This window comes from Actinokineospora spheciospongiae (assembly GCF_003182415.1).
Lineage (GTDB): Bacteria > Actinomycetota > Actinomycetes > Mycobacteriales > Pseudonocardiaceae > Actinokineospora > Actinokineospora spheciospongiae.
Genome location: NZ_QHCP01000004.1, coordinates 339,548 through 397,218 on the forward strand (window position 1 = coordinate 339,548; position 57,671 = coordinate 397,218).

The 57,671-nt window shown below is 72.7% G+C and carries 31 protein-coding genes and 1 pseudogene (2 of these 32 running past the window's edge); 22 read left to right on the plus strand and 10 right to left on the minus strand.

Annotated features, from left to right (window positions below):
• From DFQ13_RS12655 to DFQ13_RS12685, 7 genes are all read left to right on the plus strand, one after another.
• Positions 1 to 11,842, plus strand: the 3' portion of a protein-coding gene (locus DFQ13_RS12655; RefSeq protein WP_110079923.1) for a WXG100-like domain-containing protein. The gene continues 4,586 nt to the left of window position 1, outside the view; the window shows 11,842 of its 16,428 coding nt (coding positions 4,587-16,428); its start codon lies beyond the left edge, outside the window; the stop codon is at positions 11,840 to 11,842.
• Between the two features lie 34 nt (positions 11,843 to 11,876).
• The gene (locus DFQ13_RS12660; RefSeq protein ID WP_110079924.1) at positions 11,877 to 12,524 is read left to right on the plus strand and encodes a type VII secretion system-associated protein; all 648 of its coding nucleotides are present in this window, start codon (positions 11,877 to 11,879) and stop codon (positions 12,522 to 12,524) included.
• Positions 12,525 to 13,225: 701 nt separating this feature from the next.
• Complete coding sequence (locus DFQ13_RS12665; protein WP_110079925.1) at positions 13,226 to 14,116, plus strand: sterol desaturase family protein; 891 nt, start codon at positions 13,226 to 13,228, stop codon at positions 14,114 to 14,116.
• A gap of 72 nt (positions 14,117 to 14,188) precedes the next feature.
• A complete protein-coding gene (locus tag DFQ13_RS12670) occupies positions 14,189 to 23,440 on the plus strand; it encodes a non-ribosomal peptide synthetase/type I polyketide synthase (protein WP_110079926.1) in 9,252 nt (3,083 codons plus the stop codon).
• A complete protein-coding gene (locus DFQ13_RS12675; protein WP_110079927.1) occupies positions 23,430 to 25,130 on the plus strand; it encodes a phytoene desaturase family protein in 1,701 nt (566 codons plus the stop codon). The genes DFQ13_RS12670 and DFQ13_RS12675 overlap by 11 nt, the downstream gene beginning before the upstream one ends.
• Positions 25,127 to 26,833 (plus strand): phytoene desaturase family protein, encoded by a 1,707-nt coding sequence (locus DFQ13_RS12680; RefSeq protein WP_110079928.1) that lies wholly within the window; start codon positions 25,127 to 25,129, stop codon positions 26,831 to 26,833. The genes DFQ13_RS12675 and DFQ13_RS12680 overlap by 4 nt, the downstream gene beginning before the upstream one ends.
• Positions 26,830 to 27,903, plus strand: coding sequence for an MDR family NADP-dependent oxidoreductase (locus DFQ13_RS12685; RefSeq protein ID WP_110079929.1), 1,074 nt, complete (start codon positions 26,830 to 26,832; stop codon positions 27,901 to 27,903). Before DFQ13_RS12680 ends, DFQ13_RS12685 begins: the two co-directional genes overlap by 4 nt.
• A 52-nt stretch (positions 27,904 to 27,955) precedes the next feature.
• Here the strand turns inward: DFQ13_RS12685 and DFQ13_RS12690 are convergent, their stop codons facing one another.
• A complete protein-coding gene (locus DFQ13_RS12690; protein WP_110079930.1) occupies positions 27,956 to 28,432 on the minus strand; it encodes a peroxiredoxin in 477 nt (158 codons plus the stop codon).
• Positions 28,433 to 28,729: 297 nt separating this feature from the next.
• Here DFQ13_RS12690 and DFQ13_RS12695 point away from each other — a divergent pair, with 297 nt between their 5' ends.
• The gene (locus DFQ13_RS12695) at positions 28,730 to 29,158 is read left to right on the plus strand and encodes a Fur family transcriptional regulator (protein ID WP_110079931.1); all 429 of its coding nucleotides are present in this window, start codon (positions 28,730 to 28,732) and stop codon (positions 29,156 to 29,158) included.
• A gap of 58 nt (positions 29,159 to 29,216) precedes the next feature.
• Positions 29,217 to 31,493, plus strand: coding sequence for a catalase/peroxidase HPI (katG, locus tag DFQ13_RS12700; protein WP_110079932.1), 2,277 nt, complete (start codon positions 29,217 to 29,219; stop codon positions 31,491 to 31,493).
• A 120-nt stretch (positions 31,494 to 31,613) separates the two neighbouring features.
• On the opposite strand, the gene DFQ13_RS12705 is transcribed toward katG, so the two are convergent.
• Positions 31,614 to 32,831: a lipase family protein gene (locus DFQ13_RS12705; RefSeq protein WP_110079933.1), complete on the minus strand. Its 1,218-nt coding sequence runs from the start codon at positions 32,829 to 32,831 to the stop codon at positions 31,614 to 31,616.
• A 107-nt stretch (positions 32,832 to 32,938) separates the two neighbouring features.
• On the opposite strand from DFQ13_RS12705, the gene DFQ13_RS12710 reads away from it, so the two are divergent.
• The 4 genes from DFQ13_RS12710 to DFQ13_RS12725 all read left to right on the plus strand — a co-directional run bounded on the left by DFQ13_RS12710 (position 32,939) and on the right by DFQ13_RS12725 (position 37,450).
• On the plus strand, positions 32,939 to 33,586 hold the full coding sequence (locus DFQ13_RS12710; protein ID WP_110079934.1) for a TetR/AcrR family transcriptional regulator: 648 nt from the start codon (positions 32,939 to 32,941) through the stop codon (positions 33,584 to 33,586).
• A 583-nt stretch (positions 33,587 to 34,169) separates the two neighbouring features.
• A complete protein-coding gene (locus DFQ13_RS12715) occupies positions 34,170 to 35,735 on the plus strand; it encodes a Re/Si-specific NAD(P)(+) transhydrogenase subunit alpha (RefSeq protein WP_267897650.1) in 1,566 nt (521 codons plus the stop codon).
• 3 nt (positions 35,736 to 35,738) lie between these two features.
• A complete protein-coding gene (pntB, locus tag DFQ13_RS12720) occupies positions 35,739 to 37,151 on the plus strand; it encodes a Re/Si-specific NAD(P)(+) transhydrogenase subunit beta (protein ID WP_110079936.1) in 1,413 nt (470 codons plus the stop codon).
• Between the two features lie 104 nt (positions 37,152 to 37,255).
• The gene (locus tag DFQ13_RS12725; RefSeq protein WP_110079937.1) at positions 37,256 to 37,450 is read left to right on the plus strand and encodes a hypothetical protein; all 195 of its coding nucleotides are present in this window, start codon (positions 37,256 to 37,258) and stop codon (positions 37,448 to 37,450) included.
• A gap of 95 nt (positions 37,451 to 37,545) precedes the next feature.
• Here the strand turns inward: DFQ13_RS12725 and DFQ13_RS12730 are convergent, their stop codons facing one another.
• A complete protein-coding gene (locus DFQ13_RS12730; protein ID WP_233438380.1) occupies positions 37,546 to 39,021 on the minus strand; it encodes an alpha/beta hydrolase in 1,476 nt (491 codons plus the stop codon).
• A 125-nt stretch (positions 39,022 to 39,146) separates the two neighbouring features.
• Positions 39,147 to 40,205, minus strand: coding sequence for an aldo/keto reductase (locus DFQ13_RS12735; protein ID WP_110079939.1), 1,059 nt, complete (start codon positions 40,203 to 40,205; stop codon positions 39,147 to 39,149).
• A gap of 117 nt (positions 40,206 to 40,322) precedes the next feature.
• On the opposite strand from DFQ13_RS12735, the gene DFQ13_RS12740 reads away from it, so the two are divergent.
• On the plus strand, positions 40,323 to 41,156 hold the full coding sequence (locus DFQ13_RS12740; protein WP_110079940.1) for a helix-turn-helix transcriptional regulator: 834 nt from the start codon (positions 40,323 to 40,325) through the stop codon (positions 41,154 to 41,156).
• 10 nt (positions 41,157 to 41,166) lie between these two features.
• Here the strand turns inward: DFQ13_RS12740 and DFQ13_RS12745 are convergent, their stop codons facing one another.
• Positions 41,167 to 41,970 (minus strand): alpha/beta hydrolase, encoded by an 804-nt coding sequence (locus DFQ13_RS12745; RefSeq protein WP_110079941.1) that lies wholly within the window; start codon positions 41,968 to 41,970, stop codon positions 41,167 to 41,169.
• 256 nt (positions 41,971 to 42,226) lie between these two features.
• On the opposite strand from DFQ13_RS12745, the gene DFQ13_RS12750 reads away from it, so the two are divergent.
• Entirely contained in the window at positions 42,227 to 43,144 is a 918-nt protein-coding gene (locus DFQ13_RS12750; protein WP_110079942.1) for an AurF N-oxygenase family protein, read from the plus strand.
• Between the two features lie 3 nt (positions 43,145 to 43,147).
• The gene (locus tag DFQ13_RS12755; RefSeq protein ID WP_110079943.1) at positions 43,148 to 44,656 is read left to right on the plus strand and encodes an FAD-dependent oxidoreductase; all 1,509 of its coding nucleotides are present in this window, start codon (positions 43,148 to 43,150) and stop codon (positions 44,654 to 44,656) included.
• A 287-nt stretch (positions 44,657 to 44,943) separates the two neighbouring features.
• On the opposite strand, the gene DFQ13_RS35795 is transcribed toward DFQ13_RS12755, so the two are convergent.
• Both DFQ13_RS35795 and DFQ13_RS35800 read right to left on the minus strand, forming a co-directional pair.
• On the minus strand, positions 44,944 to 45,831 hold the full coding sequence (locus tag DFQ13_RS35795; RefSeq protein WP_233438401.1) for an alpha/beta hydrolase: 888 nt from the start codon (positions 45,829 to 45,831) through the stop codon (positions 44,944 to 44,946).
• Positions 45,832 to 45,915: 84 nt separating this feature from the next.
• Complete coding sequence (locus DFQ13_RS35800) at positions 45,916 to 46,563, minus strand: hypothetical protein (protein WP_325050927.1); 648 nt, start codon at positions 46,561 to 46,563, stop codon at positions 45,916 to 45,918.
• A 417-nt stretch (positions 46,564 to 46,980) separates the two neighbouring features.
• On the opposite strand from DFQ13_RS35800, the gene DFQ13_RS12765 reads away from it, so the two are divergent.
• The 4 genes from DFQ13_RS12765 to DFQ13_RS12780 all read left to right on the plus strand — a co-directional run bounded on the left by DFQ13_RS12765 (position 46,981) and on the right by DFQ13_RS12780 (position 52,226).
• Positions 46,981 to 49,176: a glycoside hydrolase domain-containing protein gene (locus DFQ13_RS12765; protein WP_110079944.1), complete on the plus strand. Its 2,196-nt coding sequence runs from the start codon at positions 46,981 to 46,983 to the stop codon at positions 49,174 to 49,176.
• Positions 49,177 to 49,215: 39 nt separating this feature from the next.
• Positions 49,216 to 49,560, plus strand: coding sequence for a hypothetical protein (locus DFQ13_RS12770; RefSeq protein WP_110079945.1), 345 nt, complete (start codon positions 49,216 to 49,218; stop codon positions 49,558 to 49,560).
• Positions 49,561 to 49,587: 27 nt separating this feature from the next.
• Entirely contained in the window at positions 49,588 to 50,253 is a 666-nt protein-coding gene (locus tag DFQ13_RS12775) for a hypothetical protein (RefSeq protein WP_110079946.1), read from the plus strand.
• Between the two features lie 80 nt (positions 50,254 to 50,333).
• Positions 50,334 to 52,226: an FAD-dependent oxidoreductase gene (locus DFQ13_RS12780; RefSeq protein ID WP_110079947.1), complete on the plus strand. Its 1,893-nt coding sequence runs from the start codon at positions 50,334 to 50,336 to the stop codon at positions 52,224 to 52,226.
• 32 nt (positions 52,227 to 52,258) lie between these two features.
• Here the strand turns inward: DFQ13_RS12780 and DFQ13_RS12785 are convergent, their stop codons facing one another.
• Together DFQ13_RS12785 and DFQ13_RS12790 are read right to left on the minus strand one after the other, a co-directional pair.
• Complete coding sequence (locus DFQ13_RS12785) at positions 52,259 to 52,732, minus strand: hypothetical protein (protein WP_219994397.1); 474 nt, start codon at positions 52,730 to 52,732, stop codon at positions 52,259 to 52,261.
• A gap of 97 nt (positions 52,733 to 52,829) precedes the next feature.
• On the minus strand, positions 52,830 to 54,599 hold the full coding sequence (locus DFQ13_RS12790; protein ID WP_110079949.1) for a protein kinase domain-containing protein: 1,770 nt from the start codon (positions 54,597 to 54,599) through the stop codon (positions 52,830 to 52,832).
• A gap of 150 nt (positions 54,600 to 54,749) precedes the next feature.
• On the opposite strand from DFQ13_RS12790, the gene DFQ13_RS12795 reads away from it, so the two are divergent.
• Positions 54,750 to 56,000: a right-handed parallel beta-helix repeat-containing protein gene (locus tag DFQ13_RS12795; protein WP_146241208.1), complete on the plus strand. Its 1,251-nt coding sequence runs from the start codon at positions 54,750 to 54,752 to the stop codon at positions 55,998 to 56,000.
• Between the two features lie 61 nt (positions 56,001 to 56,061).
• Here the strand turns inward: DFQ13_RS12795 and DFQ13_RS12800 are convergent, their stop codons facing one another.
• Positions 56,062 to 56,847 carry an FHA domain-containing protein gene (locus tag DFQ13_RS12800; RefSeq protein ID WP_035282671.1) on the minus strand — a complete coding sequence of 262 codons (786 nt, stop codon included), beginning with the start codon at positions 56,845 to 56,847 and terminating at the stop codon, positions 56,062 to 56,064.
• 236 nt (positions 56,848 to 57,083) lie between these two features.
• On the opposite strand from DFQ13_RS12800, the pseudogene DFQ13_RS35950 reads away from it, so the two are divergent.
• Positions 57,084 to 57,671 (plus strand): annotated as a pseudogene (locus tag DFQ13_RS35950) (serine/threonine-protein kinase); its annotated part runs 48 nt beyond the window's last position; the annotation flags it as partial.

A 57,671-nucleotide genomic window follows, 5' to 3' on the forward strand; every position in this document is an offset into this window, starting at 1 on the left:
GGTGGTGGACCACTCCCTCGGCGCCCCGGCCAACCCGCGCCCCGTCCCGGCGCGGCCGTGGACCGCGCGGCCGGGCGTGGTCAGCCAGGGCCCGTACTCGGAGATGCACGTCCCGGCCGAGATGCCGCCCAAGCCGCCCACCCCGCCGACGCCCACGCCCCCGACGCCCACCCCGCCGAGCGACGCGAACCCGTCGTCGCGCGGCGGGCGGCGCCCGGCCACGCGCCCCGGAGCGCTCCTGCCGGACATCATCGAGACCATCGAACTCGACAACCTCACCAAGCCCGGGGACGACACCACCAACAACGGCACCACGACCAACAACGGCACCGGCTCCGGCACCACGAACACCGGTACTGACAACGGCGCCACCACACCCAACAACGGCGCCACCACGACCAACGGCGGCACCACCACCGACCCGGCCGCACAAGAGGTCAAGCGCAAGATCCCCGCCTACTCCAGGGACAACCGCTCGCCCGGGAAGGCGAAGCAGATCGACAAGGTCGTGGGTGCCGACATCCGCTCCGGCCTCGACGCCCTGATCAAGGGCCTGGCCGACAACGCCGACGTCAAGCAGATCCAGGAGGAGCAGGTCGAGGGTGCCGCGCTGACCCTGATGGGAGCCGGGAAGACGACCCCCATCAGGGTCAACGGCAAGCACATGGAGCTGCACATCCTCTCGGAGCCCCTCTGGGACGGCCTCACGCTCAAGGAGAAGAAGGCGGACGCGGCCAAGACCGACGGCACCGACGCCGCCACGACCAAGACCGACGACAGCGCGGACGCCACCACGACCAAGGCCGAGGACGCCAAGGAGTACGGCAAGGCCAAGCCGACCGCCAAGGTCGAGTCCACCAACGAGCAGAAGGTCGACAACTCCCGGGACGGCGTCGCGCGGGTCCAGGCGGGCTTCACCGCCATCCCGCCGATGTTCGTCGGGGCGGGCCTCGACGTGCCCGCCGCGCCCAGCGGGGCGCACGAGCACAAGTCCACCTACAAGGCCACCCAGAGCTCCACCGTCGAGCTGAAGGCCCTCGAGGACGTCGAGGTCCCGATCAAGTTCACCTACACGCTCTTCGACGCCTCCGGGGCGAGGGTTGGCGACGCCCAGACGACCACCGGCAAGGTCGGGCTCAGCGTGCCCACCACCCTCCAGCAGGAGAGCACCGCGGGCCCCTTCGTCGCGCCCACCAGCACCATGCCCAGGCGGTTCGCGGTCGAGACCGCGCACGCCAAGACCGAGGGCGGCAAGAGCTTCTTCGACCAGGCCAAGGGGTTGTTCGCCAAGCAGCTCGTGGCGGTGGGCGCCGACGGGCGCACGGCCCTGCGGGAGCTGTTCTCCGAGTCCACCCTCACGGACAAGGTCGTCCCCAACGCGGTGTCCGACCCGACGGCGGTCGGCAAGGACGAGGGCTGGGTGCGGGCCGACCAGGTCCTGCACAAGGGCAAGCACAGCAAGAGCTGGTCGCAGGCCGTCGACCAGGTCGAGGTCCGCGCGGTGACCCGGTACGTGCAGGTCATCGAGCAGCCCAAGGACGTCAAGCACACCGACACCGGTGCCCTGGACCTCGGTTCCGGCGACAAGCACACCACCTCCCGCACCACCGGGGGCATCGCCTTCTTCGGCTGGGGCGTCGACACCCCGGCGTTCTTCGTCGGCGGTGGGCCGACGGGCGGGATCAGCGTGTCGAAGGAGAACTCCCAGAACATCACCCGCAACGACGTCGCCAAGGACACCCTGTCCACGACCGGCGACGCCGTGCGCTACCGGGCGGTCTACGACCTCCAGGTCCGCCGGGTGGGCCACGACCCCGTGCCGCTGGTGGGCCACGTCGAGGCCATCCAGTGGACCCGGCGCGACCGCGCCGAGCGGGCCGGGATGCTCCCGGACGACACGGCACCCGGCACGACGCCCAACCCGCCGAACACCGCGACCCCGAACACCGCAACTCCGAACACCGCGACCGACTCGACCCCCGCTCCTCCCGCGGCCACTCCGCCGCGGGTGCACTACGGGCCTCCCCACATGGAGTCCAAGCTGTCCCTGAGCGGCGGCAAGATCAACGAGCTCTACGACAACGGCCACATCCGGGAGAAGGTGGCCGAACTGCTGCAGAAGACCCCCGGCCACCGCTGGTACCACCTGAGCTCGAGCAAGTTCCTCCGGACGTTCGACTCGCCGGACCTGGCCAAGTGGCACACCACCCAGAACCGGGTCAACGAGCTGCTGTCCCGGGGCGACGACCTGGCCGCCAAGCTGACCTCGGCCCAGCTCTCCGAACTGGTCGACACCATGCTGTCGCCGAACGGCCTGACCATGGAGGTCGTAAAGAAGGGCGTCTTCCGCGAGTACCACGCGCTGGTCACGCTCAGGGCCAAGCTGACCGACTTCACCGACGTGCCCGGCAAGACGCTCACCGAGGCCGAGAGCGGCAGCACCGCCAAGTCCAAGTCCGAGGTGGAGTTCGGCAAGGGCAGCAAGAAGTCCTTCGCCTTCGGCGGCCAGGCCCGGGTGCAGGGCCCGATCGGCAGCGCCTTCGGCGTCTACATCGGCGAGGTGAAGGGCACCCACAGCAGGTCCAGGACGGACAAGCTGAGCGTCGGGGACAAGGGCTCGGTCGTGCGCACCGACGGCGACGGCCTCAAGGCGGACGGCACCGTCGACAAGCGCAAGCTCCACAAGTTCCGCGGCACCCTCGAGATCACCGAGGAGGTCCGCACCTACAACCGGCTCAACGAGCGCACCCGCGCCATCACCTTCGGCAAGCCCGGGCGCACCGTGCCCGAGGTCGAGACGCTGAGCCTGTCCACCGACTCGACCCCGGTGGCGCCGCACGTCGTGCCGATCGAGGTCCACGTCCCGGACAAGCTGGTCAGCACGACCCCGCCCGACCCCCTGATGATCACCCCGAACAACCACCGGGTCACCAGCAGGCCGCCCGCCATCGACAACCTCTTCGCGCCCGACACGAAGGTCTTCGACAACGCCGAGGTCGTCGCCGTGTTCGGCACCGAGCACATCAACCAGTCCATGGAGGACTCGCTGCTGCGCGCCTCGGGCAACGACCAGGCCTTCAGCTTCCCCGACGGGGGCAGGACCAGGCTGATCCAGGCGAAGGTGAGCCCGGACGCGATGAAGCGCAACCCCACCCTGTTCAGCGAGGTCACCAAGGTCGACGGCATCCACCACGGCCGCAGGCTCGCCGACGCCCGCGGCCGGGCGGCCGCGGTGTTCACCCCCACCGGGGCCCGCAAGCTCGGGCCCGTGGAGTTCCAGAAGATCCAGGAGCGAACGGGCAGCCGCACCACCGCGGGCTCGGGCCGGGGCGTCGACAACGGCCTCGGGGCGACCAGCACGGGCGTGGCGGTCGTGTCGGGCACGGGTTCGACCGCCAAGCCCGGCAACATCGTCAGCCCGCGCGGGATCTTCATCGCCGACTTCACCCCCCTGTCGGTGCGGTGGGGCAGCAAGGAGGGCGGTGAGACCACCAACGTCGAGCGCACCGTCATGGAGAACGGCGTGCCGGTGAAGAAGTCGCTCGTGGCCGTCGACCTCGACGTCGCGGTGGTGGCCGAGGTCCACCACCACGGCAACCTCCTGGGCCGGTTCTCCAAGCCCGACCCGGCCGACATCGGCAGGTCCGGCGAGACCTTCCACATGGACAACGCGGTGCTGATGTGGGCCACCGACGAGCAGATCGCCAAGATGAACAACGAGCCGGCCCCGGCTCCCGCCGCACCATCCCAGCACGGTGACCGGACCCTGCCCGCACCCGCGGGCCTGGCGGGCTCGGCCAAGCCGTCGATCGGCATCGGCCGGGTCACCACGCCGATCGATCTGAGCCACTCCGTCATGCCGCAGTTGCGCAGCCAGTTGGGCGCCGACCTCGCCGCCAGGCTGCTGCCCGACTCGGCACTGGCGGAGAACCACGACAACGTCCGCGCGCTCAACGAGTTCCTGGCCCACGCCGAACGATCGGTGAACTCCTCCCTCAACGGCGGCCGCTCCCTCCCGCTGCGCCTGGAGGACCGCATCTCCGGGAAGACCTACTACGCCACGCTCGAGGCGAGCTTCCAGGGCACCCCGACGTTCGCCGGGATCGACCACGTCTCCGAGGCGACCTCGGCGAACAAGACCACCACCAAGAGCACCTCGGACCGCTCCAAGGGCGTCACCATCGCGTCGGTCAACGGTTCCGTGCGCCCCGCCATGGCCATCACCAAGCAGGGCGACCCGGCGAACGCCGGGAAGAAGACCGGCTTCGGCGAGCCGGGCAGCACGCTCAGCACGGGCCCCGACGCCGGGGCCGAACTGGGCAAGTTCGACCGCAAGACCTCCGTGGAGCAGCAGACCGACCGCAAGCAGTCGGCCACCGCGGCGGGCCCGATGGCCGCCTACCGGGGCACGCTGTCGTTCGACCTGACGATCGAGCGCAAGGTCGAGGTCGACGCCACCGGCCAGGAGCGGGCCAACGAGACCCTGGCCACCGTCAAGGGCACCACGGAGGACGTGACCGTGGTCCAGCTCGCCGAGGACTCCCTGCCCGCCCGCACCGCGGGCAAGTCGACCTACGGCGAGGCGGACCCGGCGGTCACGGTCACCGACCGGGCGCAGCACAGCAAGGACGGGCTGGCAGCCTGGCACAAGGGGGAGGACGCGACGGGCCTGCCCTCCGACGGCACCTTCTTCGTCGACCACTTCCTCGGCGACGTGGGCGACCTGCGCCGGGGCGCGGAGAAGGCCATCGAGAACGGCGGGGCCAAGGTCGACGCCGCCACGGTCGCCGCCCTCCGGTCGGGCCTCAACGTCGTCGCGGCCAAGGCGGGCCTCGGCGCCATGAACAAGGGCAAGTTCTCGCTCCCGCTGCCCTCGCACGTCAAGGGCGAACTCGAGGTGCACGTGCGCTTCCCCGACCCGCCCCGGTTGGCCTCGGCCAGCGCGGGCGTGCAGGTCAAGGGTTCGGAGAAGGCGGGCCGGAAGGTGAAGGTCGAGTTCAAGTCCGGCAACGAGTACAGGACCGGGGCGACGGCACTCGCGATGAGCGTGGGCGCGGGCCACCCGGCGGGCGCGAACTCGTTGAGCGAGGGGCGGCGGAACTTCCAGTCGCTGTTCGGCAACACCCGCAAGCGGCTGCCGATCTCGGCCAAGGACCTCGTCGGCACCACCGAGGTCACCAAGCCCGCGGGCAGTGTCACCACCCCCCAGTCCCCCGAGGCGGTCAAGCCCGAGGACAAGGTCACCCGCGCCGACCTGCGCACCGCCGAGTTCCGCTTCGTCTTCCGCCCCACGGGCGGCCTGTTCAGCACGCTCAAGACCGGCGCCGCCGACCTCAAGGTGCACGACGCCTACGTCATCCGCAGCACCCCGGACGCGGCCACCGCACTGCCCAAGGAACTGGTCGACGCGGTCAACAAGCTCAAGGAGACCGGCGAAGCCTGGAACAAGGCCGTGGTGGAGCTGGAGGGAATGCGCAACGCCCTCGACGACGTGCTGACGCCGGAGGCCCTGGAGGACGGCCTCGCGGAGGTCGAGAAGGGCAAGGCCGAAGCCGACAAGGCCGCGGGCAAGTGGTGGTCGGCCTACGACACCTACCAGAGCGCCCTCGCCACGGCCCGCGGCGAAACCCCCACCAACACCACCCCCGACGACGGCAGCTCCCAATCGGACACCAGCTCCGACAACAGCACCGACTCCGACGACGGCGGCGCCCAGCGCACCGCAGACGAGGAGCGGCAGCGCCAGGCGGCAGAGGCCGACCGCCGGCGTGTTGAGGCGGAGCGGCAACGCCAAGCCGACCAGACCGAAGCCGACCGCAAGCGGGCTGAGGAGGCTGCGGCGAAGCAGGCTGAGAGGGAGGCTGCGGCGAAGCGGGCTGAGGAGGCTGCGGCGAAGCAGGCTGAGGAAGCTGCTGCGAAGCGGGCTGAGGAAGAGGCTGCGGCGAGGCGGGCTGAGGAAGCTGCGGCGAGGCAGGTCGAGGAGGAGGCTGCGGCCAAGCGGGCCGAGGAGTTGGCTGCCGGGCAGCGCGTGGGTGATGAGGTTGCCGAGGGTGAGGTTCCCGCCGGGGAGCGTCCCGTGGTGGAGGCGACTGCTGAGCGGGCTTCGGAGGAGGGCTCCGGGGAGACGCCTGCCGGACCCTCGCGGGAGGATGGTGCCGCGGCTCGGGAGTTGGCGGAGGAGCGGGCCTGGTTCGAGGCCGAGCAGGAGCGCGTCCAGCAGCAGATCGAGAGCGAGTCGCCCGGGCGCAGGCGTGAGGTGCAGGAGCAGTTGGAGCGTGCGGCCGACCGCGCCCAGCAGCGGCGGGGCGGTGCCGAAGGCTCCACCTCTCCCGGCGATCGACCGCGGACCGCGGGGCACTCGTCCGACAGCACCCCCACCACGCCGACCCGCACCCGCTCGGTCCCGGACCCGCGGACGCCCACCGACCACGGCGACTCGTCGCCCCGGCGCGGAACCCCCCAGGGCGCCGCCACCCCCGAAACCCCGACCCGCCTGCCGGTGCGCACCTCCTCGAACGCCGAAGGAGCCACCCGCGACCTGAACGGCGCCCTCGCCGAGGAGAACTCGACCCCCGCCAACGGCCACCTGCCGGACACCACCCCGGAGTCGGCGCTCACCGACCCCGCGAACGAGTCGGCCCAGGTCGCCCGGCAGGAGGAGAACCCCAGCACGACCCGCGCCCCGGAAGCGCCCACCCCCGACCCCGCGAGCAACACTCCCGAAGCGAGCGCGGCACGCGAGCCCGCGCAGGTCGACCCCGAGGCCGCCCCCACCCCGACCGAACCCACCCACCGCCCCGGCAACCAGCCCACCCCCGAGCAGTCCCACACCTCGAACGGCCAGGAGTCCACCCCGGCCACCCCCGAACCCATCACCCCCGACTCGGCCACCCTCACCCGGAGCACTCCCGAGCAGGTCAACCCCGCCTCGGCCATCACCAACCCGGTCACCCCGCAGTCGGTCAACCCGAACCGGGCCACGCCCGAGCCCGCTGTCTCGAACTCGGTCACCCCGAACTCGGCCAGCCGCGATTCGGCGCCTTCCAACCCGGCCGATGTGGAGCCGGTTGACCTCAGCCGGGCCACGCCCGAGCCCGCTGTCTCCAACTCGGTCACCCCGGAGTCGGTCAACTCCGGCGTGGTCAGCCCGGAGTCGGTCAGCCGCGATTCGGCGCCTTCCAACCCGGCCGATGTGGAGCCGATTGACCTCAGCCGGGCCACGCCCGAGCCCGCCGCCTTGAACTCGGTCACCCCGGAGTCGGTCAACTCCGATCTGGCCACCCCCGAGCCGGTCAACACCGACTCGGCCATCCCCAGCTCGGCCACCCCCGAACCGGCCAACTCCACCTCGACCGCTCCCAAGCAGGCCTCCTCCACGCCCACCACCAACAACCCCAGGCCCCCCACCCTCAACCTGACCACCCCCGGGCCGGTCACCACCAGCACGGCGAGGACGACCCCCACCGACTCGTCCGCCATCCCCACCCACGCGGTCGAGCAGTCGACGACGAACGGCACCCGCACCCCCGCCGACACCCCGCCTCGCCGCCGCAACAGCGCGCCGGTCGCCGTGGCGAACCCCGCCACGGGGTCGGCTGTCCGCAGCAGCAGCGTGCCCGCGCCCGGCGCGGACGCGGCGGGTGGTCCGGCTGCCCGCTCGGTGACCCTGGGCGACGACGACGGCGGGTCCGCCGGTCGGCCGCAGCGGTTGTCCGACCTGGGGGAGTTCTCGCGCAGTTGGTTCGACGCGCGGCTGGAGTTCCAGCGGCGGGCCGAGGAGTACGAGCGCCGGTTGGCCGACTACCTGATGCGGCGCGAGGACGTCCAGGCCGAGTTCGGGCGGTTCGCCCAGGCGGTCTGGGGTGTGGTGCCGCAGCGGCGCAAGCGCTGGGCCGGGGAGAACGAGCCGTCCCTGATCGGGGCGGTCGGGGTCGGCACCCAGAACCAGCAGGTGGTGCAGTCCGGCAACCTGCGTGAGCGGATCACGCTCATCTGGTCCCTCGCCCGGGGGGAGGACCTGCTCGGCGCGCTGCCCGACCTGCACACCCGCCACCCGCAGATCGAGGCGGAGCGGTCGCAGCGGCGCCCCACCGACGCCGTTCAGGAGATCACCCGGCTCACCCAGGACACGTCCCTGTCCCGGGCGGAGCGGCAGCGGCAGATCGACGAGATCACCCGGAGCATCCGCACCCGGACCAGGCCGGAAGATGTCCACCCGCCGCTGAGCCAGCGCGAGCTGGCCACCGGCGTGCGCGACGGGGAACTCCAGTGGGTTCCCGCTGAGAACCGCATGGAGATGGCCCTGCACGTCGACCCCGGGCCGTCCACCGAGCCGGGGCAGCCCGGACCCTCGGGCGGGTCGCGGGAGGGTGGGCTGCACCAGCGGGCCGAGAACACCGGTGGGTTGGTCAGCACCGGTTCCTCCGGGTCGACGCACCTGGTGCTCACCCTGGCGTCGATGCTCAACCAGCACCGCAACGCCGGTCTGAACCTCGACGTGCTGCGGATGGGCCTGGTCGGCTTCCTGGGCAGCACCAACCACTACCAGCACACCTACCACGAGGTGATGCGCGCGGCGGAGCTGGTCGACCCGGCGCTGCTCTACGACGACAACTTCGGCCGCTACCACCGCTTCGGCCCGCTCAGCGAGCAGGAGCTGCGCGCCAACGTCGCCGTCGACGGGCTGTTCCCCGACGAGCACGCGCTCGCCCTGGTGAACTGGGACGCCGCCCGCGCCGTGCTGCCGGACCTGCCCGAGCAGTCGCGGCACTCCGACCCCTTCGACCTCGACGACCTGGCCCGCGACTTCGACGCGGCCTCGACCGGTTCGCGGCCCTCGTCCTCGGGTTCCTCGCACGGCGACCCGTTCCACCTCGACCCGAGGCCGCAGCCGCGGGTCCGCATCGCCGAGGAGAACAACCAGGTCTTCGAGGTCCCCGCCCGCGAGCCCCGCCCGCGCGCCGAGGCCCAGCGCAACGCTCCCGCCCCGGCGCAGGCGCCCCCGCAGGCCCCGGCACGGCACCGGGCAGCCCCGCAGGCGCAGCCCACCCAGGCCCAGCCGACCCGGCCGCAGCCCGGCCAGCCTTCCGCGCGTCCCCAGCCCGCCGACCCCGGTCCCGCCGCCCCGCCGCGCGGGATGGACCCGGCGGCCTACGACGTGCTCTACGAGGAGGCCATGGGGGTGCGCCCCACGGCCGTCTCCCCGGCCGAGCAGACCACCGTGCTGTTCCAGACCGAGCAGACCCGGCTCGACGACCAGGCCCGGTGGCAGGTCCAGGAGCTGGCCTACGGCCTGTTCGAGGACATGCGCCGCCGCGGGCCGGACGAGTTCCCGCCGCGGATCTCCATCGTCGGCTACGGCAACTCCCGCACCCACGCGGTGCGCACCGGTGAGGCCCGCGCCCGCGCCGTCCGGGACCTGCTGATGGACACCCTGGCCGCGGAGCACGAGCGGTACACCCGGCACGGCCACGACCGCGCCACGCTGCCGAACCCGGCGTCCTTCGAGCCGACCGTCCACTCCGGTGGCCGCAGCCGGAACCCGCGCCCGGACGGGCCGGACCTGGCCACCCGCAGGCGCACCGTCATCATCGACGTGGTCGCGCTGTCGGACGTCCTGCTGCTCGGCGGTGGCCGCCCCGGCGTCGAGATGGCCACCCCGGACGCCGCGCCCACCCAGGACGCGACAACCCAGGACGCGACCACCCGCGCGCCGGGGACCCTGGACAACCCCGTCCCGCTGACCGAGCTGCTCGCCCCCGAGCACGTCGACGCCAACGACGTGGTGTTCACCCCGTTGACCGACGCCTCGGGCGAGGTGGTCGGCGTCGCGTTCCCCCGGGCGGGCGAGGCGGAGATCCTGTCGGACGCCTTCGCGCACGGCGTCGGTGACGCGGGCGCCTACTCGGTGGCCATGCACCACTCCGCCGACGGGTTCGCCGTCCGGCGCAGGTCCGACGGCAAGGAGGTCCGGATCGACGAGGCCGGGGTGCTCCGGCTGCTCGCGAGTTCCGCGCTGCCCGGCGGGCAGGCGTGGCGCAGGCACTCGGAGCTGGTGTTCCTGAGCTGCCGCGTGGCCGACCCGGCCCTGGGCAACCGGCTCGGCGGGTTGGCGGACCTGCTGCGCGAGGACGGCTACCGCGGTGACGTGCGCGGCCCGGACTCCCCGGTGACGCTGTTCGCCAGCGGTACCCGGTCCTTCCCCGACGGCGGCGGGCTCCGGACGGCGGGGGAGCGGCCCGACGTCCCCGGCCCGCTCACCGACAGCCCCACCCCCACCCCCGGGCATCCCGGTATCGTGATGGAGGGCCGGTCCGATGACGGCGCCGCGCCATCCCGGTCCACCGACGGTGACGAGCTGTCCCGGTCCACCGACGACGACGCCGACTCGGTGCCCTCGACGGTGATTGACCTGCACGTGGCCACCGACGAGGCGCGCGGCGAGGGCGTGTTCGCCCCGCCCGCCCCGCGCGCGGCCCAGCCGCACCTGGCCGGGCAGGACCACGCCGACCTCTCCGCGGCCGAGCGGACCGAGTTGGTCAAGCGGCTCGACCTCACCAAGCCCACCCCCTCCCACGCCGACCTGACCCCGGCCGCCCTGGCGGCGGCCCCGGACAACGCGGTCACCCGGTCCGCCGCGGGCGAGCGCCGCTACACCTGGGCGGGTGACCGCGGGCTGCCGCCGCTGCCGGAGCTGCTGGAGCTGCCGCGCCTGGTGCACTCGGTGGTGCTGGGCGGCGCGCTGCGCACCGCCGGGGCGGTGGCCCACTTCCGCGACAACCTCCTGCACACCGCGCGCACCGCGGGGGAGCGGTGGAAGGCGGTGCTGTGGACCGACGTGTCGCGCGCCGACATCGCCCGCGCCGCGGCGCGGTGGCAGGTGCTCACCCAGGCCCGCCACGGTGTCAGCGGTGAGGACGACGAGCTGGACCTGGACTACCTGACCAACGTCGCCGACCTGTACGACCTCGCGGCGGGCGCGGGCATCGCCCTGCTCGACGTGAACGAGGTCTTCCACGACGAGGCGCCCATGGACCAGTACGACCGGTTCGCCTCCGAGTTGGAGCGCGGCACCCGCGAGAGCCGGGACGCGGCGGCGGCCATCGCCGCCAACGAGATCCTGTCCCGCTTCGGCGGTGTCCACGCCGACCCCCGGCTGCGGGCGGACGACCTGGACCCGGCCGAGGCCGTGGTGGACAGCCCCGCGGGCTGGGCGGGCGGCAGCGGTCTGCTCGCCGTGCCGAAGGGCCACCCGATCGCCGACCTGCACCGCGACGCCCTCGCGGGAGTTCCCCCGGTGTCCACGGGGGTTCCCGCCGCACCCGGGGCGGTTCCGGGCGCGGCACCGTTCCCGGGCGGCCTCCCGGGTGACGGCGTGCTGCCCGACCTGGCCCGCCTGGCGGGTCTGGCCGACGCCGCCGAGCTGCCCGGCCTGGCCGGGTTCAGCCCCGGCGACCCCGGCCCGGTGGACGAGCCCACGGCGGGGTCGCTCGCCGGGCTCCCGGTGGACGAGGCGGCCAAGCGGGTCATCGAGGAGCTGGTGCGGGACCTGCGCGAGCGCGACGGGGACCTGAACCTGCTCGCCGTGGCTGACGCCATCGCGGGCCACCCGCGCGCGGGTGAGCTGTGGACGGTCGTCCTGGCCTTCCTGGCGACCCGCCCCGAACTCGCCGAACTGGTGCGCTCGGTGACCCTGGAGGGCGTGGACGAGACCGGTGCCCCCCGACGGGTGGTCCTGCCGCCCCGCGCCGCCGAGCTGGTCGAGTTCGCGAGCGACCCGGTCGTGTCCCGCCCCGGTGAGCACTCCGTGGCGGCGTCCCTGCAGTGGCCCGAGTGGCTGTGACCCCGGTGGACCACGCCCAGGAGGAGGGACCACGATGGACACCATGACCGACGACCCGGAGCGGGGCGAGGACTCGCTGGAGAACTGGTTCCTGCTGATGGACCCCACCTGGCGGCCCGCCGAGGGCGCGACGCCACCGGCGGAGGCGGTGGTCGGTCTGTGGCCGGTGGACGAGGGCGGTGGGCTCGGCCGCTTCCGGCCCAACCGGGACTACCGCCCCACCGGTGCGGATTCCCCGACGGACCCCTTGGACGCCGTCCTGCGGCTGGTGCTCCAGGCCCGCGCCGAGACCTCCCACCTGCAACTGGTCCTGCGCGACGCCGCGCTCGAACTCGCGGTGAACGCCGACGGCCGCCCCCTGATCACCAAGTCCCCGGACGACGTCCCCTGCGTCGTGGTGGTCACCGGTGAACCGCACCGCGACCGCGTCACCCCGCCCGGCTGGCACCGGGTCGACCTGGACGAACTGGTCGTCCACCTCGCCGACGGCGTCGACGTCCTGATCAACCCCGGCGGTCCGGCCTCGACCCGCCTCACCGGCGACTTCATCCGCGAGACGCTCCTGGTGGACGACGAGCGGATCACCGACCCGCGCGCGCGGGAGCAGGCCGCCCAGACCCTCCGCGTCATCCCGTGGAACGGTGTCGACCCCGTGCGGACCGACCCGCCCGCCCCCGCGTAGTCCGCCCCGTTCTGGATTAATCCGCGCATTGTGACGACAAGATGTCCGGCTCTTGAAATGTCGTTCATGACGCGGAAATCAGCCGTACCCCATTCCCAGAGAAATGGGAACCGCCTTTCCTGAGCGGGCCTCAGTCGGGGCTGTGGCGTCGATCGCACCGCTTCCTCCTTGTGGCGCAGCGGGTGCGGGACCACTCCGCCCGTCGTGGCGCTGTGTGATCATCGGCTGTCCCCGCCCGCGGCGGCCTGCTCCGGCGGTGTCCGGAACCGCGAAACCGCACGCGTGTTGTCCGGAAGCTGCGAGCCGGGACTGCCACCAGCCCAGTTCTGGGGTCCGGGCGCACGGGGGCCGTCGGGCGGGGCTGTACCCGGGGTACTCCGAGTGGATCACCGCATGGGCCAGGAGGCGCAGAACAACTGTTGCCCGGACGTGCTTGTACCCGGAAAATCCCCGTCAACCGAACGGTGCATTGCCCGGTGTTCGAAATAATCGGTAACGTTTGCCGCGACCTGATCTTCGGGTGGCGCTCGGACGGGTGCACGCCACCGCGCGGAAGTTCTCGCGGTGGTCGGAACGGTCCGGCTCCGCGTTCCACTCCCGACGGCCGATGTGGACCGTCCCGCTCATTCCCCTGCCTGCCACGACTTTCCCGTGGCAGGCGCACGTCCGCGTGCCCGGACGGTGATCGTGAGGAGCGCTCAATGGTCGACTCGTTGTCCCGGCGGGGGACCTCGCCGCACCCCGTGCTGCGCCGGATCGCCTACCCCGCGCTGCTCCTGGCCACCCTCACCACCGCCGTGGTCGCCATAGCCGAGGACTGGGACCCCGGTGTGGTCAGCCCGCTGGCCGCGTTCACCATCATCGCGGTGTTCGCCCTGCTCGAACACCTGATCCCGTTCGAGCCGCGGTGGCGGCCGAGGCCGCGTGAGTGGGGCGTGTACGCCCTGTACTTCCTGTTCACCGCCCTCGGCACCGCACTCGCCCAGACCCTGGTGGCCGCTGTGGTCGAGGCCATCGCGCCGCTGGAACCGGGTTGGCCGTTGGCACTGGAGCTGCCCACGGCGTTGCTGCTCGGCTCGCTCGGCGGGTACGCCTTCCACCGGTTCAGCCACCGCAACCCGTTCCTGTGGCGGTTCCACGGCGTGCACCACGTCCCGGACAAGGTGAACGTGGGCAACAACGGCGTCAACCACGTCCTCGACATCACCATGACCCAGGTCGTCGTGCAGCTTTCCCTGGCACTGGTCGGCTTCTCCGCCCAGTCGGTGTTCGCCGTCGGCCTGTTCGTGGTCCTCCAGGGCTACTTCACCCACGCCAACATCGATGTCGGCATCGGCTGGCTCAACCACGTGCTGGCCAGCCCGGAGCAGCACCGCCTGCACCACAGCACCGACCTGGCCGAGGCGGGCCACTACGGCTCGGACCTGTCCGTGTGGGACCACCTGTTCGGCAGCTACACCTGGCGGCCCGGGCGCACCCCGGCCGCCATCGGCCTGTCCGACCCGACCTCGTTCCCGCGCACCGGTGAGGTCGTCGCCTCGTTCCTGCACCCGCTGCGACCCCGGGGCCGCGCGCCGAGGCCGGGCGGCTGAGCCGCCCGGTCCGCCCGCGCGGTCCCGGTCCGCGTCCACCCGGTTTCCCGACACACGAAGGAAAGCCCCGCGATGCACCCACGCACGCCCGTTCCCGAGGACAACCGCTTCGCCATCGTCGGTATCGGCTGCCGCCTGCCCGGCGGCGCGTCGGACTACCGGACCTTCTGGCGCAACGTGCTCGACGGCAAGGACTGCGTCACCGACACACCGCGCGACCGCTACGACCGGACCACCCTGGGCAGCCGCGACAAGGCGAAACCGGGGCGCTTAGTCGGCGGTCGGGGCGGTTACATCGACGGCTTCGACGAGTTCGACCCGGAGTTCTTCGGCATCAGCCCGCGCGAGGCCGAGCACATGGACCCGCAGCAGCGCAAGCTGCTGGAGGTGGCGTGGGAGGCGCTGGAGGACGGTGGCCAGAAGCCCGCCGAGCTGGCGGGCACCGACGTCGGCGTGTTCGTCGGCGCCTTCACCCTGGACTACAAGATCCTCCAGTTCGCCGACCTCGGCTTCACCACGCTGGCCGCGCACACCGCGACCGGGACGATGATGACGATGGTGTCGAACCGGATCTCGTTCTGCTTCGACCTGCGCGGCCCCAGCGTGTCCATCGACACCGCGTGCAGCTCCTCCCTGGTCGCGGTCCACCTCGCCTGCCAGAGCCTGCGCAGCGGTGAGACCGGTCTGGCACTGGCGGGCGGCACCCTGCTGCACTCCGCGCCGCAGTACACCATCGCCGAGACCAAGGGCGGTTTCCTGTCCCCGGAGGGGAAGTCGCGCACCTTCGACGCCGACGCCGACGGCTACGTGCGCGCCGAGGGCGTGGGCGTGGTGGCGATCAAGCGCCTGGCCGACGCGCTGCGCGACGGCGACCCGATCCACTCGGTGATCATCGGAACCGGCGTCAACCAGGACGGCCGCACCCCGGGCATCACCGTGCCCAGCGGCGACGCGCAGACGGCGCTGATCGAGCGGGTGTGCGCGGAGGCGGGCGTCTCTCCCGGCGAGTTGCAGTACGTGGAGGCGCACGGCACCTCCACCCCGGTCGGCGACCCGATCGAGGCCAACGCCCTGGGCCGGGTGCTGGCCAAGGGCCGCGCGCCGGGTGCCAAGTGCTACATCGGCTCGGTGAAGGCCAACATCGGCCACACCGAGGCCGCCGCGGGCATGGCCGGGCTGATCAAGACGTCGTTGGCGTTGCGGCACAAGGTGATCCCGCCGCACATCAACCTGAACCGGGTCAACCCGGAGATCGACCTGGCGGCGCTGCCGTTCGACATCCCGACCGAGCCGGTGCCGTGGCCCGAGCACGACGGCCCGGCCCGCGCCGGGGTGAACTCCTTCGGGTTCGGCGGGACCAACGCACACGTCCTGCTGGAGGAGCCGCCCGCCCGCGAGGCCCCGGCCGAGCGCGTCGAGGTCCCCGTGCCCGCTGTGCTGCCGCTGTCGGCGAAGGCGCCGGAAGCCCTGGCCGAACTGGCCGCCGGGCTGCGCGCCGAGCTGGCCGCCGGGGTGGACCTGGCCGACCTGGGCCACACCCTGGCCCACCGCCGCCAGCACCACGAGCACCGCGCCGCCGTGGTCTACACCGATCGGGAATCCCTGGACGCGGCGCTGGCCGCCGCCGAGGCGGACACCGCGCATCCCGACGTCCTGACCGGGCGGGCGGGGACCGACGAGCGACCGGTGTGGGTGTTCACCGGCATGGGCCCGCAGTGGTGGGCCATGGGCAGGCAGCTCTTCGCCGCCGACCCGGTGTACCGGGCGGTGATCGAGCGCGTCGACGCCGAGATCCGCGCCCAGGCCGGGTGGTCGCTGGTCGAACTGATGGGCGCCGACGAGGCCGACTCGCAGATGGCCGAGACCTGGCTGGCGCAGCCCGCCAACTTCGCCGTGCAGATCGCCCTGGCCGCCGTCTGGCGCTCGCGCGGGGTCGAACCGGCGGCGATCGTCGGGCACAGCACCGGTGAGGCCGCCGCCTTCTACGAGGCGGGCGTGTACTCGTTCGAGGACGCCGTCACGGTGATCCTCAACCGCAGCCGGTTGCAGCAGAAGCTGGTCGGCGCGGGCACCATGCTGGCCGTCGGCCTGACCGAGGCGGAGGCCACCGCGCGGGTGCGCCCCTACGGCGACCGGGTGTCGATCGCGGCGGTGAACAGCCCCGGCGCGGTCACCCTGGCCGGTGAGCGGGACGCGCTCGCCGAGCTGCACCAGGCGCTCAACGGCGACGGCGTGTTCGCCAAGTTCCTGTCCGTGCTGGTGCCCTACCACAGCGCCGCGATGGACGCGATCAGGGAGGACCTGCTGGCCGCGCTCGCCGGGATCACCGCCGACCCGGCCGCCGTGCCGCTGTACCTGACCGGCCGCCCCGGCCGGGGCGCGGGACCCGAGCTGGACGCGGGCTACTGGTGGGACAACGTGCGCGACCGGGTCCGCTTCCGCGAGGCCGTGGACGCGCTCGCCGCCGACGGGCACCGGCTGTTCCTGGAGATCGGCCCGCACCCGGTGCTGGCGCACTCCATCGGCGAGTGCCTGGCCGCCCGGGGCCTGACCGGCACCAGCGTGCCGTCGATCCGCCGCGCCGAGGACGAGCCGGTCCGCCTGGCCCGCTCGGTCGCCGCCCTGCACGCCGCGGGCGCCACCGTGGACTGGTCGGTGCTCCAGCCCGCCGGGTCGCCGGTGCCGCTGCCGCGCTACCCGTGGCGCCGCGACCGCTACTGGGTCGAGCCCGAGCCGGTCGCCAGGGTGCGCCTGGGCCACCGCGACCACCCGCTGCTGGGCCGCCGCGGCGCGGGCGCCGAGGCAGCCTGGGAGAACCGGCTCGACACCGAGGCGCTGCCCTACCTCGACGACCACCGCATCCAGGGCAACCCGCTGTTCCCCGCCGCGGGCTACGTGGAGATGGCGTTGCAGGCGGTCAAGGCGCTGACCGGGGGCACCGACGCCACCGTGGCGGACCTGCGGCTGCGCAAGGCGCTGTTCCTCTCCGACAGCGACCCGCGGCCGGTGCACCTGTCGCTGTCCGGTGAGGACGCGTCGTTCACCGTGGCCACCGCGAGCGACACCGGCGAGCGGGTCGTGCACGCCAGCGGCGTGCTGCGCGCCGAGCAGCGCGCCCTGCCCGCCACCCCGCTCGACGCCGACGCGGTGCGTGCCCGCGCCCGGCAGCACCTCGACGGCCCCGGCGCCTACGCCGAACTGGCCCGGCTCGGCTACCACTACGGCCCGGCGTTCCAGGGCATCACCGAGGTGTGGGTGGGCCGGGACGAGGCGCTGGCCCGCATCGAGGCCCCGGCCGGGGTGGACGCCGCCGGGCACCACCTGCACCCGGTGCTGCTCGACTCCTGCTTCCAGACCCTGCTCACCCCGCTGATCACCGAGCAGGCCCGCGACGGCATCCGGCTGCCGGTGTCGATCGGGGAGATCCGGGTCGACGAGGTCGGCGCCCGGCCGCTGTGGGCGCACGCGGTGCTCACCGGCCGCGAGGCCGACGAGCTGGTCGGCGAGATCACCCTCTACACCGAGGCGGGCGAGCCGCTGGGCCGCGTCGGCGGGTTCCGCGCCGTTGACGTGGAGAAGGCGGCCACCGCGGTCGGCAGGCAGACCATCGACGGCTGGCTGTCGCGGGTGTCCTGGCGGCCGGTGCCCGACCCGGCCCCGATCGAGGGCCCGCTGGGCCGCTGGCTGCTGTTCGCCGACCGCGGCGGGGTGGCCGAGGAGCTGGCCGCCCGGGTGCGCGCCGAGGGCGGGCACTGCCACCTGGTGCGCACCGGGCCCGCCTACCGCGCGGGCCGCTGGGAGTCCACCGTGGTCCCCGGCGACCCGACCCACCTGTCCCGGCTGGCCGCGGACCTGGCCGACGGCGCCGAGACCGGCTTCGAGGCCGTGGTGCACCTGTGGAACCTGGACCTGCCCGGCGCGGACGCGCTGGACCGGGCCGCGCTGGACCCGGCGGCGGGCGCCTACTCGCTGATCACCACCGCGCAGTCGGTGCTGGCCGGGGAGCTGACCGGCAGGCTGCACGTGGTCACCCGCGGCACCCAGGCCGTGCGCGCCGAGGACCCGGTGGAGCCGATCGGCGCCCGCGCCTGGGGCATCAGCCGGGTGCTGTGGCACCAGGAGCTGACCGCGCACCGCGGTGTCCTGGTCGACCTCGAACCCGGCGCCCCGGACCGGGCCGCCGAGGCGGACGCGCTGCTGCGCGAGCTGGCCGCCCCCGCCGACCCGGACGTCGACGAGGTCGCGCTGCGCGGGGGAGTGCGGCACACCAGCAGGCTGGTGCCCGCCGCCGACGCGCTCACCGCGCCGCTGCCGCCGCGCCTGCGCCAGGACGGCGCCTACCTGGTCACCGGCGCGTTCGGCGCCCTGGGCAGGCTGCTGTGCCGCACCCTGGTCTCCCGGGGGGCGCGCAGGCTGGTGCTCCTCGGCCGCACCCCGCTGCCGGAGCGGGCGTGGTGGGACGCGCTCGACCCGGCGGGCAAGGTCGGCGGCGCGGTGCGCTTCGTCCGCGACCTGGAGGAGGCGGGCGCGCAGGTCATCCTCGCCCCGATCGACGTCACCGACGAGGCCGCGCTCACCCGCTGGCTGGCCGGGTACCGCCGCGACCACGGGCTGCCGCTGCGCGGGGTGTTCCACCTGGCGGGTCACGTCCGCGACACCCTCGTCCCGGACATGGACCGCGCCACCTTCGACGCCGTGCACGACCCCAAGGTCGTCGGAGCGTGGCTGCTGCACCGCCACCTGCGCGACGAGCCGCTGGACCACTTCGTGCTGTTCGCCTCGGTGGCCTCGCTGCTGACCACGGCGGGTCAGACCAACTACGCGGCGGGCAACGCCTTCCTCGACGCGCTGGCCCACCACCGCCGCTCCCGGGGTCTGCCCGCGCTGAGCCTGGACTGGGGGCCGTGGGCCACCGGGATGATCGAGGAGCTGGGCCTGGTCGAGCACTACCGGGTCAGCCGCGGCATGAGCTCGCTGTCGCCGGAGGCGGGCATGGCCGTGCTGGAACGCGTGCTCGGCCAGGAGCAGGCTCAGCTTCTGGTGGCCACGGTGGTGGACTGGCCGACGTTCCTGTCCTGGTACGCCGACCCGCCGCCGCTGGTGGCCGAGCTGGCCGCCGCGGCGACCGAGGTCACCGAGACCGGCGGCAGCTTCCTCGACGTGTTCCGGGTCGCCGACGACGCCACCCGGCGCGAGCTGGTCGCCGAGCGGTTCACCGCGCTGGTCGCTGGCGTGCTGCGGGTCGCCCCGGAGAAGGTCGACCAGGGCGCGGGCCTGACCTCGGCTGGCCTGGACTCGCTGCTGGCGATGGAACTGCGGGCCAAGGTCAACACCGAGCTGAAGGTGTCGCTGCCGGTGGTCGCGCTGCTCAGCGGCGCCCCGGTCGCCGAGCTGGTCGAGCAGGTGCACGCCGGGCTCATCGCCCGCGTCGCGGGCGGCGACGACGGTGCCGAGGTGGAGGTCTTCACCGACGAGCACCGCTACCCGCTCACCCAGAACCAGAAGGCGCTGTGGTTCCTCAAGCAGCTCAACCCGGACGGCTTCGCCTACAACATCGGCGGCGCGGTCGAGGTGCGGGTGGAGCTGGAGCCGGAGCTGATGTTCGACGCGGTGCGCGCCCTGGTGGCCCGCCACCCGCTGCTGCGCGCCAACTTCGTGCTGGAGAAGGGCCAGGCGGTGCAGCGGATCGCCGACACCGCCGAGGCCGACGTGGCGCTGTTCGACGTCGAGGACCGGCCGTGGGAGGACATCTACCGGACGATCATCGACGAGTACCGCAGGCCGTACGACCTGGGCACCGACCCGCTGGTGCGGTTCCGGCTGTTCCGCAGGGGCCCGGACCGCTGGGTGATCATGAAGGCGGTGCACCACATCATCTCCGACGCCATCTCCACCTTCACCTTCATCGAGGAGCTGCTGTCGCTCTACGAGGGTATGAAGCGCGGGGAGACTGTCGAGCTGCCCGAGCCCGCCGCCCAGTACCTGGACTTCCTCAACTGGCAGAACCGGTTCCTGGCGAGCCCCGACGCCGAGCGGATGCTGGCCTACTGGCGCGACCACCTGCCCCAGGAGGTGCCGGTGCTGGCGCTGCCGACCGACAAGCCGCGCCCGGCGGTGCAGACCGACAACGGCGCGTCGGAGTTCTTCACCGTCGACGGGGACCTGACCGCCCGGGTGCACGAGGTGGCCCGCGCCCACGACACCACCGTGTTCGTGGTCCTCATGGCCGCCTACTACCTGCTGCTGCACCGCTACACCGGCCAGGACGACATCATCGTCGGCAGCCCGGTGACCGGGCGCACCGAACCGGAGTTCGCGGGCGTCTACGGCTACTTCGTCAACCCGCTGCCGCTGCGCGCCGACCTGTCCGGCGAGCCGACCATCGGCGAGCTGATCGAGCAGGTGCGCTCCACCGTCCTCAACGGACTCGACAACCAGGAGTTCCCGTTCGTCCTGCTGGTCGAGCAGCTCAAGCTCAAGCACGACCCGAGCCGGTCCGCGGTGTTCCAGGCCATGTTCATCCTGCTGGCGCACAAGGTCTCCACCGAGAAGTACGGCTACCAGCTCGACTACATTGAGCTGCCGGAGGAGGAGGGCCAGTTCGACCTGACCCTGTCGGTGTACGAGGACGAGGCGGAGAACCGCTTCCACTGCGTCTTCAAGTACAACACCGACCTGTTCTTCGCCGAGACCGTCCAGCGCTTCGCCCGGCACTACGTGACCCTGCTCGACGGCCTGACCAAGGCGGCCGACGACGCCCCGGCCACCGCCCTGCCGGTGCTGGACGCGGCCGAGCGCCGGACCGTGCTCACCGAGTGGAGCGGCGCGGGCCGGGTCGTCCCGGCCGAAATCCCGCTGCCCGAGCTGATCTCCGCCGCGGCGGCGATCACCCCGGAGGCCACCGCGGTGGTCGTGCCGGGCGGGGAGCGGCTGTCCTACGGCGACCTGGAGAGCCGGGCGCGCGCACTGGCGGGCGGGTTGCGCGCCAGGGGCATCGGCGCGGGGTCGGTCGTGGCCCTGTGCCTGCCCAAGTCGACGGACCTGGTGGTCACCGTGCTGGCCGTGCTCAAGTCCGGTGCGGCGTACCTGCCGCTGGACCCGGACTACCCGGCCGAGCGCCTGGCGCACATGCTGGAGACGGCGGGCGCGGAGCTGGTGCTGGCCGACGACCGGTACGCCGACCGGCTGCCGGGCGCGGTGACCGCCCTCGCCGACCTGGAGCCCGACCCGGCCGCGGTGCTCGAACCGGTGCCGCTGGACGCAGTGCCGTTGGACTCGACCGCGTACGTCATCTTCACCTCGGGCTCGACCGGCCTGCCCAAGGCCGTCCGGGTCACCCACCGCAACCTCGCCTCGGCGTTCGAGGCGTGGCGCGCGGAGTACCGGCTCGACACCGACGCCAGGGTCCACCTCCAGATGGCCGGGTTCGCCTTCGACGTGTTCACCGGCGACCTGGTCCGGGCGCTGGGCTCCGGCGGCACCCTGGTGCTGGTCGACCGCGACCTGCTCTTCGACACCGCCCGCCTGTACGACACCATGGTCACCGAGCGGGTCGAGTGCGCCGAGTTCGTGCCCGCGGTGGTCCGCGCGCTGATGGCGCACTGCGACCGGACCGGGGCCCGGCTGGACTTCCTGCGGCTGCTCGCGGTCGGCTCGGACGCCTGGAAGGTCGCCGAGTACCGGCGCCTGGTCGACCTGTGCGGCCCGGACACCCGGGTGGTCAACTCCTACGGCCTGAGCGAGGCCACGATCGACAGCACCTGGTTCGAGGGCCCGGTCGACGGCCTGGAACCGGGGCGGATGGTGCCGATCGGCCGCCCGTTCCCGAACTCCGAGCTGTACCTGCTCGACGAGCGCGGTGAACCGGTGCCCCCGGGGGTGGCGGGCGAGCTGTTCGTGGGCGGCACCGGCGTGGCGGCGGGCTACGTCGGCGACCCGGAGCAGACCGCGCTGCGCTTCACCACCCGCGAGCTGGACGGCCGCGAGGTGCGGCTCTACCGCACCGGCGACCTGGCGCGCTGGGGCGCGGGCGGGCACGTGGAGCTGCTGGGCCGCGCCGACGGCCAGGTGAAGGTGCACGGCCACCGGGTCGAGGTCGGCGAGGTGGAGACCCACCTGTCGCGCTGGCCGGGGCTGGCGCACGTGGTGGTGCTGGTGCGGCCCGACCAGCGCGGCGAGGACGTGCTGTGCGCGTACTGCGTGCCCGCCGACGGGGCCGCCCCGGACTGGCGCGCGCTGCGCGCCCACCTCGGCGAGCGGCTGCCCACCTTCATGATCCCGACGCACTTCGCCGCGCTGCCCGAGCTGCCGCTCACCCCGAACGGCAAGGTCGACGTGGACGCGCTGCCGGTGCCGGAGGCGAGCGCGGGCACCGTCGCGTTCGAACCGCCGGTCACCCTGTACGAGGTGCGCACGGCCGCGCTGTGGCAGTCGCTGCTCGGCGTGGAGGGGGTCGGGCTGCGGCACGACTTCTTCGAGCTGGGCGGCAGCTCGGTGAAGCTGGTGGAGCTGATCCACCACCTGCGCACCGAGTTCGCGGTGGAGGTCCCGGTGAGCATGCTGTTCCGGCTCACCACCCTGCACGGCATGGCCACCGCGGTCGAGCACGTGGTGACCGGCCGGGTGGCGGGTTCGCAGCCGTTCCTGGAGTTCAACCCCGACCGGACCGACACCGTGTTCTGCTTCCCGCCCGCGGGCGGGCACGGCCTGGTCTACCGCCAGCTCGCCGCGCAACTGCCCGAGCACCGGCTCACGGCGTTCAACTTCATCCCCGGCCCGGACAAGGCCGCCCGGTACGCCGACCTGGTGCAGTCCTGCCAGGCCGACGGGCCGTACACGCTGTTCGGCTACTCCCTCGGCGGCAACCTGGCCTTCGAGGTGGCCAAGGAGCTGGAGCGCCGCGGCGCGGCCACCGCGCACGTGGTCATCATGGACTCCTACCGGGTGCCGGAGCGCTTCGAGCTGGCCGAGGAGCACATCGCCGAGTTCGAGCGCGAACTCGCCGACCACCTGCGGCGGCACACCGGGTCGGCGACGGTGACCGAGGAGACCGTGGCCCAGGCGCGGGACTACCTTGGCTACTCCAGCCAGACCCCGAACACCGGCGTGGTGGGCGCCCCGGTCACGGTCCTGTCCGACGAGTCCAAGGCCGAGAAGTACGCCCAGGGCGCCAAGGGGAGCTGGCACGGCACCTCGACCGCGGGCACGGTCGTGCTGCGCGGCTCCGGGGCGCACGAGGAGATGCTCGACGGCGAGCACCTGGAGCACAACGCCGCCCTGCTGCTGGAGGTCCTGGGCCAGGGGGGCAAGCGCGATGTCGCGTAGCAGGCGGGAGGTCTGGGAGCGGCGCGGGCGCCGCCCCGGGCAGCCTCCCCGGGTGATCATCGTCGGCGCCGGGGTCTCCGGCATGGCGGTCGGCTCCTACGGGCAGATGAGCGGCCTGGAGACGCGGATCTTCGAGAAGCACGTCATCGCGGGCGGCTGCTGCACCGGCTGGGGCCGAGACGGCTGGCTGTTCGACTACTGCATCGACTGGCTCAACGGCACCAAGCCCGGCAACGCCGCGAACCAGGTGTGGCGGGAGCTGGGGGCGCTCGACGGCAAGTCGGTCACCCGGTTCGAGGTGTTCAACAAGGTGGTCGACACCGACGGCCGGTCGGTGTCCTTCCCCACCGACCCGGACCGGCTGGAGGCCGAGCTGCTGGCCTGCTCGCCCGCCGACGAGAAGCTGATCCGCGGGTTCTGCGCGGACCTGCGCCGGTTCACCAAGCTGGCCCTGCACCCGTTCCTCACCCCGCCGCCGCTGACGCCGCTGCGGGAGAAGCTGGCCATGCTCGCCACGGTGCTCCCCGCGTTCCGCCTGTTCTGGCGCAGCGGGGGGACCCAGATGGCCGACTTCACCGCCCGGTTCAGCGACCCGTTCCTGGCCAAGGCGCTGCGGAACATGTTCTTCCAGGACCCGGAGAACTTCGCGCTGATCCCGTACCACTACACGATGGCCGAGGCGCACAACGGCAACGTGGGCATGCCCCAGGGCGGCTCGCTCGGCCTGGCCAAGTCCATCGAGGACCGCTACACCGCCCTCGGCGGCCGGATCGACTTCCGGTCCCGGGTCGCCCGCGTCCTGGTCGAGGACGGCCGCGCGGTCGGCGTGGAGCTGCGCGGCGGTGAGCGGCACTACGCCGACCACGTCGTCGCCGCGTGCGACGCGCTGTCCACGGTGTCCACCCTGCTTGGCGGCAGCCACAGCAGCCCCACGCTGGACACGATGCTCACCGAGGTCATGCCCGCCCCCGGTGAGCTGTACCCGGCGCTGGTGTCGGTGTTCGTCGGCATCCGCGGCGACCTGCCCGCCGAGGAGTCGCACAGCACCACCTACTTCCTGTCCGACGAGGACGCGGCCCGGCTGCCCGGGTCGTTGCAGAAGAGCCTGGTGGTGCACCTGCGGTCGCGGATGATCGCGGGCATCGCCCCACCGGGGCACTCGCTGCTGATGTGCAACTACTTCAGCGACTTCGACACCTGGAAGGACCTGCGCACCGGTGACCGCAAGGCCTACCGGGCTCGCAAGCAGGAGGTGGCGGCCTTCGTCCTGGAATACCTCGAACGCCTGCACCCCGGCATCGGCGACCGCGTCGAACAGGTGCAGGTGTCCACCCCGGCCACCACCGAGCGCTACACCGGCAACGCCAGGGGCGCGATCCTGGCCTGGAAGTCGCCGCGCGCCGACGACCTGATCGACCGGATGATCGGCAAGGACCGGCTGAGCCTGCCCGGTCTGCGCGGGTTCCACCTGGCCGGGCACTGGGTCGGCGGGGGCAGCCTGATCAAGGCCGCCGCCTCCGGCCGCTTCGCCGCGCAGTACCTCTGCCGCGAACTCGGTGTGCCGTTCCGGGCGCAGGAGAGCACCGACACCCGCCCCTGGGGCCCCGAGCGCCTCGGCGAACTGCCCCAACTCGACCGGTGGACCGAACAGCAGGTGCCATCCGGGGAAGAAGCGAGGACGTCCTCATGAGCCGCAAGACCATGATCGTCATCGGTGCGGGCCTCGGTGGTCTGTCCACCGGCTGCTACGCGCAGATGAACGGCTACGACAGCCGGATCTTCGAGATGCACGAGATCCCCGGCGGCTGCTGCACGGCCTGGGACCGGGGCGACTTCTGGTTCGACTGCTGCATAAGCTGGCTGCTCGGCAGCGGCCCGGGCAACGAGATGCACCAGATCTGGCTGGAACTCGGTGCGCTGCAGGGCAAGGAGATCCGCCACTTCGACGTGTTCAACATCGTCCGCGGTCGCGACGGCCGGGAGGTGCACTTCTACTCCGACCCGGACCGGCTCGAAGCCCACCTGCTGGAAATCTCGCCCGCCGACGCCAAGCTCATCCGCGACTTCTGCGGCGGGCTGCGCAAGTTCCGCAAGGCGCTGGCGGTGTACCCGTTCCTCAAGCCGGTCGGCATCATGGGCACGCTGGAGCGGATTCGGATGCTGGCCGGGTTCCTGCCGTACTTCAACGTGGTCCGCAAGTCCATCAGCACGCTGATGACCGACTACTCCGCCCGCTTCGAGGAACCGCTGCTGCGCGAGGCGTTCAACTACGTCCTCTACGAGAAGCACGCCAACTTCCCGGTGCTGCCGATCTACTTCCAGCTCGCCTCGCACGCCAACCTCTCCGCCGGGGTGCCCGAGGGCGGTTCGCTGGGCCTGGCCAAGTCCATCGAGGAGCGCTACCGGCGCCTGGGCGGCGAGGTCACCTACAACGCCAAGGTGCAGCGGATTCTCGTCGAGGACGACACCGCGGTGGGGGTGCTGCTCGACGACGGCACCGAGCACTACGCCGACATCGTGGTCTCCGCCGCCGACGGGCCCACCACGATGACGAAGTTCCTCGACGACAAGTACCTCACCGACGAATACCGCAAGCTCTACACCGAGACCATCCACGAACCCGGCATGGTCTTCCCCGGCTACGTCTGCCTCTTCCTGGCCCTGGACCGGCCGGTGCCCGATGGCGACCCGTGCACCACCCACCTCCTGACCGAGGAGGAGGCGCGGGACCTGGTCGGCATCAAGCACCCCAGCATCAACGTCCAGTTCCGCAGCACCCACTACCCGGAGCTGTCCCCGGAGGGCACCACCATCGTCTACATGACCTACTTCGCCGACATCGCGCCGTGGCGCGAGGTCGACGAGGGGCCCGAGCAGGTGACCCGGGTCCGGGCGGGGGAGAAGCTGCACACGCTCCCGGTGCGCCACGGCAAGCAGTACTACGCCGCCAAGCGCAAGGCGCGGCTGGCGCTGATGGACATCCTGGAGAAGCGCCACCCGGGCATCACCGCCTCGGTGGTCGCCCGCGACGTGTCCACACCGCTCACCCAGGTCCGCTACACCGGCAACTACAACGGCACCGTGCTGGGCTGGCAGCCGTTCGTAGACAGCGGCGAGACGCTGGAGGAACTGGTCAAGAAGTACGGCCCCGGCCTGCCCGGGCTGCGCAACTTCTACCAGTCCGGGGTCTGGGCCACCACCGGCGGCCTGATCCGCGCCGCCACGGCGGGCAGGCAGGTCGTGCAATTCATCTGCAAGGACGACAACAAGGAGTTCGACGCACACGTGGACGATCACGGACCGCCCCCGACGCACCGCGTGATAGCCGTGCGCCCGCAGCACGAGCGCACGCCCCGGAACCTGGTCTCGCTGGCGGGCGGGGGTGCGTCGTGAAGGTCTCCAAGTGGGTCGTGCGCGAGCACATGCGCGGTGTCCCGGACCCGGCGCGCATCTACGAGAGGGTCGAGGAGGAGCTGGTCGTCGACCTCGCCGAGGACGAGATGCTCCTGGAGACGCTGTACGTCTCGGTCGACCCCTACCAGCAGGGCCTCGCCCTCGACACCCGCGTCGGCGACCACATGGGCGCCGACTCGGTGATGCGCGTCCTCCAGGCGGGCCCCCGCGCCCTGTTCCGGCCGGGCGACCTGGTCCAGGGCTTCGGCGGCTGGCGCACCCACGTGGTCGACACGGGCGGCCCCACCCGCTGGGACTCGACCTGGCACGCCGAGAACATGCCCCTGGTCTTCCCCGCCTACCGCCTGCTCGACCCCGCCCACTACGGCGACGCCCTCCCGCTGCACACGGCGCTGAGCGTGCTGGGCGGCCCGGGCATGACCGCCTGGGGCGCGATGCGCAAGGTGCTCCAGGTCCGGCCCGGTGACAGCGTCCTGATCAGCGGGGCGTCCGGGGCGATCGGCTCGGTGGCGGGCCAGCTCGCCAGGCTGGCGGGCGCGGGCCGGGTGGTGGCCACCACCCGCTCGGCGGCCAAGACCGACCACCTGCTGGGCCTGGGATTCGACGAGGTCGTGGTCTACAGCCGCGACGAGCCGCGCGACGAGGTCCGCGACCGCCTCCGCCGCGCCCTGCCCAAGGGGGTGGACCGCTACCTCGACACCGTCGGCGGCGCCCTCACCGACGAGGTGTTCGGGATGCTGGCCATCGGCGCGCGGATCGCCATCTGCGCCCAGTTCGAGAGCCAGGTCGGCGGCGACCACGTCGGCCCGAGGCTGCTGCCGCTGCTGATGCGCCCGCAGGCCACCGTCCGCGGCGTGTTCTCCCTGGAGTGGATGGAGGACTCGGCCTGCTGGGTGGACCTGGAGGCCGACCTGGGCAACCTGGTCCGCTCCGGCGCCGTCGTCCACGAGCACACCATGCACGAGGGCTTCGACTCGATCCCCGCGGCCTACGGGTCGCTGTTCGCCGACGGCGCGGACAAGAAGGGCAAGGTGCTGGTCCGGCTCTGATCGGCCCGTTGTGCCGGGGGCGGGCCCACGTGGGCCCGCCCCCGGCGTCGTGCTACTTCCCGGCGCGGGCCCGCAGGGCGGCGAGGGCCTGGTCCGCGTGCACCTCCATCCGCAGTTCGGACTTCACCACGGCCAGCACGGTCCGGTCGGTGTCGATGACGATGGTCCGCCGCCGCGTCTGCACGGCGCCGAACCGGTCCGGCAGTCCCAGCTTCCGCCGGACCCCGTAGGCGGCGGCCACAGCGCCGTCGGGATCGGACAGGAGCGGAAAACCGAAGGAGTGCGCGTCGGAGAACTCCCGCTGCTTGTCCACCCCGTCGGAACTGATCCCCACCCGCTGCGCGCCCACCTCGGCGAATTCGGCGGCCAGGTCCCGGAAGTGGCAGCTCTGCGCGGTGCACCCGGTCGTCATGGCGGCGGGGTAGAAGAACAGCGCCAGGGGGCCGAGTTCCAGGAACTCCCCGAGTGAGCGCGGATTCCCGTCCTGGTCGACGAGCTTGAAGTCCGGTGCGATGTCACCCTTGTCCATGCGACTGACGATAATCGTTGTGGACGGTCGCGAAAAGGTGCAACAGGGGCAACCGGAGAACGTTTTCCCCTTGTTTTTCCGCAACTCCCGCGGCTGTGCGCCAATGGGTCGGGGTTGACGGAATTCCCGCCGGGCGGTCGCGGGGCGATGGGGGAGGCCGTCCACTCGGACGTGAGCGGGGTGCGCCGCCACGCGGGCGCGGCACTGTGATTTGATCATGGTGACCGTCCCGGACCCCGCCGCCCCGGGCGACCAGGGAACTTGAACTACTCCAGAAAAGTCTCTAGGGTGTGCCGTGTGACGTCCGACTTCGAGGCTCAGCTGCGGGCGGTCTCGTTGCGCGTGACCCGACCCAGGCTGGCGGTGCTCACCGCGCTGCGCGACCACCCGCACGTCGACACCGACACGGTGATCGCGCTGGTGCGGGTCCAGCACCCGACCGTGTCCCACCAGGCGGTCTACGACGTCCTGCGCGCGCTGACCGACGCCGGTCTGATCCGCCGCATCCAGCCCGCGGGCACCACCGCCCGCTACGAGTCCCGGGTGGGCGACAACCACCACCACGTCGTGTGCCGCTCCTGCGGCGCGATCGCCGACATCGAGTGCGCCGTCGGCCACGCCCCCTGTCTCACCGCCTCGGACGACCACGGCTTCGCGGTCGACGAGGCGGAGGTCGTCTTTTGGGGCACCTGCCCCGACTGCTCGGCCGGACGCACAACCCGATAGAACACCAGCACAGCCGATAGAACACCAGTACAGCCAGCGCAAGTTCGGAAGGACGCAGATGAGCGACCCCAGGGCAACGCCCCCCACCAGCGCTCAGGGCGTGGACGAGAAGGCGGCGGCCGGCTGCCCGGTCGCGCACGACTCGGTGACCGCCCACGGCAGCGAGAGCGAGAACCCGGCGATCGACTCGCCGACCCCGAAGACCTCGGGCCGCCCGCACACCAACAAGGACTGGTGGCCCAACCAACTCGACCTGTCGGTGCTGCACGCCCACTCGTCGAAGGGCAACCCGCTCGGCCCGGACTTCAGCTACGCCGAGGAGTTCGCCAAGCTCGACGTCGAGGCCCTCAAGCGCGACATCACCGAGGTGCTCACCACCTCGCAGGACTGGTGGCCCGCCGACTTCGGCCACTACGGCGGCCTGATGATCCGCATGAGCTGGCACGCCGCGGGCACCTACCGCATCCACGACGGCCGCGGCGGCGCGGGCGACGGCGGTCAGCGCTTCGCCCCGCTCAACAGTTGGCCCGACAACGCCAACCTGGACAAGGCGCGCAGGCTGCTGTGGCCGGTCAAGCAGAAGTACGGCCAGAAGCTGTCCTGGGCCGACCTGCTCGTGCTCGCGGGCAACGTGGCCCTGGAGTCGATGGGCTTCAAGACCTTCGGCTTCGGCTTCGGCCGCGAGGACGTCTGGGAGCCCGAGGAGATCTTCTGGGGTCCCGAGGACACCTGGCTGGGCGACGAGCGCTACGTCAGCGACTCGGAGATGGCCGAGGACGTCGGCGCGACCGAGATGGGCCTCATCTACGTCAACCCGGAGGGTCCCCGGGGCAACGCGAACCCCGCCGCGGCGGCGCACTTCATCCGGGAGACCTTCGGCCGGATGGCGATGAACGACGAGGAGACCGTCGCCCTCATCGCCGGTGGCCACACCTTCGGCAAGACCCACGGCGCCGGTGTCGCCGACAACCACGTCGGCCCCGAGCCCGAGGGCGCCCCGCTGGAGGCGCAGGGCCTGGGCTGGCTGAGCACCCACGGCAGCGGCAAGGCCGGTGACACGATCACCAGCGGTCTCGAGGTCACCTGGACCGACGTGCCGACGCAGTGGAGCAACCGCTTCTTCGAGATCCTCTTCGGCCACGAGTGGGAGCTGACCACCAGCCCCGGCGGCGCCAAGCAGTGGGTCGCCAAGGACGCCGAGGAGATCATCCCGGACCCGTTCGACCCGGCCAAGAAGCACAAGCCGACCATGCTCACGACGGACCTGTCGCTGCGCGTGGACCCGGCGTACGAGAAGATCTCCCGCCGTTTCCTGGAGAAGCCCGAGGAGTTCGCCCTGGCGTTCGCCAAGGCCTGGTACAAGCTGCTGCACCGCGACATGGGTCCGGTCAGCCGCTTCCTGGGCCCGTGGGTGGCCGAGCCGCAGCTCTGGCAGGACCCGGTGCCCGCCGTGGACCACGACCTCGTCGGCGAGTCCGACATCGCCGCGCTCAAGGCGAAGGTCCTCGACTCCGGCCTCACCACCGCCCAGTTGGTCTCCACCGCTTGGGCCTCCGCGGCGAGCTTCCGCGCCACGGACAAGCGCGGCGGCGCCAACGGCGCCCGCATCCGCCTGGAGCCCCAGCGCGGCTGGGAGGTCAACCAGCCCGAACAGCTCGCGACGGTCCTGGAGACCCTGGAGGGCATCCAGCGGGAGTTCAACGACGCGGGCGGCGCGAAGATCTCCCTCGCCGACCTGATCGTGCTGGCCGGTTCGGCCGCGGTCGAGAAGGCGGCCCGCGACGCGGGTGTCGAGACGACCGTGCCGTTCCACCCGGGTCGCACCGACGCCACCCAGGAGCAGACCGACGTCGAGTCGTTCTCCGTCCTGGAGCCGCGCGCCGACGGCTTCCGCAACTACCTGCGCCCCGGTGAGAAGCTCCAGCCGGAGGTGCTGCTGGTCGAGCGCGCCTACATGCTCGACCTGACGGCGCCGGAAATGACCGTGCTCGTCGGCGGTCTGCGCTCCCTCGGGGCCAACGTGGGCGGCGCCGAGCACGGTGTGCTCACCGACCGGCCCGGTGTGCTCAGCAACGACTTCTTCGCCAACCTGCTGTCCCCGGGCACCAGGTGGAAGGCGTCGGAGTCGCAGGAGAACACCTACGAGATCCGGGACGCGGCCACCGACGAGGTGAAGTGGACCGCCACCGCGGTCGACCTCGTCTTCGGCTCCAACTCCCAGTTGCGCGCCCTCGCCGAGGTCTACGCCAGCCAGGACGCCCAGGAGAAGTTCGTCGCGGACTTCACCAAGGCGTGGACCAAGGTCATGGACCTCGACCGGTTCGACCTCGCCTGAGCCTGATCCACCCGACGAGCCCGGCCGATCCCCGTGGATCGGCCGGGCTCGTCGGCGTCCGGGCGGACCCGCGCCGGGCGGGGTGATCACCCCCCTGCTGTGATCACCCCGCTCGCGGGATCAGCAGGACGGTCGGGTCGGCTTGCCCGCGTAGCGGTCGCCGAGCCAGTTCAGCGCGGCGGTGCCCCACACCGAGACGGCGGTGATGTGCCCGGCGAGCGGGATCGGCGTCCACTGGATGTCGGCGCCGCGCGCGCAGTAGCGGTCGCGCAGTGCTTCCGCCGCCGCGTACGGGATCAGTTCGTCGAGCGTGCCGTGGTACAGGTACACCGGCGCCGTGGGTGCGGTGGTGCCCAGCCGGTTCTCGGCGAGCCGGGCCTGCCAGGCGGGGGAGTCGATCAAGTCGGGGGTTGTGGTGAGGTCGTTGAGCCGGGTGAACGGCGCCGCGAGGGCGAGTTCGGCGACGCAGGCGTCCCGCACCTTGGCGGTGAGGTCCTTGCCACGCCGGGTGAGCTGGTCGGCGAACGGCAATTCGGGGTAGGCGGCGGCGTAGCCCACGGCGGCCGCGACCAGCAGACCGGAACCCAGGTTGCCGTCGTTGAACGCGGCGACCTCGTTCAGGTCCGACGGCACGCCACCCTCGGCGATCCCGACCAGGTTCAGCTCGGGCGCGTAGGTCGGCTGCAACTCACCAGCCCAGGCGGCGGCCTGCCCGCCCTGGGAGTAGCCGAAGGCGCCGATCGGGGCGTACCGGTCGAGGCCCGCCTCCGGCAGCCGGGTGGCGGCGCGGGCCGCGTCGAGCAGCGCGTGGCCCTCCGACCGGCCCACCGCGTAGGTGTGCGTGCCCGGGGTGCCCAGGCCCTCGTAGTCGGTGACGACCACCGCCCAGCCCTTCAGCAGAGCCTGCGCCAGGAACGCGATCTCCACCTCCGTGCCCGCCCGCAGGTGGTAGGACGGCGCGCACTGGTCGCCGAGTCCCTGCGTGCCCATGGCGTAGGCGACGACCGGGCGCGGGCCGGGACCGGGCCAGGCGTCCGGCGGCACCAGGACCGTGGCCGACACCGCGATGCGCGCGCCCGTGGCCGAAGTGGACAGGTGCAGGACCTGGTGGGCGTCCACCGGCGCGGGCAGGACGCGGAACGGCTCGGGGTGCCAGTCGACCCGCCTGCTGCGCAGCACGTCACCCGGTGAACCGGCGGGGAGCGGGGCGGGCGGGGTGTAGAAGGCGTCCTGCGACGGCACCGGCAGGGGCTCGGCGGCGCCCGCCACGGGCGCGGGCCCGGAGGTGAACAACGCGAGCGCGACCAGGGACGAGACCAGGGCGGATCGGCGGACCATGGTGCCTCCGGTATTGTGGAAACTCCGATTTTCGGAAACCTAGGTCCGCACCGCCGAAGCGACAAGTCCGATTACCACTTTGTCCCGGTCGGGGAACGGGAGCACCGGTGACCACCCCGCCCAGGCGCGCCTACGGGGGCGTCTCCGCCGACGACCGCCGCGCCCAGCGCCGGGCCCGGCTGCTGGTGGCCGCGCTGGAACTGTTCACCGCGCGCGGCTACCAGCAGACGAAGATCGTCGACCTGTGCACGCTGGCCGGGGTGTCCACCCGCAACTTCTACGAGGAGTTCCCGGCCAAGGAGCGGGTGCTGCTCACCCTGCACGACCGGATCAACGCCGAGGCGCTGCGCCGGGTCGGCGGCAGGCTCACCGAGGTGGCGGGCGCGAGCACCGCGACCAGGGTGCGGGTCCTGATCGACACCTTCATCGCGGGCATCACCGCCGACCCGCGCCTGCCGCGCCTGAACTACGTCGAGGCCGTCGGGGTGAGCGCCGACCTGGACCGGCAGCACCAGGAGTGGGTCCGCCGCTGGGCCGACTTCATCGAGTCGGAAGCCCGCCTGGCCGCCACCCGCGGCGACGCCCCCGACCGCGACTACCGCCTCACTGCCTACGCCGTCGTCGGTGCCATCACCGGCCTGCTGCGGGAGTGGCAGGCGCACGACCCGCCCCTGGACACCGCCGCCATCGCCGAGGAGATCCGCGGCCTCGTCCTGGCCGCCATCACCCGCCCGGCGGTACCCGGCGAACCGTGACCCCGGACCGTCCACGTGGGACGTGGCGCCCCTTCACCGCGGCGCGACCACCGGGGACGATGAGCCGAATACTGCCGCGTGACCCCCGAGTCAATGTGACGGACGTCCTGTGCCGCGTCCGGACCGCGCGGAACCCCCCGGTGGCGTCCACCGTTGACATGCCGATCACCACCCACCGGTCGCCCGCGTCGCGCACCCGCGGTGACGAGATGAAATCGGCCACGCGGACCCCGGGGTCGCCCTGCCCGCCGGGATGCGGCAGCACAGGGCGCAGAACTGTCGGCGTGTTGGCCGAAAGCGTGCGCGCCGAGGTGACAAAAGCGCGGCCGGGCAAATCCGCGTCCCGCCCGGAACCGGTGGGCCGATCCGCCGCGCGGCGGTGCCGGAACGGATTCACCGATGCGGTTCCCACTCTTCGGAACGGCTTGATTCCGCTCCGGTGCGAGCATCGCCATATCCAGAAACGGCCGGTTTTCGCGGTACCTTCCCTCCCTACGGTGGGATCGCGCACCCGCAGCGATCGACACGCCCCGCACCGGGGCTGACCCATCCGGCGCCGCGCACCGGCGTGAGAGGAGATCGTGTGAACGACAGTGAACCGACCGCGGGCGCCGCGCCGAGCGTCGGGGTCCGGGCCGAGACCGAGAAGGCCGAAACCCGGGTGGCACTGACCCCGGACACCGTCGGGAAGGTGCTGGGGCTGGGCTACCAGGTCACCGTCGAGTCCGGGGCGGGCACGCGATCGGGGTTCGACGACCAAGCCTACCGCGACGCGGGCGCCGAGGTGGTCGACGGCCCGGTGTGGGACGCCGACGTCGTCATCGGGATCAACCCGCCCCCGGCCGAGGACATCCGGCGGCTGCGCGCGGGTGCCACGTCGATCTCCATGCTCGCGCCCGCACTCGAACCCGACCGGGTCGCGGTGCTGGCCGAGCAGGGGGTCACCGCGCTGGCCATGGACGCGGTGCCGCGGATCTCCCGCGCCCAGTCGCTGGACGTGCTCAGCTCGATGGCCAACATCGCCGGTTACCGCGCGGTGATCGAGGCCGCCCACGCCTTCGGCCGCTTCCTGACCGGCCAGGTGACCGCGGCGGGCAAGGTGCCCCCGGCCAAGGTGCTCGTCGCCGGGGTCGGCGTGGCCGGGTTGGCCGCCATCGCCGCGGCCAACAGCCTGGGCGCCATCGTCCGCGCGACCGACCCCCGGCCGGAGGTCGCCGACCAGGTCCGCTCCCTCGGCGGGGAGTACCTCGCCGTCGACGTCGTCCAGGACATGGGCACCGACGGCTACGCCAAGGCCACCTCCGAGGACTACAACCGGCGCGCGGCGGAGATCTACGCCGAGCAGGCCGCCGACGTCGACATCGTCATCACCACCGCGCTCATCCCCGGAAGGCCCGCCCCGCGCCTGCTGACCGCCGAGCACGTCGCCTCGATGAAGCCGGGCAGCGTGGTCGTCGACATGGCCGCCGCGCAGGGCGGCAACGTCGCGGGCACCGTGGCCGGTGAGGTCGTCGTCACCGACAACGGGGTCACGCTCATCGGCTACACCGACCTGCCCGGGCGGCTCCCGGCGCAGGCCTCGCAGCTCTACGGCACGAACGTGGTCAACCTGCTGCGCCTGCTCACCCCGGGCAAGGACGGTCGGCTGACCCTCGACCTGGACGACGTGGTGCAGCGCGGGATGACCGTCGCGCACGGGGGCCAGGTCCTGTGGCCGCCGCCCCCGGTGTCGGTCACCGCGTCCCCGGCCGCCGCCGCCGCGGCGCCCGCCGTCGCGGCCACCGCGAAGGAGGAGCCGGTCCGGCGGCCGTGGCTGCGCGCCGCGGGTGCCGTGCTCGGCGCGCTGGTGCTGTTCGGGATCACCTCGGTCGCGCCCGCGCCGCTGGCCGGTCACCTGACCGTCTTCGCGCTCGCGGTCGTCATCGGCTTCTACGTGATCGGCAACGTGCACCACGCGCTGCACACGCCGCTGATGTCGGTCACCAACGCCATCTCCGGGATCATCGTGGTGGCCGCGCTGCTGCAGATCGGCACCGGCGACGCCCTGGTGACCGGGCTGTCGGGCGCCGCCGTCCTGCTCACCACCATCAACATCGTCGGTGGCTTCGCCGTCACCCGGCGGATGCTCAACATGTTCTCGAGGAGCTGACCGGTGACCGCACAGACACTGACCACCGCGGCCTACCTCCTGGCCGCGCTGCTGTTCCTGGCCAGCCTCGCCGGGCTGGCCAAGCACGAGACCGCGCGCACCGGCGTCCGCACGGGCATCGCGGGCATGACCATCGCGCTGGTGGCCGCGGTCGCCGCGAACCTGGACTCCGGGGCGACCGGCCTGCTGGTGCTGGTGATCGCACTGGTCGTCGGGGCCGCCATCGGCCTGTGGCGGGCCAAGGTCGTCGAGATGACCGGCATGCCCGAGCTGATCGCCCTCATGCACAGCTTCGTCGGCCTGGCCGCGGTGCTGGTGGGGTGGAACGGCTACCTCGACCACGGCGCCGAGGACGGGCTGACGGGATCGCTGCTGGGGGTGCACCACGCCGAGGTCGTCATCGGGGTGTTCATCGGCGCGGTGACCTTCACCGGGTCGATCATCGCCTACCTCAAGCTCTCCGCCCGGATCAACTCCTCCCCGTTGCAGCTCCCGGGCCGCCACGTGCTCAACCTGCTGGCCCTCGTCGCCTTCGCGGTGCTCACGGTCGTGTTCGTGGTGCGGCCCGCGGTGTGGGTGCTCGGCGTGGTCACGGTGGTGGCGCTGCTGCTCGGCCTGCACCTGGTCGCCTCCATCGGCGGCGGTGACATGCCGGTCGTGGTGTCGATGCTCAACAGCTACTCGGGCTGGGCGGCCGCCGCCGCGGGCTTCCTGCTGTCGAACGACCTGCTGATCATCACCGGCGCGCTGGTCGGCTCCTCCGGTGCCTACCTGTCCTACATCATGTGCAAGGCGATGAACCGCTCGTTCATCTCCGTGATCGCCGGTGGCTTCGGCGCCCCGACCGCGTCCGGCGCCGCCCAGGTCGACGGCGAGCACCGCGAGATCGACGCGGCCGGGGTCGCCGAGATGCTCACCTCCGCGCGCACGGTCGTGATCACCCCCGGCTACGGCATGGCCGTCGCCCAGGCCCAGCACCCGGTGGCGGAGATGACCCGCCGCCTGCGCGCCCAGGGCGTCGAGGTCCGCTTCGGCATCCACCCGGTGGCCGGGCGCCTGCCCGGGCACATGAACGTGCTGCTGGCCGAGGCGAACATCCCCTACGACGTGGTCCTGGAGATGGACGAGATCAACGACGACCTCGCCGACACCGACGTGGTCCTGGTGATCGGCGCGAACGACACGGTCAACCCGTCCGCGGCGGAGGACCCGGCCAGCCCGATCGCGGGCATGCCGGTCCTGCACGTGTGGGAGGCGCGCAACGTCGTGGTGTTCAAGCGGTCGATGGCCTCGGGTTACGCCGGGGTGCAGAACCCGCTGTTCTTCCGCGAGAACACCCAGATGCTCTTCGGCGACGCGAAGGACCGCGTGGTCGACATCGTCGCGGCGCTGCCCGCCCCGGTGACCGCGGGCTGAGCGACCGGTGGCCGGTCACCGCCCGCGCACGGGCGGTGACCGGCCACTGTCGTGCGTGCGGTGCTTGAGCGCGCGCCGGAGGGGGTATGGGAGGAGTGACCGGTATGTCCGCTGAGGATGGGAAGCACACCATGGCACCCGACACCACCCGCCGCTCGCTGCGCATGCTGGCGGCCACGGCCGTTCTCGGACTGCTCCCGCTGCTCGCCGCCTGCGGCGACGACGACGGTGACGACGACGACCGCGACGACGACGGCATGCGCGCCCGCGCCGCCGTGGTCCTGACCCTCGCCGACTGACCCACCCCGACCACCCATCCCGACCGCCCACGACGCCCGGCCCGGTTCACCCGGGCCGGGCGTCGTGGCGCATCCGCCGGACCTAAACCGCCTGTTCAGCCGCAGGTCAGGTCCGTCGCGGGGAGTGCTCCGCCGAGCAGGTGGTCCCGCACCGCCGTGTCGACGCAGGTGTTGCCCGCGGCCAGGTAGACGCCGTGGCGGAACGCACCGCGCAGGGTCACCAGGCGGGAACCGGGAAGGGCGCGGTGCAGGGCGAGCTGCCCCGCGTGCGGGGTGACGGGATCACCGTCGGCGCCGACGACCAGGACCGGGGCGCCGGTGTTTATGGTCGTGGGCGGTTCGACCGGGCGCACCGGCCAGAACGCGCACGGGGTGGTGTTGCGGGTCAGCGGACCGAACAGCGGTTCGTCGGCGCGGTGGGCCTGGATGTCGCGGAAGTAGGTGGCCGGGTCGCGGGACACGGCCCGGTCGGCGCACAGGATGGGCGTGCCAGCCCGGTCGGTGGCCGGACCCGCACCGGTGAGGACACCGGCCAAGGTGCGGTCCAGGGCCGGTGGCGGGGTGACGTCGACCCCCCGGGCCGCCGCGTCGAGCGTGCGAACGGTGGCGGTGAGGTCGGCCTGCGCCTCGGGGCTGTCGTCGTAGAGACCTGCGAGCAGCAGGTAGGGCAGGACATGTCCGTCCACTGAGTACTGTCCGACGCGAAGTGGTCGCCGGGTGGCGGCCTGGTCGACCCGGTTGACGGTGGCCAGGACCGCGTCGGTGTCGGCACCGAGTTCGCGGGCCGCCGCCGAGCCCGCCCAGTTCCGCAGCGCGGCGGTGATGGCGGGGGCGCTGCGGCGCAGCAGACCGGGTCCATAGACGGTGGGGTCGACCGCGGAGTCCAGCACGAACCGGTCGGCGTGCGCGCCGAACAGTTGCAGGTACACCGCGCCCAGGTAGGTCCCGTAGGACACCCCGAGGTAGGAGATCCGCTCCTCGCCGAGCGCCTGCCGGACGAGGTCGAGGTCCCGGGCGGTGTTGCGGGTCGAGGCGAAGGGCAGCAGGTCGCGGTCGGTGGCGCAGCCCGCCGCGAGCCGCCGGGCCAGGTCCGCGCTCTCGGTGAACGTCCGCCGGTCCGGACCGGCCGACCGCAGGAAGGTGTCGGTGTCCCAGTCGCAGCGCAGCGGCGCGCTGCGCCCGACGAACCTCGGGTCCACCCCGACGAAGTCGTAGCGCGCGGCGACCTCCGGCACCGCCCCGGCCAGCAGCACCTGCTCCATCCCCGGCACCCCCGGCCCGCCCGGGTTGACCACCAGCACACCCCGTCGCCGCGCCGGGTCGGTCGCCCGCACCCGCGCCAGCGCGATGTCGATCGACCGCCCGCGCGGCTGCCGGTAGTCCACCGGGACGCGCACCCGACCGCACTGCGCGCCCGCCTCGTCCAACGCCGCGCCCAGCGGGTCGTCCGGTCCGGTCGCGCACCCGTGCCAGACCACCCCCGCATCCCCCGACCCCGCCAGGGCCGGGGGAACGCCCACCACCGCCCCCACCGTCAGCACCACAGCCGCGGCCACCGCCACTCGACGCACCAGAACCCCCTTCGTAGGTGGTGTCGAAGGTAGGAACCGGCGGCCCTGCGGGCGATGGGGCAGACCCCCGCAACAGCCCGGTGGCTCGCCCCACCTGTCGCCGCCCGCACGGTCCCGGCAGGCTGTCAGCGGCGGCTCTCGATCTTCAGGTCCCCTCTCATCACGGTGCGGATGTGGTCACTGGCCAACAGGTCGTGCGGGAAGCCGAGGTCGATGGCGCTGGCCTCGTCGAGGCGGGCCAGGTGGGCGGCGGTGAGGTCGACCCCCAGGGCGCCCAGGTTCCCCTCCAGTTGCTCGGGGGTGCGGGCGCCGATGACCGGTGCCACCACGTCCGGGTTGCCCAGGGTCCAGGCCAGCGCGACCTGGGCGGGGGTGTGACCCAGCTCCGCGGCGACCTCCCGCACGGCATCGGCGATCCCCAGGTTCCGCTCGTTGATCATGCCCAGGCCCGCGTTGAAGCTCCTGCGGGTGCCCTCCCCGGTGTCCGCCGCGGTCAGGTCGGCGCGGCTGTACTTGCCGGTCAGCAGGCCGCCCGCCAGCGGCGAGTACGGGGTCACCCCCAGCCCCACCGCCCTGGCCATGGGGATCAGGTCGCGCTCCGCGGCCCGGTTGAGGAGGTTGTACTCGACCTGCAACCCGACCAGCGGCGACCAGCCGCGCAGGTCGGCGATCGCCTGCATGCGCGAGACTTCCCAGGCCGGGGCGTTGGACATCGCCACGTACAGCACCTTGCCCTGCCGGACCAGGTCGTCCAGGCCGCGCAGGATCTCCTCGACGGGTGTGGTGAAGTCCCACACGTGCAGGTAGAGCAGGTCGAGGTAGTCGGTGCCCAACCGCCGCAGGCTGGTCTCCACCGACGCGAACAGGCTCTTGCGGTGGCTCCCCGTGGAGTTCGGGTCGCCGGGCCTGCGCAGCGTCGTGTACTTCGTGGCCAGCACCAGGCCCTCGCGGTCGTCCCGGGTGAACTCGCCCAGCCAGCGTTCGGCGCTGCCGCCGGTGTAGGTGTTGGCGGTGTCGATGAAGTTCCCGCCGCGCTCGACGTAGGTGTCGAACAGCTTGCGCGCCTCGTCCTTCTCCGCACCCCAGCCGAACTCGGTGCCGAAGGTCGCCGTGCCCAGCGCCAGCGGTGAGACCCGCAGCCCGGAGCGGCCCAGCAGCCGGTAGCTGTCCAGGGTGAGCGACATCGTGTCCTCCTGTGCTCGTGATCCGCTGTCGGGACCGAGTCTGCGACCGCCGCGACCCGGGGATAAGGGAGAGGACTTCCTGGGAAGAGCAGTCCCACCCACGCTGTTGGACCGGGCATGACGACCCGCACGATCGACCCGGCGCGGGAGCTGGCCGCGTTCCTGCGGACCCGGCGCGAACGCCTGGACCCGCGCGACTTCGACCTGCCCCCGCGCGGGCGGTCCCGGCGGACCCCCGGGCTGCGCCGCGAGGAGGTCGCCGAACTGGCCGGGGTCAGCGTCGACTACGTCGTGCGGTTGGAGCAGGCCCGCGGGCTGCGGCCCTCGGCGGACGTGGTGGAGGCGCTGGCCGGGGCGCTGCGCCTGGCCCCCGACGAACGCGCCTACCTGTTCGACCTGGCCCACCAGCGCCCCCGCACCGCCGACCGGCCCGCCACCGCCGCGGCGCCGCCCCTGGCCCGGCTGGTCGCGGACCTGTCGCCGCTGCCCGCCATGCTGATGAACCACCGCTTCGACATCCTCGCCTGGAACAGCGAGATGGCGGCGCTGCTGGTGGACTTCGGCACCCTGCCGCCGTCGCAGCGCAACGCGATGTGGCTGTGCCTGCTGCACCCGGAGGTGAGCCGGTTCCACGACGACCGCGAGCACGTCGTGCGGCAGGGCATCGCCTACCTGCGCGCCGCGTGGGCCGCGCACCCGGAGGACCGGGCGTTGACCGGGCTCATCACCGAGTTGACCACCCACCACGAGGAGTTCGCGCGGCTGTGGGCCGAGCGGGACGTCAAGGTCAGCGGGCGGGGGCTCAAGGTGGTGCGGCGCCCCGACGTCGGGGTGATCGCGTTGGACTTCGAGGTGCTGGTGCCGGTGCAGGACCCGGACCAGCGGTTGATGATCTGCCGCGCGGCCGACGTCGCCAGCCGGTCCGCGTTGGACCGGCTGCGCGCGCGGTGAGGTCGAGCCGTCAGTCCTGCGGGCCCACAGGCAGGTGACGCCGGAACCAGGCGGTCAGGCCCGCGTCCACCTCGCGTGCCTGCGGCTGCTGCGGCGCGGGTTCGATGCCGGGCTCCTCGGCGAGCGGGTGCGCCAACCCGGGGATCGACAGCAGTTCGGCACCTCCCCCCACGGCGTCGACGAGGTCGAACGCGTCGGCCCGCAGTGCCGGGTGGTCCAGCTCGCCGCTGACGACCAGCAGCGGCGCGCGACCGGCGATCGCCCCCGCCTCGGCGACGAAGTCCAAGCCGTCGACGACCTCTGTGGACTCGGCGTCGTACCGGTACTCGCCCGGGAAGAGGTCCACGACGGACCGCATCCGGATGGCGGCGTTCACGACAGCGCCCGCCGCGACCGGGATGTCGGTCTCGGCGAGCACCCGCAGCGCGACGGCCCCGCCCAGCGAGCCGCCGAGCACCCCGATCGGGCCGCCGCCGACCGGCAACTGCTCGCGGATCGCTTCCAGCGCGGCCGGGAACTCCCCGGCCGCCTGCCGGACGAACGGGTGCAGGAACGACATCAGGGCGTCCTCGCGCATCAGCGCCACGATGGCGTCCGTGCTCCCGTCGACCATGCGCGCCCCGCACATCGGCATGCCCAGGTGCACCCGCCAGGCGGGCAGGTCGAGCATCGGCAGCGCGGCGGCGAACGCGGCGTCCGACCTCGGCGGGTCCATCATGTGCCAACTGACGACCAGCGGCGCGGCACCACCGCCCGCGGGCGGCAGCGCGGTGAACGGCACGCCCGCCGCCGTACCCGTGATCAGGGGGTCCATGCGACCAAGGTAGGGCCGCCACCGGGTGTCGGGCCCCGCTTACGCCACCGGCGGAATCAGCACAGCGGCCACGCGCGGCCCACCCGCCGTGGCCCGCGAGGTGGTGTAAGTCCGAGCCGGGTGGGGCACCCGGTGGAAGAGGGTGTTGACCAACCCGCGCGAGCAGGGAAGATTACCCGTGCGGCCCTGGCGTCAGGTGTGTTACCTTGGGTAACAGTAACCTCGGGTAACATTCTCCATGACGTCAGGAGGCCCCATGACCAGCGTCGATCCTCGTGGCCGCACGGACGTGTTCGCGCCGGACCGGCAGGCCGTCGCTCGCACGCTGCTGGACTCCGCGCGCACCTCGTCCTACGACCCCGTGGAGGAGGTCGACTGGGAGACCCCGCTCGACACCGCCTTCCACGGCGCGAGCCCGGAGTGGAGCACCCTGTACGGCACCTCGTACTGGGACGAGATGACCCCCGAGCAGCAGCGCGAGCTGACCCGCCACGAGGCGGCGTCGGTCGCCAGCACCGGCATCTGGTTTGAGATGATCCTGCAGCAGATGGTGCTCAGGGACTTCTACGCCAAGGACCCGACCGACCCCGCGTTCCAGTGGGCGCTGACCGAGATCGCCGACGAGTGCAGGCACTCGATCATGTTCGCCCGCGGCGCCGCCAAGCTGGGCGCCCCCGCCTACCGGCCGCGCCGGGTCATCGTGGAACTCGGCCGCGGGTTCAAGACCCTCGCCTTCGGGGAGGCCGCCTACGCCGCGATCCTGGTCGCCGAAGAGGTCCTCGACGTCATGCAGCGCGACTGGATGCGCGACGAGCGGGTGGTGCCGTTCGTGCGCACCATCAACAACATCCACGTGGTCGAGGAATCCCGGCACATGAAGTTCGCCAGGCAGGAGACCAAGGAGCGGCTGGCGGGCGCGGGCTGGGCGCGCAAGCAGTTCAACGCCCTCGTGGTCGCGATCGCCGCCTACGCCATCGTCACGAGCATGTGGAACGAGGACATCTACGCCAACGCGGGCCTCGACGCCGAGCGGGCCCGCCGCGAGGCCAAGGTCAACGAGCACCACAAGGCGATGCTGCGCTCCAGTTGCGCCGGGCTGATGGAGTTCCTGCACTCCGCGGGCCTGCTCACCCGCGCCGCCACCGTCTTCTACAAGCGCGCGAACCTGATCTGAGCCATGGCCTTCGCGATCACCCAGACCTGCTGCAACGACGCGTCCTGCGTCTCGGTGTGCCCGGTCAACTGCATCCACCCGGCACCGGGTGAGCCCGACTTCGGCAGCACCGACATGCTCTACATCGACCCGGGGACGTGCATCGACTGCGGCGCGTGCGTCGACGCGTGCCCGGTGGACGCGATCTTCCCGGTCGCCGCCCTGACCGGGCCGCTGCAGGTCTACGCCGGGATCAACGCCGAGTACTTCGCGGGCCGGGACGTGATCGCGGAGGCCGCCACGCCGAACCTGCACCCGTGGGGGCCGCCGACGTTCGAGCGCACGATCCCCGGCAACCCCGCGCCGCTGGAGGTGGCGGTCGTGGGGACCGGTCCGGCGGGCATGTACGCCGTTCAGGACCTGCTGCTGCGCACCAACGCGCGCATCACCCTGATCGACCGGCTGTCCGTCGCCGGTGGCCTGGTGCGGTTCGGCGTCGCACCGGACCACCCGGCCACGAAGAAGATCGGCGAGGCGTTCGCCCGCTTCCACAGCCACCCCAGGCTGCGACTGCGGTTGGGCGTCGAGGTGGGTCGGGACGTCACGGCGGCGGACCTGGCGGCGCGGTACGACGCGGTCGTCTACGCCGTCGGCGCCTCCTCGGCCCGCACCCTCGGCATCCCCGGCGAGGACCTGCCCGGCAGCCTGGCCGCCACCTCCGTCGTGGCCTGGTACAACGGCCACCCGGACGTCGCCGGGGACGCGGTCGACCTGTCCGCCGAGCGCGTGGTCCTGGTGGGCAACGGCAACGTCGCGGTGGACGTGGCGCGCATCCTCACCGCCGACCCGGACGCGTTGGCGGAGACGTCCATCGCCTCCGCCGCGCTGACCCGGTTGCGCGAGAGCAAGGTCCGCGAGGTCGTCCTCCTCGCCCGCCGGGGCCCGGAGGACGCCGCCTACACCCGCGCGGAGCTGATCGCCCTCCTCGCCCGGGACGACGTCGACGTGGTCGTCGACTCCGAAGACCCCCGCACGGTGCGGACCATCGCCGAAGCGGCTCCTCCCGACAAGGCGGCGCTGCTGCGCGGGGTGGCCCAGGAGGCCGTCGACTGGTCCGCCCCACCCGCGCCCGGCCGCAGGCGCATCGTGCTCCGCTTCCACTCCGCGCCCTTCGAGGCGCTCGGGGACACCCGGGTGCGCGGGCTGCGCGTCTCCGGTGCCGACGGCATGGTCGAGATCGCCGCCGACCAGGTCATCCGGTCGGTCGGCTACCACGGCACCCCCGTGCCCGGCCTGCCGTTCGACGAGCTGACCGGCACCATCCCGAACGCCGACGGGCGGGTGGCGGGCAGGCCGGGGGAGTACGTCGTCGGCTGGATCAAGCGCGGCCCCACCGGCGGCATCGGCACCAACAAGGCCGACGCCGCCGAGACGGTGGACGCGATCATCGCCGATGCCGCCGATGGCAGGCTGTCCAAGCGCAACCGCCGGTCCGTGACCGCCCTGGTCTCCCGCCTGCGCAGCCGCGTCTGACCCGTTGCCCGTCGCCGCCCCGGCGGTGGCGGGCAACGTCGGAACCCGTTCCGCCACGCCATTCCGGCGTTGCCCCTGCCCATCAGGCTCGAAGACGGCAAAGCACCAGTCCGTCCAAGAATGCAGCTATTAGCTATCAACTATAAAGATATCCGGGGGACCGATCACCGCAGCGGGCGGACCGCTGCCGGACGGCGGACCACTGCCGGACCGCAGACCGCTACCGGACAACGAACCGCTGCCGGACGGCGGATCGGGGAGCACCCGGGCCGCCGTCCGGCCGGTGGTCACGGCGCAGGGAAAGCCTGTTCGTCCGGCTGGCACACGGTCCCCTTCGCCGGGACCGCGAGGTTGATCAGGTAGTCGGTGGCGATCCGGTCGGCGCAGTCGCTGCGGCCGAGGATGGTGTGGCCGATCGCCTCGACCGTCACCAGGCGGGCGTTGCCCAGTTGGGTGGACATGCGCTGCGCGAAGGTGTACCGGGTCGCCGGGTCGTGGGTGTTGTTGACCAGCAGCACCGGGTTCGGGGTGCGGCGGTTCCAGGGACCGGTGTACCGGTCGGCCCAGCGCGCGGCGAACGGCCACTGCACGCAGACCCCCGGGTCACCCCAGGCCAGGCCGCGGCCGAAGGTGGGCATGGCGCGGTCCCACGCGTCGGCGATCGGGGGCACCAGGCCGGGCCAGTGCAGGAACGGCTTGTCCGCGCAGTTCACCGCGGCGTAGGAGTCGTCGCCGGTGTAGGGGGAGTCCGGGAGGGCGTCGACGACGGGGTCGAAGGCGTTGGCGGGCAGGGTGATCGCGGGTGTGGCGGCTGTCCGGGCCTGGGTCCCGCTCGGGTGCAGGGCGTCGTGGGCGGATTGCAGGAGGATCGCCACGGTCGGCAGGTCGACCGTCTGGTTGTAGAGGGCCCTGGACATGAAGTTGGTGAACGCCTCGAACGTCATCCGCCAGTCCGGGCTCAGCGCCGGGAAGCGCAGGGTGCCCTCCCGCTCGGCGGTTTCCCGCAGTTCGGTGAACTTGGCCTTGGCGTCGCCGCTGAACGCGCACGCCGCCGGGCCCGCCAGGTCGCACTGGGTCAACACCTCGTCCAGCACCAGTTCGAAGCTCTCGGTGCGCTGCCGGTCGTACTCCAGGCCGTTGGTGGTGCGCAGCCGGGGGTCGACGTTGCCGTCCATGACGATCGCCCGCGCGTTCTGCGGGAACAGGTTGGCGTACGTCGCCCCGATGAGGGTGCCGTAGGAGAACCCGAGGAAGTTCAGCTACGCGTCGCCGACCCCGGCCCGCAGCAGGTCCAGGTCGCGGGCGACGTGCTCGGTGGACATGTGGTTGAGCAGCGGCCCGCCGAGTTGGGCGCAGGCCCGGCCGTAGTCGCCGTAGGCGGCGTTGGTGCTGCGCTCCTGCTCCTCGGTGAGCGGGATCGCGGAGATGCGCGCGTTGAGGGCGTCGAGGTCCTCCTGGGTGGTGAAGCAGCGCACGGGCGAGCTGCGTCCCACCCCGCGCGGGTCGAACCCGATCAGGTCGAACCGGGACAGCACGTCGGGGGAGAGGTAGCTCTTCATGGCCTTGGGCAGCGCGTAGCCGCTGCCGCCCGGGCCGCCGGGGTTGAGGAACAGCGCCCCGATCCGGGTGTCCGGGTTGTCGGCGGCCCGGCGCATCAGCGCCAGCTCCACCGTGCCGAGCTGTGGCCGGGCCGGGTCGATGGGGACCGGGTACCGCGCGCAGGAGTAGCGCAGCACCTCGTTGGCGGGCAGGCTGACCAGGTCCTCGTACGCGCACGGCCCCCAGGCCACGGGCGCGGGTGCCGCGGGTCCGGCGACAGCGGGTGCCGCGACGGCCCCGGTGGCGCCGACCACCAGCGCCGCCACGGCGACCAGCCGTCCGAGTGATCTTCGGGAATGGGTGCTCATCGTTGACTCCTCCCAGGACCCGCACACGGTGCGGGCTCGGGAAGGATCACACTGCGGCGGTGTCCGCCGACAGCGTCCGACAAGTCCAATCGTCTTCGGCGAATGGACGCGTGCTCGCATTCTTGTCAATCCCGGACAGGTGTTCCCGTGGTGATTCCGTGCTTTTCCCGTGAAGGTTCCGCGTGCCGGGTCTGTTGTTGCTCGACAACGTTCTCCGGCTGTGGCTAGCATGTTTTCGACACTGGGGAGTGGCCGGGAGTCGCGGGCGGGGGCCGCGGCCCGGTCTTCGACCGCCGGCGGGGCCGGCTCGTTGTGGGGATTCCATTCGCGTGGTGCGTGCGCCGCGGGCTTTTCGCCCGCGCGTTCGGCGGCGCGCGTCCGCATTGCCGTCCGAGGGGCGGCGGGGAGGTCTGTGGCGTGGTCGACGAGATGGTTGTCCGGGCGCAGCGGTTCATCAACTCCTATTCCGTGGCCGGGATTCCGAAGGTGGCGGAGAACGGCAAGACCGGGTGGCCGGTGATGTACGCGCTCACCCGCGCGTTGCAGTACGAACTGGGCATCACCGCCCTGTCCGACAGCTTCGGGCCCACCACGCTGGCGGCGCTGCAATCGCGGTTCCCGGTGATCGACGCGGGCACCAGGCACGCGAACGCCTACCGGATCGTGCAGTCCGCCCTGTACTGCAAGGGGTACGACGGCGGCAACATCGACGGCACCTTCAACTCCCGGGTCTCGGCCGCCGTCACCCGCCTCAAGCAGGACATGGGCGTGTCCGTCGCCCATCCGGGCGACGGTGTCACCCCGAAGGTGTTCAAGGCGCTGCTGACCATGGACGCCTACGTGACCCTCCCCGGCGGCGGGGAGCAGATCCGGTCCGTGCAGCAGTGGCTCAACGGCCGCCACCAGGCGCGCCGCAACTTCTTCATCATCCCGTGCGACGGCCACTTCTCGCGGGACGTGCAGAGGGCGCTGGTGTACGCGATCCAGTACGAGATCGGGATGGGCGACGACGTGGCCAACGGGGTCTTCGGGCCCGGCACCAGGGACGGCATCCGGGCGCACCCGCTCGCCACCGGCAGCACCGGCACCTGGGTGTCGCTGTTCAGCGCCGCGCTGATCTTCAACCAGCGGCCCGGGGTGGTGTTCACGACCGCGTTCGGCAGCGACCTCGCCGCGGCGGTCCGGGGCTTCCAGTCCTTCGTCGCGCTGCCGGTGACCGGCACCGGGGACTTCGCCACCTGGGCGTCGTTGCTGGTGTCCACCGGGGACGCGACCCGGCGGGGGACCGCGGCCGACTGCGTCACCGAGGTCACCGCGGACCGGGCCGTCGCCCTGCGCGCCGCGGGGTACCGGGTGGTGGGCCGCTACCTGGCCAACGCGCCGGGGTCTTCGCTGAACAAGCAGATCCAGCCCGGCGAGTTGCAGCGGCTGCGGTCGTTCGGGCTCAACTCGTTCCCGATCTACCAGACCCTGGGCGGGTCCGCGGACTACTTCAGCCACCAGCAGGGCGTGGCCGACGCGCTGGCGGCGGTGCAGCGGGCGCGCCACCACGGGTACCGGCCGGGCACCCGGATCTACTTCGCGGTCGACTTCGACGCGCTGGACCACCAGGTCACCGAGAGCGTCCTGCCGCACTTCCGGGCGATCGCGGCGACCGCGGCCCAGTACGGTGCGGAGTACCGGGTCGGGATCTACGGCCCGCGCAACGTGTGCGGCCGGGTGGCGGCCGAGGGGTTGGCCGACGCCAGCTTCGTCTCCGACATGTCCACCGGGTTCTCCGGCAACCTCGGCTACCCCATGCCCGCGAACTGGGCGTTCGACCAGATCTCCACCATCTCGGTCGGGTCGGGCGCCGGGGCCATCGAGATCGACAACAACATCTCCTCCGGTCGCGACCCCGGCCAGTCGGGCTACGACCCCGAGGTCCCCGACAGCGCGCTCGACGTCAGCTTCGACCCGGCGAAGCGGGGCGCGCTGCTGGCCGACGTGCGCGCCTGCCTGGAGGGCCGGGGCGTGCCGGAGACCGGTGGCGACGGGTGGCAGGCCCTCACCCTGAACAGCACCACCGAGGCCGTGGACGTGGTGCTCGCCCTGGACTGGCTGATCACCCGCCTGGCCCGGTCCTACCGCATGCGCAAGGCCCTCATCCAGTGCCCGCTGCTGTGGGAGTACCGCGCCTACAACGTCGGGGACCCCGCGGCCGACGCGCTGGTGCGGCAGTACCACGAGGGCACCGGGGTCGGCCCGGCCGACTCCAGCACCGGGCTGGGGCAGGTCTTCGCCCGCACCGCGATCACCGCCACCAACCACTGCGTCCGGCAGGGCGTCATCGGCGGTCCGCTGAGGAACCCCGACGCCGACGCGGACCTGTGGGAGGTCTGGCAGAAGCTCAACGGCGACCCGGTGTACAACGTCGGCGTCATCCCCGCGGTGCACCTCTGGGGTGCGGCGGACATCGGGGTGGCCCGGCCGAACCCGCTGACCACCGAGGACGACAGCAGGCGGATCATGGCCCGGTACAACGGGACCGCGAACAGCTCCGTCGGCTACGGCGTCGCCATGGTGGACCTGTACCGGATCTTCGAGAGGTACCAGGCGCCGCTGCGCTCGTGACGCGCGGGAGATCGGGGGAACGTGGTCGGGGCTCGGCGGGTGGCTGCCTGGGCGGCGGCCACGGTGGCCAACTGGCTGCTCGGGCACCTGGCGCTGGTGCCGCTGATCCTCCTGGTGTACGCGATCGGCCAGGGCCTGCTCGTCCCGGCGGGTCTGGTGGTCGCGGACTGGCGGTACACCGGGCAACCGGGCGTCGACGCCGTCGTCGGCGGCGTGGGCGTGGTGTTGATCGCGGGGGTGTACCACCTGGTCAACTCCGGCTTGGCGTTGCTGTTGAAGGTGCCGTGGGGGTGGAGGTGGGCCTGGGGTGGCCTGCTGGTCCTGCTCCCGGGGACCCTCGCGCTGGCCTGGCCGTCGCTCTGGCGCTGCACCCAGTGGTTGTGAACCGTCCCCGACCCGGAAGGCCCTGTCATGTCGGAAGAACTCGCCGCACCCGAGCCCACCTCCGTGTTCGGCCGCCGGGCGCTGTTGCGCGCGGGCGTCGGTCTCGCCGCGGTGGCGGGGGTGGGCGCGGTGTCCACCACCCCGGCCGCCGCCGCGCCCGCGGCGCCGCCGGTGCGCGCCCCGTACGATCCGCGCACCGGTGCCACCAGTGCGAACGGCTGGCCGGTCGAGTCGTCCGCCGACGCGGGCGGGGCCGTGTGGACCCGCCCGGTCCCCGGCAGCGACCTGCGCGTCGCGCTGCGGGTGGGCGCGGTGGAGGCGGTCCTGGTGCACGTCGTCCGCCGCTACCACTACGAGGTCGACGCGCTGCGCGCGGGCGAGGTGACCGGCTTCCGCGCCACCGGCCTGTCCCGGCGCGGCCCGGACAGCAACTTCGGCTCGGGCACCGCGGTCGCGATCCGCCCCGGCTGGTACCCGGCGGGCACGACCGGTGACCTGACCGGGTTCCAGCGCGCCGTCATCGCCGACATCGTGGCGTCCTGCGCGGGCGTCGTCCGCTGGGGCGGCACGTTCGCCACCCCGTGGGAGGCGCACTTCCAGATCGACGTCGCACCCGGGGACCCCCGCCTGACCCGGGTCGCCGAGCTGGTCGGCGCGGGGCGGGGTGCGGGGGCGCTCGTCCTGGGCGCCTGAGCCGCCGCGCACCCCGCCGCCGGGCGCCAGTACACGATCCGGGACTGTCGGGACCCCGCCGAGCACGTGACAATCGAGCCATGCCCCACGACGCCGACACCGATGGTCCACCCAGCGTGCTGGTGGTGGGGGCCGGGATCGCCGGGCTCGCCGCGGCGCGGGCGCTGCGCGGACTCGGCCACCCCGTCACCGTCCTGGAGGCGCGCGACCGCGTCGGTGGGCGGATCTGGACCGACGGGCACGGGGTGGACCTCGGTGCGCACTGGATTCACGGCACGGACGGCAACCCGATCACCGAACTGGTGGAGGACCTGGGCATCCCGCACAGCTACGTCGGTGGCGACAGCGCCTACACCGGGGGGTTCGACAACCTCGACCTGTTCGGCGCGGGCAACCGCCCGGCGGGCCACCGCCACAAGAGCCGCACCCGGGAACTGGCCGACGACGTGCTGCACGAGCTCGAACAGCGGGCCGAGGCCGCGCGCCGGGGGCGGCACCCGGACACGCCGCTCGGCGAGGCCGTGCGCCAGGTCCTCGCCGAGCGCCGGTTGTCCCCCGAGGACGAGCAGGCGGTCCGCTACCACCTCAACGTGATCCTGCGCGAGGACGTCGCCGAGGACCCCGACAAGCTGTCGCTGAAGCACTGGGAGGACGGCTACCTGGTCTACGGCTACGGCGACAGCGTCCTGCACGAGGGCTACCGGTCGGTCGTCGACGCCCTCGCCGAGGGGCTGGACGTCCGGCTGGGCCACGTGGTCACGCGGATCGACACGGGGGCCGTGCCCGTGCGGGTGACGACCGACCGGGGTGGTTTCGAGGCCGACAAGGTGCTGGTGACGTTGCCGCTGGGGGTGCTCAAGGCCGACGCGGTGCGCTTCGAGCCCCCGCTGCCCGAGGCCAAGCGGACGGCGGTCGCCCGGTTGGGCTTCGGCACCCTGAACAAGATCGCCCTGCACTACCGGGAACCCTTCTGGCCGAAGGAGCAGTACGTCTTCGGCTACCTGTGCCGCGACACCGACCGCCACCCCACGGTCGTCATCAGCATGTGGAAGTCCCACGGCGCACCGGTCCTGGTGATGCTGCTCGGCGCCTCGCTCGGCCGCGAGCTGGAAACCTGGTCCGACGAGGAGGTGCGCACCTACGCCACCACCATCGTCGCGGACGTCTTCGGCGCGGGCGTGCCCGCGCCCGAGCACATCTCGCGCACCGCGTGGTCCGCTGACCCCTTCGCCAGGGGTTCCTACACCTGCATCGGCGTCGACGCCTCACCGAGGGACATCGGCACGCTCGCCGAACCGGTCGGCGACCGGCTGTTCTTCGCCGGTGAGGGCACCAACCCCCACCACTGGGGGTGCGTGCACAGCGCCTACGAGTCCGGCCTGCGCGAAGCGGCGCGGATCAGCGGGAACGCCGCCACCCACACCCCGCCGAACGCGGGCACCTCCCGCCGCCGGGCGCGCGATACCGACCGCGTGCTGCGCTTCGCGCGGATGCGGATGGCGCACGTCGGCGAGCGGGAACTGGCCGAACGGGTGGCGTGCCTGCGGGACAGCGCCGACCCGCACGGGGTGCGGCTGTTCACCTCGCTGGCCGACACCGAATTGGAAACCCTCGCCTCGATGTTCGACGAGATCCCGTTCACCGCGGGCGATTCCCTGTGCCGCGAGGACGACGCCGCGCACGGGGTGCTCCTGGTGGCCGGCGGCGAGGTCGAGGTCGACTTCGGCGGCGTCTACGACCGCGCGGTCCTGGGCCGAGGTGCCCTGCTCGGCCACCACGACCTGTTCGCCGACGCCCGCACCACCTCGGTCACCGCCCTCAGCGACGAGGTCCTGGTGTTCTACCTGGACCACTACCGGTACCGGAGCTTCCTGCACGCCTTCCCCGAGGTCCTGATGCTCATGATGGCGGACCTGGTCAAGCGGTGGGAGCAACTGGAGAGCGCCCTCGGCCCCACGACGCTGCGCCGCTAGGAGGCGGTGCCGACCCGGTCGCCGGGTGGCGGTCACCCCGTGGCCGCGGAACCCCGCCGGAGCGGCAGGAGCAGCGCGGCGCTGATGAGGAGGAACGCGCCCGACGACACGGCGTTGAGCAGGTTGTCGGTGGCGCTGTGCATGTCCAGGTGGCGCAGGTGGTAGGCGGTGTGGAAGACGTTGAACACCAACCAGGCCGCGCCGGTCGCCCGGACCAGGGCGGTGTCGGCCGCCCTGCTCGCCGCGAGCAGGGTCAGCACGGCGAAACCCAGGTAGAGGGCGCCGACGTCGGAGGACAGGTGCTGGTTGTAGGGGCCGAGCACCGGCAGCCACCGCAACCCGAAGCCGGGGAAGGAGCCGTACCAGGCTTCCGGGGCGAAGTAGGCCCACCCGCCGATCCCCAGCGCCACCACCCCGAGCACGACCAGCAGCACCCGGCGGGTCCCCGGGCTCACCGCCAAGCCTGCCCCCCGCCGGACCCGGCGCACCTCGTCACCGCGACTCACATTCGCCTCCCGTTCCCCTGGGTTCTACCCCGGGACGCGGGGGAGCACCTGCCGTCGGGCCAACAAGACACGATCGGGCGGTGCGACGGGTACGAGGTCACGGGAGCCGGGCGACGGCGGCGGCGGCGGGGGTGCGCGCGGTCTCGCACAGCGCCGCCTGGTCGGTGCCGCCCGGGTCCTTGAAGTCGACGACCACGATTTCCTCGCGGTCCTCCTCGGTGCCGTGCAGCACCGACGGCGGGGTGTAGAACCTGTGCACGACCTGCACCTGGCACGTCTTCCCGGTCGCCGCGATGACCGCGTTGCGGTCGCCGACGCGGATTCGCGTGCCGACCACGTCCGCGTCGTCCTCGATCGGCCACTCCCGGCTGAAGTGGACCCGCACCGTTCTGCGGTCGTGGTCCCAGTCGCACTGCCAGCCGCCGAGGCTCGCGTCACCGGCTTCGACCGATCTGAGGGCGGTGGCCACATCGGACCCCGACAGCAGGGCGCAGGCGTCGACGTGGGCCAGTGACCAGGAGGGGAGGGGTTGGGCGCGGTGGGGGAGCGGGCCGTTGGCGAGCATCTGCGCCACCGTGCCGACCACGGTTTCGGAGATCGCGCACACGGGGGTGTTCTCCGCGTCGTCCAGCGGCCGGGACGTGATGACCACCCGGTTGAGGTCGGCCAGGGGCAGTGCGCGGGTGCAGGCGCCGTCGCGGACGTCCGGGCGTTCGATCCCACCCACCTGCCCCGGTGTCGGTGGCCGGGGCGGGTACCGGAGTGGGCCGGTCAGGTCGAGGTGGGTCTGCACCTGCCCCGCCTCGTCCGGCAGCGTGGTGGTGACGACGCAGGTGCCGAAGTTGCCCAGTTCCGGGTCGATGAAGGCCTCGCCGAACCCGGCCAGGGCGTCGGTGGACAGCGCGGCGCAGGGGTCGGCCGCGGCCGGGTCCGCGCCCAGCGTGCCGGGGAGGTCGCCGTCGCGCTCCGGTGGGCCCGCCGTGAGGGCGAAGGTGGTCACCAGGGCGATGGCGCCCACGCCCGCGGCCGCGGCGGCGAGCCTGCGCCGCCGGCGACCCGGCGGGCCCGGCCGCCGCGGGGGGACCTCCTGCCCGCCCGCGAGCGCGAGGGTGGCCTCGGCCGCGGTCGGGCGCCCGGCCGGGTCGACGCGCAGCAGGGCGGTGAGCACCGGGCGGAGCCGGTCGGCGCGGTGGAAGGGGTCGACCCGGCCCGCGGCGGCGCGGCGCATCTGCACGAACGGGCCGTCCTCCCCGGTGCCCCAGGGCGAATGGCCCTCCACGGCCGCGTACAGCGTCGCGCCGAGGGAGAACACGTCCGCGGCCGGTCCGGCGTCGTGGCCGTCGGCCACCTCGGGGGCCACGTAGCCGACGGTCCCGGTGAGCTGCGCGCCGCCGGTGCGGGTGACCTCGGCCCAGCGCGCGATGCCCAGGTCGGTCAGCTTCGCGGTGCCGTCCCCGGTCACCAGGACGTTGCCCGGCTTGACGTCGCGGTGCACGATCCCGCGCGCGTGCATGGCCGCCAGCGCGTCCGCCAGTTGCGCGCCGATGCGCGCCACCAGGTCCTCCGGCAGCGGCCCGTCGGCCTCGATCACCTGCTCGAGGCTGCGGGCGGGCAGGTACTCGGTGACCAGCCAGCGCTCCTCGCCGTCGACGACCGTGTCGAAGACGGTGACCACGTTCTGGTGCAGCAGCCCGGCGCCGATCCGGGCCTCGCGGCGGATCTGCCCGGTGTCCCCGTCGCGGGACCGCTTCAGCGCGACCGCTCGGCCCAGTTCCAGGTCGGTCGCGCACCAGACCACCCCCATCCCGCCTTCGCCGAGCTCTTCGTCCAGGCGGTAGCGGTCGGCGATGACGTGGTCGGCTCGCACCGGACCAGTCTAGGCAGCGCCGGTGCCCGGCGCGGTCGGCCCCGGACCGGGGCACCTGAACGGACCACCGGGCGCGGGGGACCGGTCCCGCGCACCGGCGGTAGAACCGGGGCGACGCCGGGAGTGCCCGCGTCGGAACAGGGGGCGATGATGCTGGAACGAGCCTGCGCGTTGGCGCTGGTGGCGGTGGTGGTCCTGCCGGGCACCGGCTCGGCGACGGCGGCGGCCGGGCGGGTCCTCGCGGTCGGGCCGGGCGCCCGGTACGCCACGCCGCAGGCCGCCGCCGACGTCGTGCGGCCCGGCGACACCGTCGCGATCGCCGCGGGCACCTACCCGGGCGGGCTCACCATCCGCACCGACGGCACCCCGCGCCGCCCCATCACCTTCACCGGCGTGGGCGGCCCCGCCGTCATCACCGGTGCGGGTGGGCCCGACGGGCTGCTCGCGGTGGGGAACCACTCCTGGCAGCGGTTCCTGAACCTGGCGGTGTCCGGCTCGCGGGGATTCGGTGCCCACGCCAACGGCGGCCACGACCTGGAGTTCGGCGGCTTCACCGTCGACGGCTCCCGCGACGGCGGGCTGGTCCTGGTCGGCACGTCCCGCGTCTCGGTGCACTCCTGCGACATCCACGGCACGAACGCGCGGGGCACCTCGGCCGACCACGAGGCGCTGAGCATCGCGTCCGGTTCCCGCGACGTCGAGGTCCGGCACTGCCGGGTCCACGACAACGGCGAGGAGGGCATCGACGTCAAGTACACCGACCACGCCCGGGTGAAGATCCACGACAACGTGGTCACCGACAACCGCGGCCCCAACATCTACGTGGACTCCGCGACCTCGGTCGACGTGTACAACAATGTCGTCTCCGGTGCGGAGAACAGCACCAAGGCGGGCATCGCCCTGGCCGTCGAGGACTACTCGACCACCAGGCGGCTCGCGAAGGTCCGGGTGTTCAACAACGTCTCCACCGGGAACGCCCAGGCCGGGCTGAGCCTCTGGGTGGAATCCACCGGCACGATGTCCGACGTCCAGATCGTCAACAACACCTTCGCCGGGAACCGGCTCGGTGCGGTGGTCATCGACGCGGACCGCTTCCGCGGCCACAACGTCCTGCGCAACAACATCTTCGCCGAGGGACCCGTCGACACCGGCCCCTTCGTCAGCGACCACAACATGACCGGCGACCCCGGTTTCGCCGACCCGGCCGGGGGCGACTTCCACCTCACCGCGGGCTCGCCCGCCGTCGACGCCGGCTCACCCCGCCTGGCCCCCGCCTTCGACCTCGACGGCACACCCCGACCGGCGGGAGCGGGCCACGACGTCGGCGCGTACGAACTGGGCGGGACGACCACGCGACCAGAGCTCGGGCTTCGCCGCCCGGGTTGTACTGGCTGGAGCTGACCTGGTCCAGGGAGGCGCTGTGCCCGGTGGACTCGGTGAGCTGCCCGCCGCCGGGCAGCGGTCAAGGTGCGTTCGGGTCGTCCACGAGGTCGAGGTCGAGCGGGACGAGCGTGGTGGAGGAGATCAGCTCGCGCAGCAGGTTGACCGTCAGCGTCAGCCCGACCGGTTCGCCCACCTCTTCGCGCAGCAACCCGTGGACACCGCTCGCGGCGAGGCGGCCGCGGACGCCCGCGATGGTGTGCTCCACGCGCTTGGTCGTCCAGTTGGCGGCTGGCCGCAGTTCCCGGAGCTGGTCGGCTGCCTGCTGCCGGGACAGCGGCTGCGGGTGCGGGTCGTGCAGGAGGTAGCGCCTGCCCAGGACGACGAGGGCCAGCCGTTCCTCCTCGGTGAGGCGCCAGCGCTTCGGCGGCTGGGTGATGTCGTTGGGGCGCGGGGCGAGTTGGCTCCCGCCCGCGTCGGCGACGTACAGCTCCACCAGGTGTTCGCGGCCCCGGGAACCGCGCAGGAACAGCGGCGTGTACCCGGGGGCGAGGGGGAGCGGTTCGCCGTCTCGGTGCAGCAGCGGGGAAGCGGGCAGGCGGATGGGGGAGCGACCGGTGTTGGTCACCCACCAGCGGCCGCCGCGGTGGTCGAGCACGCCGTGCTCGCGGCTGACGGTCACGTCGTTCTCCCCGACGCACACCTCCACCCGCGGTCGGTTGCGGCCGAACCGGACCCGCCTGCCCTCGCTCGGCTCGACGGTGACCCCACCGGTCAGCGTGAGCGCGGACAGCCCTCCGGGCGGGACCCGCGCCGCACCGAGCACCAGGCTCCGCACGGCAATCGGCTCCACGGGCGCGAACTGCATGTCGATCTCCCCAGGCGGTTGTGCGTAGTCCGACCACGATATTCCGGTCACCCGGGACCGGTCCCGAGCGGCGGGCCGGGGATCTGCCGCCGCCGCGGGTGGGCGCGCGAAACCCTGACGGGCAAAGGCCATCGCCCCTCGACTTGGCGGTTCGGGCTGTTACCTTCTCGCTCATGCAGCGTGGGGACATGATCGCGGGGCGTTACCGGCTGGAGGAGCAGATCGGTGCCGGGGGGATGGGTGTCGTCTGGCGGGCCACCGACTCCGAACTGCGGCGGGTGGTGGCGCTCAAGCGGTCCACCGGCGGGAACGACGCGCAGCTTCGGCGGGAGGCGCAAATGGCCGCCGGGTTGCAGCACCCGAACGTGGTCAGCATGTACGACGTGGTGGTCCACGGTGCCGACCGGTGGCTGGTCATGGAGTACTTCCCGGCGCGCAGCATCGCCGCCACCCTCGCCACCACCGGCCCGCTGACGCCGCGGGCCGCGGCCGGGGTGGGCGCGCAGATCGCCGCCGCGCTCGTGGCCATGCACGACCGCAGGATGGTCCACCGCGACGTCACCCCGGGCAACGTACTGGTGGCCGAGGACGGCACCGCCAAGCTGACCGACTTCGGCATCGCCCACTGGGCCGAGCTGACCAACACCGGCGACGCCAGGGTCGTCGGCACCCCCGCCTACATGGCGCCCGAGGTGGCCAACGGCACCCCGGGCGGCCCGGCCGCCGACGTGTTCTCCCTCGGGGCCACCCTGTTCGCCGCCGTGGAGGGCCACTCCCCGTGGGGACCGCCGAGCCACGACCCGCACGCCCAGCAGCGGCGGGCG

Bases quoted from the DNA above. Each gene is read 5' to 3' on its own strand.
- DFQ13_RS12745 (WP_110079941.1), bottom strand. From the start codon at position 41,970: ATGGACCCCCTGATCACGGGTACGGCGGCGGGCGTGCCGTTCACCGCG.
- DFQ13_RS12800 (WP_035282671.1), bottom strand. From the start codon at position 56,847: ATGCAGTTCGCGCCCGTGGAGCCGATTGCCGTGCGGAGCCTGGTGCTC.
- DFQ13_RS12740 (WP_110079940.1), top strand. From the start codon at position 40,323: ATGACGACCCGCACGATCGACCCGGCGCGGGAGCTGGCCGCGTTCCTG.
- DFQ13_RS12675 (WP_110079927.1), top strand. From the start codon at position 23,430: ATGTCGCGTAGCAGGCGGGAGGTCTGGGAGCGGCGCGGGCGCCGCCCC.
- DFQ13_RS12690 (WP_110079930.1), bottom strand. From the start codon at position 28,432: ATGGACAAGGGTGACATCGCACCGGACTTCAAGCTCGTCGACCAGGAC.
- DFQ13_RS35795 (WP_233438401.1), bottom strand. From the start codon at position 45,831: ATGGACGGCAACGTCGACCCCCGGCTGCGCACCACCAACGGCCTGGAG.
- DFQ13_RS35800 (WP_325050927.1), bottom strand. From the start codon at position 46,563: ATGAGCACCCATTCCCGAAGATCACTCGGACGGCTGGTCGCCGTGGCG.
- DFQ13_RS12725 (WP_110079937.1), top strand. From the start codon at position 37,256: ATGTCCGCTGAGGATGGGAAGCACACCATGGCACCCGACACCACCCGC.
- DFQ13_RS12755 (WP_110079943.1), top strand. From the start codon at position 43,148: ATGGCCTTCGCGATCACCCAGACCTGCTGCAACGACGCGTCCTGCGTC.
- DFQ13_RS12775 (WP_110079946.1), top strand. From the start codon at position 49,588: ATGTCGGAAGAACTCGCCGCACCCGAGCCCACCTCCGTGTTCGGCCGC.
- DFQ13_RS12705 (WP_110079933.1), bottom strand. From the start codon at position 32,831: ATGGTCCGCCGATCCGCCCTGGTCTCGTCCCTGGTCGCGCTCGCGTTG.
- katG (WP_110079932.1), top strand. From the start codon at position 29,217: ATGAGCGACCCCAGGGCAACGCCCCCCACCAGCGCTCAGGGCGTGGAC.
- DFQ13_RS12660 (WP_110079924.1), top strand. From the start codon at position 11,877: ATGGACACCATGACCGACGACCCGGAGCGGGGCGAGGACTCGCTGGAG.
- DFQ13_RS12735 (WP_110079939.1), bottom strand. From the start codon at position 40,205: ATGTCGCTCACCCTGGACAGCTACCGGCTGCTGGGCCGCTCCGGGCTG.
- DFQ13_RS12795 (WP_146241208.1), top strand. From the start codon at position 54,750: ATGCTGGAACGAGCCTGCGCGTTGGCGCTGGTGGCGGTGGTGGTCCTG.
- DFQ13_RS12665 (WP_110079925.1), top strand. From the start codon at position 13,226: ATGGTCGACTCGTTGTCCCGGCGGGGGACCTCGCCGCACCCCGTGCTG.
- DFQ13_RS12670 (WP_110079926.1), top strand. From the start codon at position 14,189: ATGCACCCACGCACGCCCGTTCCCGAGGACAACCGCTTCGCCATCGTC.
- DFQ13_RS12750 (WP_110079942.1), top strand. From the start codon at position 42,227: ATGACCAGCGTCGATCCTCGTGGCCGCACGGACGTGTTCGCGCCGGAC.
- DFQ13_RS12780 (WP_110079947.1), top strand. From the start codon at position 50,334: ATGCCCCACGACGCCGACACCGATGGTCCACCCAGCGTGCTGGTGGTG.
- DFQ13_RS12680 (WP_110079928.1), top strand. From the start codon at position 25,127: ATGAGCCGCAAGACCATGATCGTCATCGGTGCGGGCCTCGGTGGTCTG.